This window comes from Delftia tsuruhatensis NBRC 16741, from assembly GCF_001571325.1.
Lineage (GTDB): Bacteria > Pseudomonadota > Gammaproteobacteria > Burkholderiales > Burkholderiaceae_C > Comamonas > Comamonas tsuruhatensis.
In genome coordinates this window covers 1-46378 of sequence record NZ_BCTO01000063.1, presented here as the reverse complement: position 1 = coordinate 46378, position 46378 = coordinate 1, and the positions used below count along the sequence as shown (strand labels likewise).

The following is a 46378-nucleotide window of genomic DNA, read 5'->3' as shown; positions in this document are numbered from 1 at the left end:
GAACACGGCCGTCGGACACCTCATCCTGGAGAACGCAGCATGAGCCGGCCTTGCGTGGTACTTCTGCCGGGCCTGCTGTGCGACGAGACGGTCTGGCACGAGCAGCAGGCGGCCCTGTCCTTTGCCGGTGTTGCCGAGTGCATTGTTCCGTCCTATGGCGCGGCGGCCACCATCGAAGACATGGCGCGCCTGGTGCTGGATGGCGTGGCGGCCGAGCGGTTTTCGCTGGCGGGCCATTCCATGGGCGGGCGCGTGGCCCTGGCCATTGCCGGCATGGCGCCCCAGCGTGTGGAGCGGCTGGCCTTGCTGGACACCGGCATGGACCCCATCGCCCCGGGCGAGGCCGGCGAGAGCGAACGCGCCAAGCGCATGGCGCTCTTGCAGATCGCCCGGCACAGCGGCATGCGCGAGATGGGCCTGCAATGGGCGCGCGGCATGGTGCATCCGGACCGGCTCGATACGCCGCTGTTCAGTGAGGTGCTCGACATGGTGGCGCGCTTCACGCCCGAGGTGTTCGCCGCGCAGATCAATGCCTTGCTGAACCGCCCCGATGCGGGCGATGTGCTCAGGCAGCTGCGCTGCCCGACCCTGCTGGCCTGCGGTCGCCAGGATGCCTGGAGCCCGCTGTCACGCCATGAGCGCATGCAGGCCCTGTGCCCGGGCGCCGAGCTGGTGGTGATCGAGGACAGCGGCCACATGAGCACCATGGAGCAGCCGCAGCAGGTGTCGCGGGCACTGCTCGACTGGATGGGGCGCTGAGCGAGCGCTGCGCTCAGGCTAGGCCGGCGGATCGCCCACGGCCCGCCGGCAGGCCTGCATGAACAGCTCCAGGTCCTGCGATGCCGTGCTCAGCGCACGCGTGGCCAGCCCGATGCGCCTGCGTGTGGAAGGCAGGTCCACAGGCACGATGGACAACTGCCCGCCGTGGTCATCCTGCAGGGCCTGTCCGCGCGAGGCCAGGGCCAGCCGGCCCGTCTGCAGCACAAAGGCCAGCGTCATGGTCGGGCTGCTGGCGCGCAGGCTGGCGCGCGGCGGCTCCAGGCCCTGGCTGCGGAACAGCTGGACCATGGCGCGGTCGGCCGGCGTGCCGGGCAGGGGCGACACCCAGGGCCATTGCAGCAAGTCCTCCAGAACCAGCTGGCCGCGGTCCAGGCAGGCATGGCCGGCCGGTGCCACCACGACCAGGTCATCGTCGAACAGGTGCAGCTGGCGTACCTCATCGGAGGGCATGTCGGCGCGCAGGGCGCCAGCGATGGCGTCGATGTCGGCGCTCAGCAGGTGCTGCACCAGGCTCTCGTAGGTGCCGTCCACGATGCTGACCTCGATGTCCGGGTGGCTGGCGGCCAGGCTGTCGACCGCGCGCGGCAGGAAGATTCCCACCGACAGCGGCAGCACGCCGACCACCACGCGCCCCCGGATCTCGCCGCGCCAGGCGGAAATATCGCTGTCCATGCCGCGCACCTCGGCCAGGGCCAGCTTGACACGGCGCAGCAGCGCTTCGCCGGACGGCGTCAGCCGCGTGCCGAAGGCCAGCTTGTAGAACAGCTGCATGCCCAGACTGGTTTCCAGCCCCTGCAGCGCCGCATGCACGGCGGGCTGCGTCAGGCCCAGCCACTGCGCGGCCAGGGATTCGCTGCCGCAGTCGGCAATGGCCATGAGGGCGCGCAGCTGGCCCGCAGGCACGGTCTCGGCAAAACGCTCGGGCAGGGGAGGGCGCCTGGCCGCCAGCGTGGCGGCGGCCTGGGCGTCGGCCGCGCCGCTGCCCAGGTGCTGGAGCATGGCCTCTATGCGGGCGGCCAGCTGGCTGCCCAGCGGGGTCGGCATCATGCCGCGCGCACCGCGCATGAACAGCGGCATGCCGCAGGCCTCTTCCAGTTGCAGTACCGAACGCGCCACGGCCGGCTGAGAAAGATGCATAGCCTGGGCGGCCCGCGTGGTGCTGCCGTGGCGCACCACGCCCAGCATGGCGCGCATGGCTCGCAAATGGCCTGCCAACTCGGGAAAACGCGAGGGATTGCTGCTGGCCCAGGGGGCAAGGGAAAGGTTCATTGAAAGGCGCTTCGCGGTACGTTGGAAGAACGTGTTTTGATTGTCCCATAAGAAAAACGCATTGATGGCCGGGGCTCCGGCATTGGCCGGATCGATGCCGGCGTGGAATGCTTGGTGCCTGGATCAAGACAGCCCATCGCAGGCTGCGAATTCCGGGGAGACAAGAAACATGAACCATGAAATCGACCGGCTGCTGGCACGCCAGGCCTGCATGGATCTGGTGCTGCGCGCTGCTGCCTTTGCGGATGCCGGTGATGCCCAGGCCCTGGCCTGGCTGTTTGCCGAAGACGGCCAACTGCAACGGCCCGGCGGCGAGGTACTGGGCGGGCGCACGGCCATCGCCGCCGCGTACTCCCGGCGTCCTGCGGGCCGCATGACCCGGCATCTGGTCACCAACACGCTGGTGGAACTGCAAGGCCCGGACCGCGCCAGCGCGCGCAGCCATGTGCTGCTGTGGTCCTGCGACGAGGCCGATGCCATCACGCCGCACGGCCGCCCGGCGCAACCGCGCCAGCTCGTAGGCGAGTTCGATGACGACTTTGGCCGCAGTCCTGAAGGCCGTTGGCTGATCACGCGCCGCGTGGCGCGCTTCGTCATGTACCGGGACCTCCCGGGCGCCTGAAGAGCAGGGCGCCCAGCCGCTTTCTCCCATTTCCCCGTGCCCGCCACTCTCGCCTTTCCCAAGGCGCAGCGTTGCGGCGTGCCGATTCCGCAACGACAACGACAGGAGACACAAGCATGAACCGCACTCTCAAAAGCATTCCCCAACCCCCAGCCAGGCGCCCACTGCGGGCTTGTCTGGCCCGCCTCGCCCCGCTCGCCATGCTGGCAGCAGCAGGCGGCGCCCAGGCCCAGACCGCCTCATCGGTGACGCTGTACGGCCATCTGGACACCGGCATCGAGCACCTGACGAATGTGCAAGGCGGCGGATCGCTGACGCGCATGCCTGGCCTCACGGGAACGGCACCGTCGCGCTGGGGGCTGCGCGGCAGCGAGGATCTGGGCGGCGGCCTGAGCGCCGTCTTTGCGCTGGAGTCAGGCTTTGGCCCGGATGCCGGCACCTTCAACCAGGGCGGGCGGGGCTTCGGGCGCCAGGCCTGGGTGGGGCTGTCCGGAGGCTGGGGCAGTGTCTCGCTGGGGCGCAACTACACCATGCTGTACTGGGCATTGTTCGATGCCGACCTGCTCGGCCCCAACGCCTTCGGCCTGAGCAGCCTGGACAGCTACATCCCCAACACGCGCACCGACAACTCCCTGGCCTACCGGGGACGCTTCGGCGTCTGGAGCCTGGGCGCCGCGTACAGCCTGGGACGCGATGCCGTCAACGCCGGCCCCAGCCCGGCCGGCACCAACTGCGCCGGCGAATCGGCCACGGACAGGCAGGCCTGCCGCCAGTGGTCGGCCATGCTGAAGTACGACACCGCGCCCTGGGGCTTTGCCCTGGCCGTGGACGAGATGCGCGGCGGCGCCGGCGCATTTGCAGGGCTGACGCGCTCGGACCTGAAGGACCGCCGCATCATGCTCAACGGCTATGCCGCGCTGTCACCCACCATCAAGCTGGGCGCCGGCCTCATGCGCCGCGACAACGACGCGGCCCAGGCGGCCTCGGCCAGCAACGGCGCCACGCCGCGCAGCACCCTGGCCTGGGGCGGCCTGTCCTGGTCCCCCAGCGCCGCCGTCGTGGTCGATGGCCAGCTGCAGCAACTGCGCTATGCCCAGGGTGGCGACCGCTCCACTTTGCTGGCCCTGCGCGCCACCTACAGGTTCTCCAAGCGCACGGCGGTCTATGCCCAGGCCGCGCGCATTGACAACGGACAGCGCCTGGCCATCTCGGTCAGCTCGGCCGCAGCCGGCGGCAGCCCGCTGGCGGGCGCATCGCAGACCGGCCTGATGCTGGGCCTGCGCCACTCGTTCTGAAACCGAGGGCAAATACAACAGGCCAGCTGGGCAAGTCGGCAATTTCCTGGCGCAGTTCGGCGAGCAGCCCGGCGTCGTCGCTGGGTGTGCGATGGCTGCGGCCATCGGCCCAGCCTTCACCGCGCCCAGGCAGGTCGCGCACAGGCGAGCGCAATCCACTTTTTCTGCGGCGTACCGCACGGCTTCCTTGAGGATTTCGTTCTTCAAGGTTGTCTTGCCGAGCACGCGCTGCCGCTTGGCTATTTCCGCGCAGACACCGACAGCGGACTCCTTGATATCCGTACATGCCGAGTTGTGGATCGGAGATGTTCTCACGCGCATAAGTAGCAATTTCCTCAAATTGATAGAAAAATTTAATTCATATTTGATTAAATTGATATCTATGATGCAGACATCGGATCAATTTTGGCATTCAATGGCAGCATGTGGCTGCGCCGATCCGGCCAGTTCAGGGTGACGCGGGACAGCGCAGGGCAGGGGGGCTGAAAAGTCGCAAGCCCCATGCTCTGCGCCAAGCCAGGTCAAGCCTGCATGGCGAACTCAACTCCATCGTCCTGGTCGAGGGCGAGAGAACAGTGGAAGGAACAACAATGAGACTCCAGATCAGACAAGCCTACAGTTTTGGTGCCGCTCTCCTGCTGGTTCTTGGCGCGGCCACCATTGGCGCAGCCATCATGAGCAACCGCAGCAGCGCTCTTGCCGACGAAACCGCCGCCAGGCGATACCAGTCCTACCTGCTGGCCGATGAGTTGCGGCAAAGCTCTGACGACCTCACCCGACTGGCGCGCACCTACGTGGCCACCGGTGACGCCAAGTGGGAGAAGCAATACATCGAGATTCTGGATATTCGCAATGGCAAGCTGCCACGGCCTCAGGCCTACGAGCGGATCTATTGGGACTTCCGGGCAGCCGATGCGCAAAACGTGCGTCCTGCAGGCGAAACGGTGCCGCAGCTTGATCTGATGAAGCGGGCCGGCTTTGCAGACAACGAACTCGCCAAGCTGGCCGAAGCCAAGGCCAACTCAGATGATCTGGTGCGCACTGAAACCATCGCCATGAACATGGTGAAGGGCCTCTATGACGACGGCAAAGGTGGGTTCACGCGCCAAGCTGAACCCGACAAGGCCAAGGCTCTGGGGATGATGCACGACTTGGCGTACCACCAGTACAAAGCCAAGATCATGAAACCCGTGGACGAGTTCCTGATTCTTCTCGATGAGCGCACGTCAGCACAGCTGGCCGCAGCCGTGGCGGCGCGGCAGCAATGGTCGAAACTTGCCATGGCCTCGACGGCATTGCTCATCGTGAGCCTGCTCGCCGGGCTCCTTTATCTGCGTCGTCGCACCAGCGCCGTGCTTGGCGACGTCAGTCGTGTGGCATCGGGCATTGCGGCAGGGGAGCTTGATCAGTCGATCAATCTCGGAGTGAGGGGTGAAGAAGGTGACCTGCTGCGCACTATGGGCAGCATGCAGCAGCAATTGTCTAGCGTGGTGGGCGCCATTCGCAGTGGTGCCGACAGCGTGGCGACAGCCAGCTCCGAGATTGCACAGGGCAACCAGGACCTGAGCCAGCGCACCGAAGAGCAAGCCAGTGCCCTGCAACAAACGGCCGCCACGATGGAGGAGTTGGGCACCACCACCCGCAACAACGCCGACAACGCCAAGCAGGCCAATCAACTCGCTCAGGGCGCCTCGGCCGTCGCTGCGCAAGGTGGCGAGGTGGTCGGCAAGGTCGTCACCACGATGCAAGGCATCAGCGACAGCAGCCGCAAGATCGGCGACATCATCGGCGTGATCGACGGCATCGCCTTCCAGACCAACATCTTGGCGCTCAACGCAGCCGTTGAGGCGGCCCGCGCAGGGGAGCAGGGACGCGGCTTCGCTGTCGTGGCGTCTGAAGTGCGCAGCCTCGCGCAGCGCAGCGCTGAGGCTGCCAAGGAAATCAAGGCCCTGATCGGCCGTAGCGTCGAGCAGGTGGAGCAAGGCACCGTGCTGGTGGACGAGGCCGGCAAGACCATGGGCGAGATCGTCGCCTCGATCCAACGCGTGAGTGACATCGTGGCCGAGATTACCTCGGCCAGCGTCGAGCAGAGCTCCGGCATCGGGCAGGTCGGCGAGGCCGTCAGCCAGATGGACCAGGTGACGCAGCAGAACGCGGCGCTTGTGGAAGAGAGCGCTGCCGCCGCAGAGAGCCTGAAGGGCCAGGCCCAGAAACTGGTGCAGGCCGTGGCGGTGTTCAAGCTGTCGCATGAAGGACTTGGAGGCTCGACCCACGCTGCGGCCCCAGCGGCCAACGCTGCTGCCGTCGAGCGTCGCGGCCCGGACCGTGCCAAGAACATCGCCCGGCCGGCATTCAAGGCGAAGGCTGCTGCAGCCCCAGCATCGACCTCTGAGTCGAGCCGGCTCGCTATCGTACCTGCCAAGACCGGCACTGACGACTGGACGTCGTTCTGAGCGCGGCTCGCCGCGCCAGAACCCGCCCCCAATCTCCAAGGAGTCGAAGATGACCGCCATGATTGAAGAGCGCCCAACGGTAGCACCGGTTACAGCGCAGACGACAGCCGCCTCATCAACCCGGGCTGCCAATGCAGTGGCCGCCATGCCCAACGAGTTCCTCAGCTTCCGCCTGGGTGGCGAGGAATACGGCATCGACATCCTGCGGGTACAGGAGATCCGCAGCTACGAGGCTCCCACCCGCATTGCGAACGCACCGCATTTCATCAAGGGAGTGATCAACCTGCGTGGCGTGATCGTGCCCATCGTCGACCTGCGCCTGAAGCTCGGTTGCGAGTCGGCCGAGTACACCGATTTCACCGTCGTCATCGTGCTGAACGTGCGCGGACGGGTCATTGGCGTGGTGGTCGATTCGGTGTCGGACGTTCTGGCGCTGGGCGCGGACAACATCAAGCCGGCGCCCCAGATGAGTGCCTCGGTGGATGCCGGCTACATCATGGGTATGGGATGCTTCAAGAGCGGCGATGTCGAACGCATGCTGATTCTGACCGACATCGAAGCGCTCATGAGCAGCGCCGAGATGGGGTTGATGGAGGCTGCGATGCTTTGATTGATACGATGTATATTATGTTAAATCACAGTTGCGATTAACACTGTCCAAACCCAGGTAAGGCACTCTTCCTGCACCAGGCCTGCCTGTCTTCCGCCTCCTTTTTTCAGCTGTTCAACCCTCTTTCCAGGCTCTCCAGTTCCTGCCTCAACAACAACTCCGTCTCCTGCGGTTCGAACTGGCGTTGCAGCAGCGGGATGGTGAAGACGTAGCGTGCGTCGTGCACGCCGTGGGTTTCATCGCGGCGCAGGACGTAGGCCAGTTGCAGGCGGGCCAGGGATCGGCGCAAGGCCTGGGCCTGGCCGGTGGCGCCGTGGGCCTGGACCAGGGCGTCGAGCGCGGTCAGGCTGGTGTGACCTTGCTGGGCCGTGTGATAGACGGCGATGCGGTCCAGGCGGCAGGCCTGTTCGTCGGTGCTAAGGCGGCCCCAGCCGACCAGCGCATCCTGTACGGGCTGGGATTCCAGCGCCTGGCGCAGGTGGCGCTCTTCGATCACGCGTTCGTCGGGCCCCAGGGCTTGCAGGCATTCCTGGCAGAGGATGGCAACCAGATTGGCCCGCCTGCCGCTGGCCTCGATCAGGCGTTCGGCCAGCGCGTCGTTGGCGTAGCCCACGCGCAGCCTGCGCAGCGGCTCGGTGGCCAGTGCCTGGCAGGCGGATGGCTCCAGGCCACCGATGGCCAGGATGTCGCCGAAGTTGCGCAGCGGCGACTGGTAGTCGAGCAACGCTGCCGCATAGAGATCCCAGAATCCCGCCAGCATGAACCAGCAACGGCCCTCCTCGCTGAGCGCGCGCAAGGCGCTGAGCTGGGGATAGCCGTTGCGGGCCTCATCGCGGAAGAACAGGTCGGCCTCGTCGATCAGCAGGTACAGCCGCCTGCCCTGCGATTGCGACTGCAGGTGTTCGATGATGGCCTCCAGCGGTGTCTCCACGGGCAGGCCGAACTGGGTGGCCAGGCGCGGCGTAAGTCGGTGGTCGCGCAGCGAGAGGTAGTGGCAGGCAATGGACGGATGCTCCTGCAGGCGCCGTTGCACGGCCTTGAGCAGGCTGCTTTTGCCGAGCTGGCGCCCTCCCACGACCAGGTAGTTGGCCGGTTCGCGGTTGAGTACGCGCGCCAGCAGGCGCTCGCGGCCGAAGAACACGTCCTCGCGCGTCACGCCGCCGCGCGTCTGGTAGGGCGAGATGCGCGTGACCTGCAGCTGCGCGGCCAGCAGCCGCAGCAGCACCTGCGCGGGCTCGCCGCCCATCAGCCATTCGGTCTGACCGGGGCTGTCCAGCACTGCGTGCAGATTGGCGCGGTCCTCGGCATGGCGCTGCAGCAGCGGCATGGGCGACTGCGGATGGTGCGGGCTCACGATGAGCACCACATCGCCGCCGGTCTGCAGCAGGCGCAGCTGGCGCACGAGTTCGCCCTCTTCCAGTTCTTCCAGTTGCTCTGGCAGCGCATAGACCAGGCAGCGGCCCAGGGCGATGGGCAGGTCCGGCGGCAGCGTCCATTCGAACATGCCACCGGGCACGGGCCATTCGCCCTCGGCGGTTTTGCAGGTGGCCGACAGTCGTTCGGCCAGGGCGCGCACGCGGGCGGCGGGGCTGGCACCGGCAAGGCGCAGGGCACGCTGCCAGTCGGGCGGGCGTATGCCTGCGGCGCGCAGCACGGCGGACCGCCGGCCGGTGAGCCGCAGCAGCCGGTCCAGCTGGGGAAGATGCTGATACGGCTTGCGGCGCAGGCGCCCGGGCTTGAGCTGCGCCGGGCCTATCAGCGGATGGCGGACCAGCCACAGCAGGGCCAGGCCACCAAAGACCAGGGCGCAGGTCCAGATGATGTTGCGCAGCCAGCCAAAGGGCTCGTGCTCTGGCTGGCCTGGCGAGGGGCTGCAGTTCAGCGGCAGATAGCGTGGCGGGGTGGGTGGCTGGCCGCCCTGGCAGCTCCAGTCCTGGCTGGACATGTTCAGCTGCAGCAGGACCTGGGTTCCTGAGAGCACGCCCATCTGGCTGTCGCGCACGATGTCCGCCTGCAGCACGAAGGGCCTGGGCGAACTCATGCGCACGCGGGGCTCGGCAATCTCCGGTGCCACGCTGGCGATGTCCTGCGGCCAGCTTTCATGCTGGCGCACATGCTCCATCAGGGCCAGGCGCCACAGGATGATTTCGTTCCAGACCCGCCCTGAACTTTCCGCGCCCTGCAGGCTGCCGCGGGTAACGGGGTTGTAGCGGGGCAAAAGTATGGCGGTGCCTATGAACAGCGTGAACAAGGCCAGCAGCGCGGCGCGCCAATAGGATCGGGGCAGCTGCAGAAGGCGGGCCGGGCCGCTCATGCCTGCAGCACCGCCATTGCGGCTTCGCGGGCGATGTCGCAGCGCCAGTGCAGGTAGGCGCCCTCGCCCGCTCCGCGCACCTGCAGCAGGTTGCCCCAGAACAGGCGCCGCAGCACGGCATCTTGCAGATAAGGCCGCGCACGGCCCAGCGATGCCGCATCCACCAGGCTTCGCAATTGATCGCGTGCGGCCGGCTCCTGCGCCAGGGGCAGCAGGGTCTGCCACAGGCGCGCACTGGCCACCAGATGGGCGCGCAGCAGTGGCGAGTGCACGGCAGCGATGCCCACACCCTGCTCCACCAGCCATTGCAGCGCTTCCTCGAAGAGCGCGGGATGCCCGCCCGTCAGGGCCTGCAGCGCCTCGATGACCTCGGCCGGCCAGGCTGTTGCCGGCCAGCGCTGGCGCGCCATCAGGGCCAGGTCTTCCAGCGTGGGGTCGGGCCAGTGCGCCACCTGGCCGATGTTGAGCAGGGACAGATCGCCGCTGCGGTACTTGAGGTCGGCCAGCGCTTCGCTGCCGCACAGCAGCAGGTGCAGGCGGCCGCTGTGCATTTCGCTGAGGCTGCGCAGGATGCCGGCCAGCGTCTCGCGCAGTGCGGCCGTGCCTTGCTCGAAGCGGCTGACCAGGCAGAACAGGCGGCCGCCTGCCAGCAGGCGCTTTTCCAGCAGGGCCTCGAATTCGTAGTCCGAGCCCACCTCGCCCAGCCCGCATTGCCGGCCCAGGGCCGCAAAGTAGTCGGCCGGGGCCGTGCTCACGCTGTACGGCGGCTGGATGTGCAGTACCGCCTCGGCGCCGTACTGGGCGCGGGCACGCAGCAGCAATTCCTGGCGGAACGGGGGCTGCCCCCAGTGCGCGGGAGACAGCAGCATGGTGATGGCATAGGGCGAGGCCTGGGCCAGTTGGGCAAAAAGCCGGTCCATGAAGCCGGCAAAAGGCTGAGCGCCAGCGGCTGGCGCCTGCAGCGGGAACTGCGTGGCAAAGCCGGCGGCGGAGAACAGGCGATTGGTCTCCGCCTCCGTCAGCCGCAGATACTGGGCGCAGGCGGCCAGCCGGTCGCGCGAGCGCGGATTGGGCAGGGAAACCCCATTCCTCCAGTTGTTGACGGCTTCCCGGCTCAGCCCGATCTCGGTGGCCACCCCCGAAGCGCTGGCACGGATGCGGCGCATGTACAGACCCAGAAGATGGCCGAAATCCTCGTGAACGCCTGCGGCCACGGCGGGGCCCTGCTCGATTGCGGTGGGCTGCATCAGCGTTGGCCCTGCTCAAAAAGACGGCGCCTGATGGCGCATGTCCATCCTGCCGTGACGACGGTCGGTATCCACATCCTGTTCACCCTCTCCTGGGACTTTGCCGGATCTTGTGCAATTTGTTTCATTCTGCCGAGCGCGGATTGTCTCAGGATGCCGGGTCGCTGCCGCCCTGCCCCGCGAACTCCCGCCGCGCACTGGCCATCCGGTACAGCGGCAGCACGACCGCCAGTACCAATCCCAGGGCCAGCCAGAGCCACAGGCCCTTTACTCTGAAAGCCAGGGCGGCAACGACGGTGAACGCGACGGCCTCGCACAGTCCGCGAAAGCCTGCCCGCAGCATGAACAGGCCCGCGATGCCGTCCACCGGCGACACGCCGCTCTTGCGCAGGCTGGCCATGGTCTCCAGCAGGGCCTGCACGGACTCCTGGGCCTGGCGATCGCGCTCCTGGTCACGCTCGCGCAGTTGCCTGATGGCCATGGGCTGGGCGGGATTGCTGAGTGAGGTGCCATCGTTGCCCTCTTCCTGCCCCGGGCGCGGATAGACCTCTGCGTCGGGATCGACCAGCACCTGGCGCTCCGGGTAGCGGGCCAGCCAGGCATGGTGGCTGACCCATTGGCCGGCATCGAAGTGATAGCGCTCGCTCTCTCCCACCTGGTCGTAGAAGACATGCAGCACCGCCGCCTGCAGGCCGTGCTGGAACAAGGTCTCCAGCAGCCGCCAGGGCATGCCCGCCGTGGTGCGGGTGTCGAAGCCCAGCTCCAGATGCTGGGGATGGCCCAGGGCGCTGGCATTGCTCCAGTCGTCATCCCACAGCACGGACCGGTCCAGGGCGGGGTCCAGCTCATGGATCCAGCGCTCGGCCTGCTCCCAGGACTGCCGGGCCAGGTACTGGCAGATCAGTTGCACGCGGCGCAGCTGCAGGGGCGTATCGAAGAACAGATAGAGGTGATGGACGTTGCTGGACATGGCGGGCCTGAGGCGTTTGCAGGAATGCCGCGATTGTTCAATTGCAGCTGCCAGCCGGCCCTCCCAGGCCTGTCCAGCACGCGGCTGGCAGGCGCTGCCGCCGGTTGACATTCTGTCCACTGCAAGAAGCGGGATGCAGGCGCTGCTGCGGCGCCCTAGACTGCGGCAATTGCCCACAGCGCCCATGCCGCCAACCGCGCCCGCCATGCACAACCTCCGTCTTTTCGACAACGAAGCTTGCGAATCCGCCCCGCCCTGCCAATGGACGCAGATGGAGCACCAGCTCGACGAGCACGGCTGTGCCCGGCTGCCCGGCCTGCTGGACGCGCAGCAATGCCGTGACCTGGCGGCCCTCTACACCAGGGAAGACGGTTTTCGCTCCCGCATCGTCATGGCCCGCCACGGTTTCGGGCGTGGCGAATACCGGTATTTCGACTACCCCTTGCCACCTCTGCTGCAGCGGCTGCGCGAACAGCTGTATTCCCGCCTGGTGCCGGTAGCCAACCGCTGGAACCAGCGCATGGGGCTGGATGTGCGCTATCCGGACCGGCTGCAGGACTTCCTGGCGCGCTGCCACGCGCACGGCCAGTTGCGGCCCACGCCGCTGATCCTCCAATACGGCGAGGGCGACTACAACTGCCTGCACCAGGATGTCTATGGAGAGCATGTGTTTCCGCTGCAGGTGGTGTTGCTGCTGTCGCGGCCGGGGCAGGACTTTGCGGGCGGCGAATTCGTCATTACCCAGGCAGATGGCGACAGGCAACGGGCCGATGTGATGGCGTTGGACCAGGGCGATGCGCTGGTCCTGGCCGTGCGCCACCGGCCCGTGCCGGGGCGGCGCTCAGGCTACCGCCGCGCGGCCATGCGCCATGGCGTCAGCCGCGTCCGAAGCGGCCATCGCCATACCGTGGGGCTGATCTTTCATGACGCACTCTGATATGACGCACTTTGATGGACGGCCGGTATGAGCACGCTGGATCTTTTTGCCGATGAACCTCCCATGGGCATCGAACCCATTGGTCCCCAGTCCGTGGTGCTGCGCGGCCATGCCCTGCCCCATGCGGCGCCACTGCTGGCTGCGGTGGACGGCGTCATGGCCCAGGCGCCGCTGCGCCATCTGGTCACGCCGGGCGGCTTCACCATGTCGGTGGCCATGACCAACTGCGGCACGCTGGGCTGGACCAGCGACAGGCGCGGCTACCGCTACAGCGCCATCGACCCGGTCAGCGGCCAGCCCTGGCCCGCCATGCCGGCCGTGTTTGCGCAGCTGGCGGGCGAAGCGGCCGCCGCTGCGGGCTTCGAGGGCTTCGCGCCCGACGCCTGCCTGATCAACCAGTACCTGCCCGGCAGCCGCCTGTCCCTGCACCAGGACCGCGACGAGCGTGACCTTGGCGCGCCCATCGTCTCGGTGTCACTGGGCATGCCGGCCACATTTCTGTTTGGAGGGCTTGCGCGCGCGGACAAGACGGCCAGGGTGTTGTTGCAGCATGGCGACGTGGTGGTCTGGGGCGGCGTGGATCGGCTGCGCCACCACGGCGTGTTGCCGCTCAAGGACCAGCCTCACCCGCTGCTGGGCGGGCGGCGCATCAATCTCACTTTTCGCAAGGCGGGTTGAATGGAGGGGTCGAAATGGATGGGCTGAACAGCAGTGATCGCTTCGCCGGCCTGGACTGGGGCCGCATTGCCACCCAGCTCGATGCAGAGGGCCATTGCCTGCTGCCACGGCTGCTGAATGCGGATGAAAGCCGCGCCCTGGCTAGCGAGGCGGCCATGCGCAATGGCCTGCCGCCCTCCCTCTACACATGGCGCCCGGTGCTGTACCGGCACCTGCTTGCCATTGCCAATCGCTGGCGTGCCCAAATGGACATGCAGCCTGCCCTGCCCGCCTCGTTCGAGGCCTTCGGGCAGCTGGGCCACCAGCGCGGCCAGATGCATCCGCAGTCGCACCTGCTGCATGTGGCGCAGGCGGGCCATGCGCCGCTGCGCTCATACAGCGAAGGTGCGGCGGTGTTCCCGCTGCAGCTGGTGCTGCTGCTGTCCCGGCCGGGCCAGGATTTCGAGGGCGGCGAATTCGTGATGACCGAGCAGCGCCCGCGCATGCAATCGCGCCCCATGGTGCTGCCGCTGGGCCTGGGGGATGCGGCCATCATCGCCACGGGGCCGCGCCCGGTGCGCGGTGCGGCAGGCTTTTACCGCGTGCATCTGCGGCATGCCATCAGCCGCGTTCACCGTGGCGAGTGGCTGGGTGTGGAGCTGCTGCTGCACGACGCGCCGCAGGCTACCGACGCGAGCCGCTGGCTATAATGCCGCGCCTGCAAAGGCATCCGTGCATCAGGTGTCCACATGCCAGCCATGGGGATGAAACGGGAACAAGGTGACTGCCAGCAAATGCTTTTTGCGCTGCCGGCACAGGCCTTGGCTGCCCCCGCAACGGTAAACAAGTCAAGGCGCTCCACGCCTGTCCCGCCAGTCTCCGCAACCCTGCGGAGGGGCGATGACAGGCTGTCACTGGTCCATGGCGTGGTCTGCAACATGCAGCTTTTCGCGGGTGGATTGGGAAGACGGGGCGCTGGGCGCAAGGCATGTCCTTGCGCCGCTTGTGAGCCCGGAGACCGGCCTGCTGCGTTTCGCGCCCGCTGAGCGGGCGCTTTCTTGACTGTCTGCGGGGTGCGGATGGCAACGTCCTGCGCCCTTTCCTCCCACGCTGGCTGGAGAGGTGGCAGTGCCTTGCTTTCGCATCAGACGGTCGAAGACCGATGTTCGAAATGCATTCTTCCTTTTCCAGGGTTTCCAGCGCTCGCGCTGCCCAGTCCCTTTCCGTGCGGCTGAGCCCGCTGGCCCTGGCCTGTGCCTTCATCTGCCTGCCGGCGCAGGCTCAAACCCAAACCCAAACGCCAACGCCCCCATCAACCGCCCTGCCCGAGGTCCAGGTCACCGGCCAGGCCGAACGCATCGGCCAGCAACTGGCCCAGCCTGCGCGCTCTGCCAGCCATACCGGCGTCTCCAACCAGGAAGTGCCGGCCAGCGTGGATGGTGTTTCTGCCGAGCAGATGCAGGAGCGCGGCGACTACGCCCTGGTGGACGCCGTCACGCGCACCGTGGGCCTGACCTCCAGCAGCACGCCGGGCAACGGCGGCCTGTCCTTCAGCAGCCGTGGCTTTGCGGGCGTGAACTCCGTGGGCGTGGCCGAAGACGGCATGGTGCTGGGCGTGGCCGCCGGCACCACGGCCTATCCCGGGGACAGCTGGGGCTACGAGCGCATCGACGTGCTGCGCGGCCCGGCCTCGCTGATGTATGGCAGCGGCACCATGGGCGCCACCGTCAACGCCATCCGCAAGCAGCCCAGCCGCACCAGCTCGGCCGAGGTGCTGCTGGGCGCTGGCACGGACGACACGCTGCGCCTGGGCCTGGGCGTGACCGGCGCCCTGGGCGCCTATGCCAGCTACCGCATCGACAGCTACACCGCGCGCAGCGCGGGCGAGCGCGACCTGGACCAGTCGCGCAACGGCAAGTTCATGAGCACGCTGCGCTTGGAGCCCACGAGCGACCTGCAGATCGACCTGATTGCCGACCGCAGCGTGCAAAAGCCCAGCCGCTACTGGGGCACGCCGGGCCTGGACGGCAAGGTGGTGGAGTCGCTGCGCGACCGCAACTACAACGCCGAAGACAGCGTGCTGCGCTATGCCGACGAGCGCCTGCGCGCCAAGGTGCAATGGAAGGCCAATGACTGGCTGACGGTGCGCAACGAGCTGTACCACGTGCAGTCGGACCGCCACTGGCGCAACATCGAGGCCTACGCGCTCAACCCCGCCACCTGGACCGTGGGCCGCTCCGACTACCTGGAAATCCTGCACGACCTGGAGCAGACCGGCAATCGCCTGGGCCTGAACGTGGACCGGGGCTCGCACAAGATCGCCATGGGCTGGGAGGCCGCACGCATCAACCTGCGGCTGTCCAACAACTCGCCCTATGGCGGCTCGTCCACGGTCTCGGCCTGGGACCCCGTGCATGGCAGCTGGGCCAGCCCCGATGTCACCAAGGCCAAGACCGAAACCGGCGTGACCCAGCATGCGCTGTACCTGGAGGATGCCTGGCGCATCAGCAACCGCTGGCTGGCCATGGCCGGACTGCGCCGCGATGTCTACGACTTTGCCAGCCACTCGCTGGTGGGCGGCACGGATTTCAACAAGACGCTGGCCGCCACCTCCTGGCGCCTGGGCCTGACCTATGAGCTGGCCCGCGACACCAATGTCTATGGGCAGATCAGCTCGGGCCATGATCCCGTCAACAGCCTGGTCTCGCTGAACCTGGCCAACACGGCTTACAAGCTGAGCAAGGGCCACCAGGCCGAGATCGGCATCAAGCAGCAGGTGGCAGGCGGGCGCGGCGAATGGACGCTGGCCGTGTTCGACATCAAGAAGGACGACATCATCACGCGCGACCCCGACCGCCCGGCCATCTCCATCCAGGGCGGCAGCCAGTCCTCGCGCGGGGCGGAAGCCACCGCCGCCTTCCAGGCCACGCCCGCCCTGCGCCTGGAGGGCAACCTGTCCTATGTGGACGCCCAGTTCGACAAGCTCATCGAGGCCGGCGGCAACCGCGCAGGCAACCGCCCGCAGAACGTGGCCAAGACCACGGCCAACCTCTGGGGCCACTACCGCGTGGGCGCCTGGCAGGCCTCGCTGGGCCTGCGCTACGTGGGTGACCGCTTTGGCAACAACGCCAATACCGTGAACCTGCCCGCCTACACCGTGGCCGACGCCGCGCTGAGCTGGCAGGTGGACGCGCGCACCACCCTGAGCCTGATCGGCCGCAACCTGGCCGACAGGGTCTATGTGGGATCGAGCTACGGCAGCCAGTTCCTGGTCGGGCAAGGCCGCCGCTTCGAGATCGCGGCGCATATCCGGTTCTGATGGCCATGCCGCGCTCCAAAAGCCTCCACGGTCTCCAGGGCCTGTGCGCTGGCGCCCTGGCGGCCACCCTGCTGCTGGCCGGCTGCTCGCGCAGCGATTCCGGCACCACCCGTGAACTGCCAGCACCGGCTGCCGCACCGCAGGCGGCCGTGACCGTCAATGTCTGCGGCAGCCCCGTGACCTACGCCAACGCACCGCTGCGCGCCGTGACCCATGACGTGAACATCACCGAGATGTTTCTCTTTCTGGGCCTGGGCGAGCGGCTGGTGGGCTACAGCGGCATCACGCAGGCCAAGCAGATCGACCCGGCCTTTCAGGCCCAGCTGGCCCGCGTGCCGCGGCTGGCCGAGCGCGAGATGAACCTGGAGGCCATCCTGGGCGCCTCGGCCGACTTCGTCTTCGGCGGCTGGAGCTACGGTTTTCGCCAGGGCCAGGTCACGCCCGAGGTGCTGCAGCGCCACGGCATTGCCTCGTATGTGCTGTCCGAATCGTGCATCCGCGTGGGGCCGCGCAGCCAGGTGGCGCTGGAAGACGGCCTGACCGACCTGCGCAACCTGGGCCGCATCTTCCGCATCGACGCCCATGCCGAGCAACTGGCGCAGGGGCTGGAGCGCGACCTGAAGGACCTGCGCGAGCGCATGCAGGGCGTGCGGCAGCGGCCTTCGGTCTTCGTCTACGACAGCGGCCAGGACATCCCCGTGACCGTGGGCCGCTACGGCATGCCGCAGGCCATGATCGAGGAAGCGGGCGGGCGCAACATCTTCGACGACATTCCCAGCAACTGGCCCGCAGGCAACTGGGAGGACGTGGTGCAGCGCAACCCGCAGTGGATCGTCATCATCGACTACGGCCAGCCCCATGCCCAGGGCAAGATCGACTTCCTGCTGGCCAAGCCCGAGCTGGCCGGCGTCGATGCCATTCGCGAAAAGCGGTTTTTCGTGATGACCTATGCCGAGGCCACGCCCGGCCCGCGCAATATTGCGCGGGCCCGCGCGCTGGCGCAGGCTCTGCACCCCGACCGCATGCCGGCGCCCAGCCATGCGGCCAACTGACTCCCGCTGGCCCAGGCGCCCGGGCGCCGCCCGCCTCTGGTGCCTGCTGCTGTTCGCGGCCCTGTTGCTGGTGATGACGCTGGCCATCACCTGGGGGCCCGTGGACATGCCGGCGGGCACGGTCTGGCGCATTGCCTGGAGCCGGCTGCTGCAGGCCCTGGGCCTGCAATCGCCGCCGCTGGAGGGCATCACGCCGCAGCACCAGCAGATCGTCTGGCTGATCCGCATGCCGCGCGTGCTGCTGGCGGCCCTGGTGGGCGCGGGGCTTGCCGTGGTGGGCACCATCATGCAGGCCATGGTGCGCAATCCGCTGGCCGATCCCTATCTGCTGGGCGTGTCCTCGGGTGCGTCTGTGGGCGCCGTGGCCGTGCTGGCCTTCGGTGCGCTGGCCTCGGCCGGCATGTACGCCCTCACGGCCGGGGCCTTTGCCGGGGCGCTGGCGGCCACCGTCGCCGTCTACCTGCTGGCGCGCTCCCAGGGCCGCATCCATGCCACGCGGCTGATCCTGGGCGGCGTGGCCATCGGCTATGTGCTGGCGGGCGTGACCAGCCTGATCACCCTGTCATCGGGCCAGCGTGACCTGGCCAATGCCCTGCTGACCTGGACGCTGGGCAGCCTGGCCGGCACGCAGTGGGAGGAACTGGGCATTCCCGCCGCCGTGCTGGCTGCGGGAATGCTCTGGCTGGGGCTGCAGACGCGCCCGCTCAACGCCCTGCTGGCCGGTGACGAGGCCGCCGCCACGCTGGGCGTGGACACGGCACGGCTGCGGCGCGCACTGTTCCTGGCGGTGTCGCTGCTGACGGGAACCATGGTGGCGGTCAGCGGCGCCATCGGCTTTGTGGGGCTGATCGTGCCGCACGCCGCGCGCATGCTGGTGGGTACGGACCACCGGCGCGTGCTGCCCGTGGCCGCCCTGGCCGGCGCCCTACTGCTGGTGCTGGTGGATCTTGTCGCGCGCACGGCCTTTGCGCCCATGGAACTGCCCGTGGGCGTGATCACCTCGCTGATCGGCGGGCCCTTCTTCGTCTGGATGCTGGTGCGCCAGCCGGTGCAGGGAGGGCGCGGCCCATGAAGCTGCAAGCCCAGGACCTGTGCTGGAGTGCCGATGCCCGGCGTGCCGACGCCCGGCGTGCCGACGCCCGGCGCATCGTGGACCAGGCCAGCCTCGCCCTGCACAGCGGCGAATGCGTGGGGCTCATCGGCCCCAACGGCAGCGGCAAATCCACCCTGCTGCGCATGCTCTATCGCGTGCTGCGCCCCGACGCGGGCTGCGTGCTGCTGGACCAGCGCGACATCCGGGACATGACGGCGCGCGAGTTCGCGGCCCAGGTCTCGGTCCTGGCGCAGGAGGCGCCGCAGAGCTTTGACTTCACCGTGCGCGAGGCGGTGATGATGGGCCGCATCCCCCACCAGTCCCCCTGGGCGGGCGACAGCGCCGAGGACCTCGCCTGCATGCGCCAGGCGCTGGCCCAGGTGAATGCCTTGGCGCTGGAGGAGCGGCATTTTTCCAGCCTTTCCGGCGGCGAAAAGCAGCGCGTGCTCGTGGCCCGCGCGCTGGCCCAGCAGCCAAGGCTGATGCTGCTGGACGAGCCCACCAACCACCTGGACATACGCCATCAGCTGGAGTTGATGTCACTGGTCCGGCGCCTGCAGATCAGCAGCATCGTCGCCCTGCACGACCTCAACATCGCCGCCCACTACTGCGACCGTCTCTATCTCATGGAACAAGGCCGCATCGTTGCCCATGGCACACCGGCCCAGGTACTGACCCCGGCCACCATCGGCCAGGTCTACGGCGTGGCTGCCGAGGTGGACATCCATGCCGCCACCGGCCGGCTGCGCATCAGCTTCATTCCCGATGAACTCCTCTGAAACTTCCATCCCGCCCGGGCCCGACGCCGTGATCGTGCTGGGCCGCGGCGGCACGGGCGCAGCATCGCGCCAAAGCCTGATCGAACTGGCCGATGCCTTGCGCCAGACGCTGGAGCCGGCCTGCAAGGTCGTCACATCCTTCGTGGACAAGGCCGCACCCTCGCTGCCCGAGGCGCTGCAGCAATGCCTGCCGGCGCGCTCCATCGTCGTGCTGCCCCTGCTCTCGCCCGACGAGCCTGCCCTGCTGCGCTGGCTGCACAAGCTGGCCATGCGCTGGCGCTCGCAGTTGCCGGACCAGGGCGTGCAGGTGCGGTTTGCCGACCATCTGCTGGGCGCTGCCGCCATGCCCGCGCTGCTGCTGTCGCAGATGGCCCAGGCCCTTCAGGCACCAGACATTGCCGAGACCGCAGGCGACCAATGGCAGCACGATCCCCAGGCCTGGTCCCAGGTGCCGGACCACCAGCACCATGCCCTGGTCTGCACGGGACCGCGCTGCACGGCCCTGGGCGCCGTGGCCGTCTGGCAAAGCCTGGGCGATGCCGTGCAGGCCAGCAGCGAACTGCGCGCCAGGCTGCGCCTGCTGCAGACCAGCTGCCAGTACCCCTGCAACCATGGCCCGCTGGCCATCGTCTATCCGGACGGCGTCTGGTACGGGCGGCTCACGGCCGAGAATGCCGCCGAAGTGATCGAAACCCATGTGCTCTCGCGGCAGGTCTGCGCAGAGCACCATGTGCACGGGCCTGTGGAGCTGGGGACGCGGGATTCGTGATGTCTCAGGGCTGGGCCGCCTCCAGCTCGGCCAGCCTCACCGCCACAAAATCCCGCAACGCACGCACCAGCGGCGTGAACTGCCTGCGACTGGGTGCGACCAGGAACAGCGGCACGCACTCGGTCGTCCAGTCGGTGCACAGCGCAAGAAGGCGGCCCCGGGCCAGGTCCTCGGCCACGTCGAAATACGACTTGTAGGCAATCCCCCGCCCGGCCACGGCCCAGCGCCGCACGGCATCTCCGTCATTGGCCACATTGCGGCCGCGCACCCGCACATGGACGGGCTCAGGTACGGCAGCCCCCTGCCCTGCCGGCCAGAAGCTCCAGCGGTCGTGCACTTCCTCGCCCAGCATGAAGCAAAGGCAGTCATGGCCGGCCAGGTCGTGGGGGGTGGCGGGGGCGCCACGCTGCTGCAGATAGGAAGGCGCGGCGCAGAGCACGCGGCGGTGCGTGTCCGACAGCGGCAAGGCCACCAGGCTGGAATCCTGCGGCCTGCCATAGCGAAAGGCCGCGTCCACAGGCTCGCTGTAGACATTGGCCGCGCGGTCGGACAGGTGCAGGCGCAGATCCACGCCTGCGTGCTGGCTCTGGAATTCGTCCAGCCAGGGCATGAGCACATTGCGGCCCAGGTCGGAGGGGGCGGCCAGTTGCAGCGTGCCGCGCAAAGCGGCCTGGCCGCCAGCCAACTGGTCGCGCACCTGGCGCAGGCCGGCCAGCGCGGGGCGGCAGTGCTCCAGAAACAGCTCGCCCTCCTGCGTGAGCCGCAGGCTGCGCGTGGAGCGCACGAACAGGGTCACGCCCAGCTCTGCCTCCAGCCGCTTGAGCGCTGCGCTGGCCGCAGCCGGGGTCAGGTCCAGGGCACGCGCCGTGGCCGAAAGGCTGCCGCTGTCTGCGGTGCGCACGAAGATATCCAGGTCTTGCAGGCTTTTCATGGGCATTCGCCAGGCTTTGATTTTCAAAAACTATTTGAAGCTTAGTCCAACGAGAAAGCCATTTGTCGTGCTTGCGCCAACTGGGCGCAGGGCCTGGGATGGAAGCCGGCTTCCATCCTTTGGCAGCGGATCTTGGCGCCGCGGCAACCGTAGTATGGTTGCCGCCATGCAGCTCAAACATTTCGCCGGTGCCCTGGCTGGCAGCCTTGTGTTCGCCACAGCCACGGCAGGGGTCACCGCAGCCAAGACCCCCTCCTATCCCGATGCCGATGCCAGCGACCCCGCAAAGCTGGGCTGGATGGTGGGCTCGCCGCCACCGCCGGACCGGATGCTGCGCTTCGACGACGGCTCCTATTTCCAGTTTCCCGCCATGCGCTGGAGCGTCTCGCACTTTCGCCAGCTCATGCCCACGGTGAATGTGTCACGCGGCCTGGCGCCTGCAGCGCCGCTGGCCCAGGCGCTGCGCGACGACATCGACGAGTTGCGCTTCACGCCATTGGGTGCCAGCCAGCCCATGACCTGGCGCGATTCGCTCAAGGCCAACTACACCGACGGCATCGTGGTGCTGCACAAGGGCCGCGTGGTCTATGAGCGCTACTTCGGCGTGCTCAAGCCCGAAGGCCAGCACGGCGCCATGTCGGTGACCAAGTCCTTCGTCGGCACGCTGGCGGCCATGCTGGCTGCCGAGGGGCAGCTCGACCCCTCGCGCCGCGTGTCGGAATACGTGCCCGAGCTGGCGGCCTCGGCCTTCGGCAATGCCACGGTGCGCCAACTCATGGACATGACCACGGGCATACGCTTCAGCGAAGACTATGCGGACCCCCAGGCCGAGGTCTGGGCGCACGCGGCAGCGGGCAACCCGCTGCCCAAGGCCAAGGACTACACCGGGCCGCGCAGCTACTACGAATTCCTGCAGACCGTGAAGCCCGAAGGCGTGCACGGCAAGGCCTTCGGCTACCGCACGGCCAACACCGATGCGCTGGGCTGGGTGCTGGCGCGCGTGAGCGGCCAATCGGTGGCCGATCTGCTGTCCGAGCGCATCTGGAGCCGCCTGGGCGCCGAGCAGGATGCCTACATGTCGGTGGACTCCACGGGCACGCCCTTTGCAGGCGGCGGCCTGAACCTGGGCCTGCGGGACCTGGCGCGCTTTGGCGAGATGCTGCGCAACCGGGGCCAGTTCAACGGCCAGCAGATCGTTCCCGCAGCCGCCGTGGACGACATCCGCCGTGGCGGCGATGCGGCGGCCTTTGCCAAGGCCGGCTACAAGCTGCTGCCGGGCTGGACCTACCGCAACATGTGGTGGATCACGCACAACGCCCATGGCGCCTTCGCAGCGCGCGGCGTGCATGGCCAGACCGTCTACATCGATCCCAAGGCACAGATGGTGATTGCGCGCTTTGCCTCCCATCCGGTGGCTGGCAATGCGGCCAATGACCCGACCTCGCTGCCGGCCTACGAGGCGCTGGGCAGGCTGCTGGCGGGGGAGCGCTGAAGGGGAGCGAATTTCCCGCATAGGCTTCGGCGGCCAGGGGGCACCGCCTGCAAGCATGCGTATTGTCAAGAAAATTTGCTAACGTATGTAGCATCTTCTTGCAATAAGTAATTCTTCTATGTTCCAGTCCCTGCGTGCGCGACTCATCGCGCTCAGCGTGGCCATCGTCACCGTGGCCATGTTGGCCCTGGCCATTGCCAACTTCCTCACGGTGCAGCGCCATGTGCTGTCCACCCTCGACGACCAGAGCCGCCAGCTGGTGAACGCCCAGGCCCAGGTTCTGGGCGAATGGGTGGCGACCAAGCGCCTGCTGACCCATACCCTGGCGCAGGCGGTCGATACGCCGGAGCCGCGTGCCGTGGTCCAGGCGCTGCGCGACGGCGGCGGCTTCTCGGATGCCTACTTCGGCTACACCGACAAGCGCATGTTCTTCCTCAACGAGATGGCTGCAGACTACGACGTGACGGCCCGCCCCTGGTTCAGGCAGGCGCTCAAGGAAGGCAGGCCCATCGTGACGGCGCCCTATCTGTTTGTCTCTCCACCCGAAGTGGGCGTGACCTTTGCCGAGCCCGTGGGCCCGGCCGGCAATCCTGTCGCCGTGGTCGGCACCGACGTGCTGCTGACCACGGTGGTGCGCACCGTGGGCGCCATCCGGCCCACGCCGGGCAGCTTTGCCTTCTTGGTGGATGAGGCCGGTGCCATCGTCACCCATCCCGATCCGGCACTCACGCTCAAGCCCGTCTCCGCGCTCTCGCCCCAGTTGGGTGCCGACGCCATCCAGGCCCTGCCCAAGGCGGACTCCGGCATGCGCACGGCCGTCGGCGGCAAGGACTTCCTGCTCTACGGCCAGGGCGTGCCCGGCACGAACTGGCAACTGGTGGTGGCCGTGCAGCGCGACGAGGCGCTGTCCGCGCTGGGTTCGCTGCTCAAGGTGTCGGGCGCCATCGTTGCCATTTCGCTGATCCTGGCGATTGCGCTGCTGGGCGCCGTCATCGCTCGCGTCACGCGCCGGCTGGCCGTGGTGCGCGATGCGCTGGAAGACATCGCCTCGGGTGACGGCGATCTCACGCGCCGCCTGTCGGTGCAAGGCAATGACGAACTGACGCAGATCGCACGTGCGTTCAACCACTTCACCGACAAGATCGCCTCGGTGCTGGTGCGCATCCGGGAATCGTCCGAGACCGTGCGCCATGCCTCCACCGAAATCGCCAGCGGCAACCAGGACCTGTCGGCACGCACCGAGCAGCAGGCCAGCTCGCTGGAGGAAACGGCTGCCGCCATGGAGCAGCTCACGGCCACCGTGCAGCACAACGCCGAGAATGCGCGCCAGGCGCGGCAACTGGCCAGCAGCGCCTCCGACATCGCCACGCATGGCGGCACGGTCGTGGACGAGGTGGTGCGCACCATGGGCGGCATCGAACAATCCTCGCACCGTATTGCCGACATCATTGGCGTGATCGACTCCATCGCATTCCAGACCAATATCCTCGCGCTCAACGCCGCTGTGGAAGCAGCCCGTGCCGGTGAGCAGGGCCGCGGCTTTGCCGTGGTGGCCTCTGAAGTGCGCACGCTGGCCCAGCGCAGCGCCACGGCCGCCAAGGAAATCAAGGCGCTGATCGATGACTCCGTGGGCCAGGTCGATGCCGGCAGCCGGCTGGTGCAGGACGCAGGCGCCACCATGGGCAAGGTGGTGGAAAGCGTGCAGCGCGTGACCGCCATCGTCACCGAGATCAGCAATGCCAGCCAGGAACAGAGCACGGGCATTGCCGAGATCGGCACGGCCGTCAGCCAGATGGACCAGTCCACCCAGCAGAACGCGGCCCTGGTCGAAGAGGCCACAGCCGCCGCCCAGTCACTGCAGCAGCAGGCCGCGCAACTGGCGGATGTGGTGGCGGGGTTCCGGCTCCAGTCCTGACCGGGCCCAGCCAGGGGCGCAGGCCCTGACTGCTAGCCCCGCCTGTCCTTGAGGCGCGTCATGGAGCGGCGCGCCGCAGACAGGCTTGCGCGCCGGCCCACGGGCAGTCCAGCACCCGCCTCGGGCACGGCCGCACCGGCCAATCGCTGCTGCGCCTGCAGCAGGCTGCGAAGGTCCGCTGCCCGCTCCTGCGCCAGGGCGGCCGCATTCTGGGCGGTCTGCAGCTGGGAATGCAGGCTCAGCTGCTCCTCCTCGCTCTTTTCATAGCGGCTTTGCAGCTCTGCAAGGCGGGTCGCTGCCTTGCGCTCCTGCTCGGTGGCGGCCTTGCGCGCGGCCGCCAGTTCCTGCCGCGCACGATCCACCTCATTGAGCATGTGGCGCTCATTGCCCGCGTACTGCTCGGCCATGCGCTGGCGCTCCAGCGCGGCGGACTGAATTTCCTCGCCATGCTTTTGCTGCAACGCCTCGCGCTGGCGGGCGGCTTCGGCCAGCGCATCGCGCATTTCCTCCAGGCGCTCGTCGCGGTCCTGCAGCTGCTGCTGCATTTCATCCAGCCGGCGCGACAAGTCCAGCGACTGGGCCTGGGCCACTTGCAGGGCCTGGTCCATGGCCTCTTTCTGCGCTTGCATGGACGCCTCGCGCCGCGCCATTTGCTCCTGCTGCTCCTGCAGCTCGGCCTGCGTGGCCTGTGCCGCTTCCTCCCGGGATTGCAGGGCGGCGCGGGCGGCCTCCATGGCCTCTTCCTGGGCAGCGTCCCACAGCTGCTGCGCCAGGCGCTGAACGGGATCGGGCACCGACGACGGCAGCAGTTCGCCCTGCCCTGCCGCCACGCCCAGGCGCTGGCCCAGCGTGGCAAACCAGGTCTCCAGCATGGGGCTGACGGTATTCGGCGAGCCCCGGCCAATGTGCTGGCGCACGCGCTCGATGGTCGGCCGCAGGCCCTGGGCGATCAAGGCGTCTGCCGCGGCCCAGACATCGGCTTCCTGCACGCCACGGGTGGATGTTTTCTGCATATCGTGAACTATTTCCAAGATTACCAACGATAAGAGTTTGTTATCGTGAGTTATTTTAACTTCATGTAATACATCATATGTTAGATGTATTAAATATTACGTATGAAATTTTCATACAGTATGGATGCGCACATTACACGGATTTGTGGCGCAAAAAGGCCGCTCCTGGTCGCTGGAAAGTGAACTTTGCGTCGTGCCGATCGCTGCAGGCCCGCAAGGGATTGCCCGGGCGGCGTCGGGCGACAATCCATGGATGCGCACCGGCCCTTTTTCGCTGACCTCCCGACCTCAGCCCCTGGACGACATCCAGGAAGGCAACGCCCTGCCGTCCGCCGGCCTGGAGCCTGCCGCCCGGCAGGCCGTGCGCGAGCTGATGCACGAGGGCGAATCCGCCAACACCAGAAACAGCTACCAAAGCGCCATGCGCTACTGGTCCGCCTGGCATGCGCTGCGGTTTGACCGGCAGATGCAGCTGCCGCTGGATGTGGCCTGTGTGCTGCAATTCATCATTGACCATGCCCAGCGGCAGACCGGCGCGGGCCTGGCCAGTGAAATGCCGGCGCACATGGACCGCGCCCTGGTCGAGGCCGGATACAAGGCCCGCGAAGGCCCCCTGTCGCACAACACGCTGGTGCACCGCATGGCGGTGCTGTCCAAGGCCCATCAGGTGCATGGACTGGCCAACCCCTGCCAGGACGGTGCGGTGCGCGAGCTGATGTCGCGCACGCGAAAGGCCTATGCGCGGCGCGGTGAAGGTCCCGCCAAGAAGGATGCGCTGACGCGCGACTTGCTGGAGCAATTGCTGGACACCTGTGACGACAGCCTGCGCGGCCGCCGTGACCGTGCCCTGCTGCTGTTCGCCTGGTCCAGCGGCGGGCGCCGCCGCTCGGAGGTGGCCGGGGCCGACATGCGCCACCTGCGGGCCGTGGGGCCGCAGGAATTCATCTACACGCTGGCCCACTCCAAGACCAACCAGTCCGGACGGGACGCACCCGAGAACCACAAGCCCGTGACCGGGCGCGCGGCCCAGGCGCTGGCCGATTGGCTGCGTGCCGCCGCCATACAGGAAGGGCCGATCTTCCGGCGCATCCGCAAGGGCGGCCATGTGGGCGAGCCCCTGTCACCGGCCGCCGTGCGCGACATCGTGAAGCAGCGCTGCGCGCTGGCGGGCGTGGAGGGAGATTTCTCGGCGCATTCCCTGCGCTCGGGCTTTGTGACCGAGGCCGGGCGCCAGAACGTGCCCCTGCCCGACACCATGGCGCTGACGGGGCACAGCAGCGTCAATACGGTGCTGGGCTATTTCCGTGCGGATTCCGCGTTGAGCAACCGTGCGGCCCGGCTGCTCGATGCCGGCGACGACGATGCGGCCGCCGCCGCGCAAGGCAGCGGCCGGCCGCAGCGCTGAGCTGCCGGCTCAAAAGAGCTCAAAAGCCCCAAAAAGCCCCAAGGCTCACTCCTGTACCGAGGTCCGCGTGCCGCTCAGGCCCAGCTTGCGCAGCAGCGTGGTGTCGGCTTCCACATCGGGGTTACCGGTGACCAGCAGCTTGTCCCCATAGAAGATGGAATTGGCGCCGGCCATGAAGCACAGGGCCTGCACGGCGTCGCCCATTTGCTGCCGGCCTGCCGACAGGCGCACGCGCGCCGTGGGCATGGTGATGCGCGCCACCGCGATCACGCGCACGAAGTCCAGCGGATCGACCGGCTCGCTGTCCGCCAGCGGCGTGCCAGGCACGCGCACCAGGCTGTTGATGGGCACCGACTCGGGATGCGGATTGAGATTGGCCAGCTGGGCGATCAGGCCCGCGCGGTGCACGGGCGCCTCGCCCATGCCGATGATGCCGCCGCAGCACACGCTGATGCCTGCGCCGCGCACGGCCTTGAGCGTGTCCAGGCGGTCCTGGTACTGGCGCGTGCTGACCACGTCCTGGTAGTACTCGGGCGCCGTGTCCAGGTTGTGGTTGTAGTAGTCCAGGCCCGCTTCGCGCAGCGACTGCGCCTGGTGGGGCTGGAGCATGCCCAGCGTGGCGCAGGTCTGCATGCCCAGGCCCTTCACGGCGCCGATCAGCTCGTTCATCTTCTCGATGTCGCGGTCCTTGGGCGCGCGCCAGGCTGCGCCCATGCAAAAGCGCGTGGCGCCCGCGTCCTTGGCCGCCTGGGCGGCGCGCGTGACTTCGTCCACGCTCATGAGCTTTTCTGCCTTGACGCCGGTGTCGAACTCGGCCGCCTGCGGGCAGTAGCCGCAGTTCTCGGGGCAGCCTCCGGTCTTGACCGACAGCAGCGTGGCCAGTTCGATATCGCCCGCAGGCCAGTGCTCGCGGTGCACGCTCTGGGCCTGGAACATCAGGTCCATGAAGGGCTTGTCCAGCAGTTCCTGGATGGCCTGCACGCTCCAGGCGCCTTCAAACGGCAGCGTGTCGCTTTTGGAGGGGCGTGCATGCCATTGCAGGGGGCTGCCGGCCGCAGGCTGTGCGGAGGTGGCGGAAGTCGTCGGGGTGGTGCTGCAGGCGGTCATCAAAAACTCCTCTGTGGGTCTGCTCTTTTCATTCTGATGAGCAAAAAAAGCCTTGGGAATGAAAAAGCCGGCTCCTTGGCAAAAATAGTTGCCCCGTTTTCATGGCCTGCAAAAAAAGCGAACTTCGCTTATTTTTGAGCGATGTTGGGCATGTTTTGGCAGAAGTTCTTCTCGGTGACTTCTTCTTGCCGCAAGCACGCGGCCATTGGCGGTCAACATCGCTCAATTGTCCGATGAGCGCTTCAAAAGATGCGTGGACAGGCGCGGCAACGGATTCCCAATACCTGCCAGATGCCTCTCCAAAACGACCACAATGGGTGCCCGCCGTCGTCGCCACAGCGGCTTTCAGCCCTGCCGGCCTGCGGCTGAACCCGTTTCCCTCTGCTTTCGCCGCTTTTGCTCAGATTTCCCTCACATGTCCCTGCGCTCCCTGGAATTTCCTACCGATCACGGCAAGCCGCTGCTGCTCTCGCGCGAGCAGCAGGCCATCCTGGCGCATGAGGGGCGTTCGGCCATCGTGGCTGCGCTGGCGGGAGTGGGCAAGACCACGACGCTGGCCTGCAAGGTGGTCCAGGCCTGCCGCAGCGGCCAGGCGCAGCGCATTCTGGTGCTGGCGTATTCGCGCTCCGGCGTGGCGGCCTTCCATCACCGGCTGCAGCAACTGGTGCGCGAGGTGCCGCCCCAGGTGCAGATCACCACGGTGGAGCGCTGGGCGGCCCAGCAGATCCGCCGCCGCGACCCGGCGGCCCGCTTTCTGGCCGACCGCGTGGCGCTGCAGGCCCGTGTGCGCGAGGCCCATGCCGCGCTGTGCGAGCGACTGGCCTGGCAGCCCGACCCTTTGTTCGAGCAGCCCGGCGATCTGGATCTGGACGCCTTCTGGGACTTCAACCTCGGCGCCAAGAAGTCGTTGCTGCCCCAGCGCCTGGCCGAGGAAGGCATGGGACTGGCGAGTTTCTGCGAGGAGTATTTGCTCGACTATCGCCTGGCCTGCCTGTTCTTCGAGTACGAGCGCCGCCGCATCGATCACTGCGGCGACCCGCTGTACTACGCCGAAGGCGACTGCAGCCATGCACTGGCCAGCGACGCCCTGCAGGGCCAGGCGCTGGACCTGCCGCGCTACGACCTGGTGGTGTTCGACGAGATGCATGACCTGGACCCTGCCTCGCTGCAGGTGCTGCGCGCCCTGGTCGGAACCAGCGGCTGCGCCTTTCTGGGCGCAGGCGACTTCAACCAGCACATCGAGGCACAGGCCTGGTCCGTGTTCCGCGACAAGCTCCACCAGCTCGATGATTTCCTGCCCCAGGCCACGGCCACGCTGGCGCTGACCCAGTCGCGGCGCTTTGGCCTCCAAGTGGCCAAGGCCGTCAATGCGCTGTTCAATGTGGGCTTGACAGCGGCGCCCACGCGCTTCAGCACCGTGCAGCAACTGCAGCACACCGATGACAGCGAGTGCATTGACCAGCTGCTGCAGATCCAGGCCAGCCTGGCACGTGCCACCGAACCCGCTGCGCCGGGCGAGCCGCCTTCTGGCAGCGCGCGCAATCCCTCGCTGACCGTGATCCTGCGCCACGAGCAGGACGCCTGCGCGCTGGAATGGGCCATCCACCGCGCCGGCAAGTCCGCCAGCTTCTACGGCTTCAAGCGTTTTTACCTGCAGCGCGAGATTGCCCTGCTGCTGGGCCTTTGCTATGCACATGGCATGCAGGCGCTGTCCTGGAAGGCCGAGACCAGCGTGCTGGGCAGCGAGATCCTGGCGGCCTTCGTGGAAGGTGCGCTGTTCTACGGCAAGGGCAGCGTGGCAGGCGGTGACATGGCCGACCCATCCAGCCGCCACACGCTGGCCCAGCGCATGGCAGGCGAGATGCTGCACAACCCGCAGATCATCTGGCGCTTCCTGAGCGACCAATCGAGCCTGCAGGGCGGACAACGCAACTTCAAGGCCTTCGGCAGCTTTCTGCAGCTGCCGCTGGCCCTGCAGTCCGATGCGCGGGGCCTGCTGGAGCAGGCCGATGTCTGGGGGCTGTTTGCCGGCGTGGCCCTGTCGCAGGCCCAGTCGGCGGCATTGCGTCAGCGCGTGGAGGCTTTCATGGATTCGGTGGCGGGCATGACCGTGCCCGACATGCTGGCTCAGGTGGCGGCCATGGCCACGCGCTTCGAGCGTGCCGTGCGGGCCGAGCGCGGATTCGACTTCCATCTGAGCACCATCGAGGAAGCCAAGGGCAAGGAGTACGACCACGTCGCCCTGCCCTTCATGGAGCCTGGCCGCTTTCCGGCGACGGCCCCGCACGCGCTGGCCTTTCTGGAGCGCAACCGCCTGTACGTGGCCATGACGCGCGCCAGAAAAAGGCTGTGGCTGCTGGAGCATGCCGAGCGGCGTGTCCAGCCTTTCGCCTGAAGGCGCCTCAGCCCAGGGCGGCGATCACCTCGGCCGGCGCCTGCACCAGCTCGATCAGCACGCCCTCGCCGGCAATCGGGAACTCGTCATTGCTCTTGGGGTGCAGAAAACAGATGTCGTAGCCGGCCGCGCCCTTGCGAATGCCGCCGGGCGCAAAGCGCACGCCCTGCTCCGTCAGCCACTGCACGGCCAGCGGCAGGTCGTCGATCCACAGGCCGATATGGTTCAGCGGCGTGGTGTGGACGGCAGGCTTCCTGTCGATGTCCAGCGGCTGCATGATGTCCACCTCCACCTTGTGCGCTCCCTGGCCCATGGCCAGGATGTCTTCGTCCACGTTCTCGCGCTCGCTCTGGAAGGTGCCGGTCTGGGTCAGCCCCAGCATGTCCACCCACAGGCGCTTCATGCGCTGCTTGTCGGTGCCGCCGATGGCCACCTGCTGTATGCCCAGAACCCGGAAAGGACGCTGTTCGCTTGCCACTGTCTCGCTCCTGTTGATGTATGAAGAATCACATTGTGGAGGCAAACCGGGGCACGCAAGGCGCAGCGGGCAATGCCGCCATGGGGCTCAGAACTCCCCCAGCACCCAGCCGCTGATCACCGCAAAGTACTCGCGCAGCCAGGCGTTGGCGCGGATCGTCACGGGCGTGGGCGCGCCCACGGTGAAGGCCTGGCCGTAGCCGCTGCGCTCGGCGATCCAGCCCGCGCGCAGCGTGTGGAAATCGCTGGTGACGATGGCAATCGCCGCGTCCGGGGCCACGCCGCGCTCCTGCAGCAGGGGCAGGCTCCATGCCAGGTTCAGCGCCGTGCTGGTGCTGCGTTCCTCCATCAGCAGGCGCTCGGGCGGCAGGCCGTGGCGCTGCTGCAGATAGCGCGCCATGATGGCGCCCTCGCTCTCGCTTTCCCCAAAGTCCACCCCGCCGCTGGTGAGCACCAGCGCCTTGGGCTGGCGGGCGGCCAGCTCGGCAGCGCGGTCCAGCCGCTGGGCCAGCGTGAGCGACGGCTGGCCGTCACGCGTGGCACTGCCCAGCACCACGATGGCCTGCACCGGCTGGTCCGGTGGCAACCCGGACGAGGCGGACAAAAGGTGTACCCAGAACACCAGCAGGCTGACCAGCCACATCGCCAACGCCGTCCAGCCCAGCCACCATGCGCGCCGAATCCATGCACTGGCGCGCAGCCTGCGCTCAATGGCCGCGCGCCAGAAGCTGCACGCCATGAATAGCAGGCCCAGCACCGCTGGCAGCGTCACGCCCAGATTGAACATGCCGCGTGCCATCAGCACCACGGCATCGCCCAGCAGCACGGCGCCAGTGATCAGGCCCAGCCACTGCAAGGCCCCCAGCCGCCGAATGCCCGCGACGGCGTTGCGGCCGGGCACTGGCCCGGGCGCGGCAGAGAGCTTGTGCAACAAGCGTCCTCAGTTCCAGCGCTGGTTGGGGCCGCCGGCGCAGGACCACACGATGACGGGCTGGCCCGGCCGGGCATTGCCGCCTTCGATGTCCAGGCACTTGTTGGCAAAGCGGCTGCGGATCTGTCCACGGCTCCAGTCCCATTTCTGGTTGGGCTGGTTGCGGCATTGCCAGGCGATCACGCGCGCGCCATTGCGCGTGCTTCCGTCGGCGACGTCCAGGCACAGGTCGCCCACGCGCATCTCGCCATCACGCGTCAGCGTGAAGCGCTGGTTTTCACCGCCGCTGCAGTGGTACACGATAAGGCCGTTGCCCGGGCGCAGGCCACCCGACACATCCAGGCACAGGCCGTTCTGGCCCCGCACCTCCCGTCCTCCCCACGACGGGTAGCCGCCGGGCTGATGGCCCGGGTAGCCCGGATAGTGGTCATCGTTCCATTGCTCGTCGCGTTCACGTTCGCGGTCCTTGTCGCGCTTGTTCGCCAAAATGGCGGCGCCGGCAATGGCTGCCACGGCGGCACCGGCGATCCATGCGCCCGTGTTGTCGCTTCCGCCTTCCTGGCCCTGCGCGCCCTGGGGCAGGCCGGTCAGGATGCGGAAACGCCCGCCGCAGCCGTCCTTGACCCACATCTCCCGGCGGCCCAGGTCATAGCCCCAGTTCTGGTTGTAGCTGCAGTTGCCCGCCAAGGTCTCGACCAGTTGGACCTGCTGCGCGTCGTCGGGCAGGCTGTAGGTCTGATAACGACCGTTGGACATGAGCTGCACCGTCTCTTCGCCTGCATGCGCAGGCAGAACCGGCAGGATGAAGCTGCTGGCCAGCAGGACGGAAATGCATTTATTGATTTGCATGGGATTTCTCGGGCTGCGTTGATCTGAGGGGCGGCTACGCGCAGCAACCGGCCTTTTCTTTCAGGCCAAGAATGCAGCCACCGCCTCTTTCCAGGCTGTGGAGTTTAGCCAAGCAATTTGTAGGATTGCGCCAGATTCTGGCAAGGCTGGCTCAAATCATTGCCTGTTGAATCCCACCACCCCCGCCCGAAACTCCCCACTCCCATACACCGCCGACACCAGATCCTCATCATCCAGCCGCTGCTCCACGACGATGCGCCGCAGGCTTTCCTTGACTGCTGACTGGGTGGTTGCCGACAAGGCCATGAGCTGCTCGGCCAGCGCCTGTGCCTGGGCCTGCAACCGATCTGCCGGCACCACCGTATGCACGAACCCGCAGGCCTCGGCCTGCTCGGCTGACAGGTAGTCCGCCAGCAGCAGCATGCGCTTGACGCGTGGCACGCCCAGGCTGGCCACCAGGCGGGCGATGTTGCGTGACGACAGCGTGTTGGACAGCGTCTTGGCAATCGGCGCACCGAAGCGCGAGCCGGTGCTGCAGATGCGAAAGTCGCATGCCGTGGCCAGGGCCAGGCCGCCGCCCACGGCCCAGCCGTCGATGACGGCGATAGTGGGCACGGCGATGCGCTCCACGGCGTCGATCACGCGCTCCACGAAGGCTTCATAGGCAATGCCTTGCTGGCCGTCATGGAAGTCCTTGAAGTAGGCGATGTCCGTGCCCGAGATGAAGGATTTGCCGCCCGCACCGCGCAGCATCACGCAGCGGATGGCCGAGTCGGCCTGGCAGCGCTCCAGGGCCGTGAGCAATGCCTCGTACATGGGCATGCTCATGGCGTTGTGGCGTTCGGGGCGGTCGATGAGGATCTCGGCCGCGCCCCCGGCGTGAACGGTCAGCGCCACGGATTCATGCAGGGCGGTGCTCATGCGGCGGCCTTCAGGGCACGGAGTTCGGCCATGATTTCCGCGTTGTGCTCGCCCAGCAGGGGCGGATGGCGGCGCACCTGCTGGGGGGTGCCCAGCATCTTGACGGGAAAGCCGATGTTCTTGACCTTGCCTTCGATGGGGTGGTCGATCTCCATGCACATGCCGCGGTGCCGGCCATGCTCGCCCTCGAAGGCTTGCGGATAGGTGAGCAGCGGGCCGGCGGGAATTCCGGCCTCCAGCATGCGGTCCACCCAGTCGGCGCTGTCGTGGTGGGCCAATTCCGCTTCCAGCTCGCCTATCAGTGCCTCGCGGTGCTTCAGGCGCAGCGCCACGGTGGCGTAGTCGGGGTGCTCGAGCAGATCGGGGCGCTCGATCAGCGCGCACAGCCTGGCCCAGAGTTTCTGGTTGGTGGCGCCCATGACGAAGTAGCCGTCGCACGCCTTCACGGCCTGGTAGGGGGCGCTCATCTTGTTGCTGGTGCCCAGCGGCGCGGGCGGCACGCCGGTGCCCCAGTATTCGGACATGTCCCAGATCGAGAAAGCCATGGCCGAGTCGAACAGCGAGGCGTCTATGTGCTGGCCCTGCCCTGTCTTCTGCGCGCCGATGTAGGCGGCCAGCAGTCCGTAGGTGGCGAACAGTGCGCAACCGATGTCGGCCACGGGCACGCCGGCCTTGACGGGTTTCTCTCCCTTGTAGCCGGTGACGCTCATCACGCCCGACATGGCCTGGGCCATGAGGTCGAACCCCGGCCGCTGGGCCCAGGGCCCGCTCTGGCCGAAGCCCGAGATGCTGACATAGACGATGCGCGGATTGATGCGGCGAATGCTTTCATAGTCGATCTTCAGGCGCTGGACCACGCCGGGCCGGTAGTTCTCGACGATGACATCAGCTGTCGTGGCCAATTGGTAGAAGGCCTCACGCCCCTCCTCGCTCTTGAGGTCCAGCGTCAGCGACCGCTTGTTGCGGTTCATGTTCAGAAAGCCCATGCTGTCCGGGCCCTTCATCTTGAAGCCCATGGCACCGCGCGTCTGGTCTCCGGTGCCCGGAGGCTCGACCTTGATGACATCGGCGCCCAGGTCGGCCAGCAGCATGCAGGCAAAGGGCCCGGCCATGACCTGGCTGACGTCAAGCACGCGTATGCCTTGCAGGGGCAGTTGTTGCGGGTTGGATGGGGAATTGCTCATGCCGGGTCCTCAGCTTTCTTCGGTCACTTTTGCGGCGCGAACGACGTCGCCCCACTTCTTGTATTCGGCAGCCATGAAGGCCGCGAACTTGTCCACGGAGCCGCCGCCGTCCTCCACGCCGTATCCGTCGAAGCGGCTGACCACGTCGGGCATGGCCAGCACGCGGTTGATGTCGGCATTGATGCGCTGGGCCAGTTCCCTGGACATGTCGCGCGGGCCGACGACGCCGTACCAGCTCGATGCGTCAAAGCCCTTGAAGCCTTGCTCGTCCATGGTGGGCATGGCCGGGAATCCCTTGGCACGGTTTACGCGGGTCTGGGCGATGCCCAGCATTTTTCCGGCGCGCACCTGGGCGGTGGCGGCCGTCATGGTGTCGAAGCTGAAGTCGATCTGGCCGCCGATGAGGTCGGTCTGCATGGGGCCGGAGCCCTTGTAGGGCACGTGGATGCTCTTGACGCCAGCCGCCATGTTGAACATTTCGGCCGCCAGGTGCTGTACCGAGCCCGTGCCCGACGAGCCGAAGCTGATCTTGCCGGGGCTTTTGCGGCACAGCTCCACCACCTCCTGCACCGAGCCATGGCTGTTCCTGCTGCTGGTCACCAGGATGTGGGGCGTGGCGCCGATGAGGGCGATGGGCGCGTAGTCCTTGAGCGGGTCATAGGTGATGGACCTGAAGATCTGCGGCGAGATGGCATGGGTGTTCACATGGGCCATCAGCAGGTTGATGCCTTCGGTGAAGCGCGTCCTGGCGAAGTACTCGGCCGCCAGCGAGCCGGTGGCGCCGGGCTTGTTCTCCACGACCACGGGCCTGCCCCAGACCTCGGACAATTTCTGGCCCACGATGCGCGCGAACACATCGGTGCCGCCACCGGGCGCCCAGCCCACCAGGATCTTGACGGGGCCCTTGGGCAGGTCGGAGCCCGGGGGCGAGGCCCCTGCCCAGGGAGCGGCCAGCGCGGCGGCGCCGGCCGCGATGAAGTCGCGGCGTCTCATGTCTGTCTCCTGCACATCGTTGTTGTGCAGCCACTGTCGCCGCGCGTCGGATTCGCCGCAAGCCTGTGGAACGCATGCCTGGTTTCGCCATATGCGAAACCGTGACGCTCTCAGTTCGCCTCGGAGGCGGGATGCAGCAGCGCCGCCACCACGTTGTGCAACGCCTGTTGCTGTGCCTGCCCTTCGATGAAGGACAGCACATAGCTGCGCTCGTGCCAGTCGCCTTCCAGCGCGGCACAGCCCAGCTCCGGCCCGGGGTGGAAGCTGCGCAGCACGCCTGGCGGCATCAGGCCCACGCCCAGGCCTTCGCGCACCAGGGCCAGCATGGTGTCGAAGCCGCTGACCGTGAAATCATTGCGGAACACCCTGCCCCGGCTGTGATGGGCACGGCGCAGGGCATTCAGGATGGCCGAGCCCCGGCCCAGGCTGACGATGCGGCACTCCAGCAGCCGGTCCAGCTCCACGGGCTGGTCGCCGAAGCTGAAATGCCTGCGGCTGTAGACCAGCACCAGGCTGTCGCGCCGGTAGTCGGCGCGCGGCAGGTCCACGAATCCGCTGGTTTTCTCGAAGATGCCGATGTCGATGACCTTGTCGCGCAGCAGTTGCTGGACGATGCGGCTGTTTTCTTCCATCACCTGCAGCGTGATGTGGGGATAGCGGCGCTGGGTGGCCGCGATGTCGGCGGCCAGGAACTGCAGGAGGGCCGACTTGGGCGCGCCGATGATGATGCGGCCGTCACGGCCGCGGCCCAGGGCCTGGGCATCGCCCTCCAGGCGATCGACCAGGTTGCCGATCTGCCGGATATGGGCCAGCAGCTTGAGGCCGGGCTCGGTGGCCTGCACGCCATGGGGCTGTCGCTTGAACAGGCGCGTGCCGAGCTGGGCCTCCAGATCACTGAGCCGCCGCGAGGCCGCCGCCACCGCCAGCTGCAGCCGGTCGGCAGCGCGCGAGATGCTGCCCTCCTCGGCAATGGCCAGCACGAGCTGCACGGTGGTGGAGTCGATCTTCATCATGGCGGCGGCCCTCTCGTCTGGCTGGAGGGCGACGATTGTGCCGCAGCGCCCCGCAGCGCCCCGCTGCGTCCCACCGGCCCTTTCGTCAGGCTTTGCGCAGAGCCTTGGCCTGGCGGGCCAGCGCCGTGATGCGGCTCCAGTCGCCCTGCTCCAGCGCATCCGTGGGCACCAGCCAGGAGCCGCCCACGCAGACCACATTCTTCAGGGCCAGGAACTCCTGGGCATTGGCCGGCGACACGCCGCCCGTGGGGCAAAAGCGCACATCGCCGAACGGACCCTGCCAGGCCTTGAGCATGGCCGTGCCGCCCGCCTGCACGGCGGGGAAGAATTTCAGCTCGTTGAAGCCGTCGTCCTGGGCCGCCATGATCTCGCCGCTGGTGGCCACGCCGGGCAGCAGCGGCAACTGCAGGTCCTGGCAGGCCTGGCCCAGTGCGCTGGTGTAGCCGGGACTCACGGCAAAGCGCGCGCCAGCATGGGCACAGGCGCGCGCATCGGCTGCGCTGCGCACGGTGCCGGCGCCTACGATGGCCTCGGGCACGGCGCGCGCAATGGCCTCGATGCTGGCCAGGCCCTGGGGCGTGCGCAGCGTGACCTCCAGCACGCGGATGCCGCCCGCGACCAGGGCCTGGGCCATGGGAACGGCATGCGCGAGGTCGTTGAGAACGATGACCGGGATGACCGGCGCGTCCTGCATGAGCTCCAAGGCCGTCAGTCGTTGATCCATGTGCAAGCTCCCTCTTCTGCGCTGAGCGCGTGGCGCCGGAATCCGGCAAACAGTTCGCGGCCGAAACCCCGGCCATTGGCTTGGCGCAGCGCCCGGGGCATGGTGGCCACCAGGCGTTGCTGCCATTCGGATTCATCGACCAGCACGGCCAGGGTGCCGGCCACGGCGTCCAGGCGCACCAGGTCGCCATCGCGCAGGCGCGCCAGCGGCCCGCCCACGCAGGCCTCGGGCGAGACGTGGATGGCCGCAGGCACCTTGCCCGAGGCGCCGCTCATGCGGCCGTCCGTGACCAGGGCCACCTTGTAGCCCTTGCCCTGCAGCACGGCCAGGGGCGGAGTGAGCTTGTGCAGCTCGGGCATGCCATTGGCGCGCGGCCCCTGCCAGCGCACTACGCAGATGACATCGCGGTCCAGTTCGCCGGCCTTGAAGGCCTGCTGCAGCGCTTCCTGAGAGTCGAAGACGCGTGCGGGCGCCTCGACCACATGGCGGTCCTCGGGCACGGCGCTGACCTTGATCACGCTGCGCCCCAGGTTGCCGGACAGCAGCTTGAGCCCGCCCGTGGCGCTGAAGGGCGCATCGGCCGGGCGCAGCACGGACAGGTCGCCGGAGACTTCGGCCGCATGCCAGGCCAACTGGCCGTTGTCCACGGCCGGAATGCGCGCGAACTCCTGCAGGCCATCGGGCCGCACGGTGAGCACATCGCCATGCATGAGGCCGGCCTTGAGCAACTGGCCGATCACATAGCCCGGACCGCCTGCGGCCTGGAACTGGTTCACGTCGGCGCTGCCATTGGGATAGACGCGGGCCAGCAGCGGCACCACGCCCGAGAGCTCGGAAAAATCGTTCCAGTCGATGGTGATGCCCGCAGCGCGCGCCACCGCCACCCAGTGGATCAGGTGGTTGGTGGAGCCGCCCGTGGCCAGCAGGGCCACCATGGCGTTGACGATGCAGCGCTCGTCCACCACGCGGCCGATGGGGGCGAAGCGCTTGTTCCTGGTGATGGCCAGCACGCTGCGCATGGCCTCGCGCGTGAGCAGTTCGCGCTCGCCGTCGGCCGGGTTGATGAAGGCCGTGCCCGGCACGTGCAGGCCCATGGCCTCCAGCAGCATCTGGTTGCTGTTGGCCGTGCCGTAGAAGGTGCAGGTGCCTTCGCCATGGTAGGCAGCCGATTCGGCGGCCAGCAGCTCCTTGCGGCCCACCAGGCCCTGCGCGGCCTGTTCGCGCACCTTGGCCTTGTCGCCGTTGGACAGGCCCGAGGTCATGGGTCCCGCCGGCACGAAGACCGTGGGCAGGTGCCCGAAATGCAGGGCGCCGATCAAGAGGCCCGGCACGATCTTGTCGCAGATGCCCAGCATCAGCGCAGCGTCGAATACGTCGTGCGAGAGCGCGATGGCCGTGCCCATGGCAATGGCATCCCGGCTGAACAGGCTCAGCTCCATGCCGGGCGCGCCCTGGGTCACGCCGTCGCACATGGCGGGTACGCCGCCGGCGACCTGCGCCGTGGCGCCCAGCCTGCGTGCCTCGTCCTTGAGGATGTCGGGATAGCGGGCCAGCGGTGCGTGGGCCGACAGCACGTCGTTGTATGCGGTGACGATGGCGACGTTGGGCGCCTTCTCCTCGACGATGCGTATCCTGTCGCCGCCTGGAATGCCCGCAAAGGCATGCGCCACGTTGGCACAGCCCATGGACTGCGCGCCGGGCGGGCGCGCGGCCATGGCGTCCACCTGTTCCAGGTAGGCGGCACGTGATTCGGCACTGCGCTCGCGGATGCGGCGCGTGACCTGGTCGACGATGGGGTGGATGGTGCTCATGGGGTGTCCTGCGGATGCGCTGATGCGCGTTTTCTCTGTGTCGCGTTGTCTTTTTGGTGGATGTCGGCCGGGGCATCCCTCCCAGGTGCGTCCGGCCCTGAATCGAAGCTTACTTCACTGCGCGCGCCTGCTTGACGGCGGCCTGTACCTCATCCCAGGTACCCTGGCCCACGGTCTTGGCAATGCCGGCATTGACCGTGGCGAGCTTGTCGCGCATGCGTCCCACCTCGGCGGCGGGCAGCTCGTTGACCTGCATGCCCTTGGTCTTGATATCGGCCAGGGCCTTGGCCGCTTCCTCGCGCGTGTCCTTGCGCTCGAACTCGCGGCTCTTGACGGCGGCGTCCTGCAGCACCTTCTTCTCGGCCGGTGTCAGCGTGTCCCACCACTTCTTGCTGACGGTGACGATCCAGGGGCTGTAGACGTGGTTGGAGATGGTCAGGTACTTCTGCACCTCGTAGAACTTGCTGGACAGCACGGTGTTGAACGGGTTTTCCTGGCCATCGACGGCGCGGGTTTCCAGCGCGGTGAACAGTTCGGAGAACGGCAGCGGCACGGCGTTGGCGCCCAGGGCCTTGAAGCTGTCGAGGAAGACGTTGTTCTGCATCACGCGCAGCTTCACGTCAGCCAGGTCTTCCAGCTTGGCGATGGGGCGCTTGTTGTTGGTGAGGTTGCGGAAACCGTTCTCCCAGTAGACCAGGCCCACCATGCCCTTGGGCTCCAGCGTGGCCTTGACCTTCTCGCCCACGGGGCCGTCGAGCACGGCGTCGGCCTCCTTGGTGCTGCTGAACAGGAACGGCGTGTCCCAGACCGCCATCTCGGGCGACAGGCCGACCAGGGTGGCGGTGGAGCCGACCATCATCTCCTGGGCACCGCCGATCAGCGCCTGCTGCATCTGCGTGTCCGATCCCAGCGAGGCATTGCCGATGGCGCGCACCTTCATCTTGCCGCCCGTGGCCTTTTCGACCTCCTTGGCAAAGAAGCGCGCCGCGCGGCCCTGGTTGGAGTCATCGACCAGGCCGTAGCCGAAGCGCACGATGCGCGGCTTGAAGTCCTGGGCCATGGCCTGGCCCGTGGCGGCCAGCGTGGTGATGGCGGCCATCAGGCCGGCGAGTGCAAAGGGAATACGCATGTTCATCTCCTTGGGTTGTAGTGGGGGGGTCAGTGCATCCAGCGCAGAGGGGCCAGGATGATTTGCGGAAAAATCACGAAAAGCACGGCAAGCAGCACATAGACCATCAGGAACGGGTTCGTGCCCTTGATCACGGTCTCCATGCGCAGCCGGCCCACGCCGGCAATCACGTTCTGCACCGTTCCCACGGGCGGCGTGATCAGGCCGATGCAGCCCACGTAGATGAACATGAAGCCGAAGTAGATGGGGTCGATGCCCGCCTTGACGGCCAGCGGCGCGCACACGGGGCCGAAGATCAGGATGGTCGGCGTCAGGTCCATGGCCGTGCCCACCACCAGCAGGAACAGCATCATCGTGGCCATGAACAGCATGGGGTTGCCCAGCAGGCCGGAGAAGCTGTCGGCCAGCATGTTGGGCAGGTCGGCCAGGGTGATCATGTAGGCCGTCACCGTGGCGGCGCCACACAGCAGCATGACCACGGCCGTGGTCTTGGCGGCGGCCAGGAACACGGCGTACAGACGGCTCCATGTCATCTCGCGGTAGATCACCATGGACACGAACAGCGCGTAGACGGCTGCGACCACGGCCGCCTCGGTGGGCGTGAACACGCCGCCCTTGAGGCCACCCAGGATGATGACCGGCATCATCATCGCCCAGAAGCTCTTGGCCAGTGCCTTCAGACGCGGGCCCCAGGCCATACGTTCGCCGCGCGACAGGTCGAACTTGCGGGCGATGGACCACCAGGCAAAGATCAGGAAGACGCCCATGATCAGGCCCGGCACCACGCCCGACAGGAACAGCTTGCTGATCGAGGTGTTGGTCGTCACGCCGTAGATCACGAAGGGCATGGACGGCGGAATGATGGGCGCAATGATGCCGCCCGAGGCCAGCAGGCCCGCGCTGTAGCTGTCGGGGTACTTTTGCTCGCGCATCATGGGCAGCAAGATGGTGGCCAGGGCGGCGGTATCTGCAATGGCCGAGCCGCTCATCGAGGCCAGCAGCACGGCGGCGCCAATGGCCACGTAGCCCAGGCCGCCACGGATATGGCCCACATAGGCGCGCGCCAGGTCAATGATGCGGCGCGACAGGCCACCCGCGTTCATCAGCTCACCCGCCAGGATGAAGAAGGGCACGGCCAGCAGCGGGAAGTTGTCGAAGCCGGCCTGCAGGTTCTGCGCAAGCAGCTGCGAGTCGAAGAAGTCCAGATGCCACATCAGCGCCACGCCGGTCAACACCAGCGCCTGGGCAATGGGCATGCCGATCACCATGCCGCCGATCAGCACGGCCAGAAAGATCAGGGTCACAACCATGGTGCCTGCTCCTTACTCGACCGAAGTCTCGCCATGGTTTTCTGTCGGCGCGCCGCGGCGCAGGTCGCGCAGCGACACCAACAGCAGGCCCACGGCCAGCACCAGGGTGGCCGCAGCGCCCAGGGCCAGCGGGTAGCCCAGCACCGTGCTGTAGCTGTTCAGCCCGGCCTGCACCTGGGCCCATGAGCCCCACAGCAGCAGGCCCATGCAGACCAGGACCAGCGCCTGCGACACCCAGAACAACACCTTGCGCGCGCCAGGGCCCACGCGGGATGTCACAAGGTCGAAGCCCAGGTGGCTGCCCTCGAAAGCGGCCACGATGGCCCCAATGGCCACCAGCCAGACGAAGAGCAGGCGCGAGATTTCCTCATAGGAAACGATGCTGGTGTGAAACACATAGCGCAGCACCACGTTGACGAACACGGCAATGACCATGCCGGCCAGGGCCAGCACCATCAGCACCTCGGCAAAGTGCTGCAGGCGCGGCTTGGGCCGGACTGCGGGGGAATCGGATTGCATGGTTTTTGTCTCCTGGCGTTATGGGTTCTGGGAGAGAGGGGCGGCCTGCGGCGCCGGATGGACGAGCCAGTCCTGTGCGCGGTGCACGATGTCGGCCAGCGGCAGCGTGGCGTCCACGGACAGCACGGCGCGCTCGCCTGCCGGGCTTTCCAGCGTGGCGAACTGGTTGGCCACCAGCTCGGGCGAGAAGAAGTGGCCGGCGCGCTCCTGCACGCGCTGCAGCGCCGTGCCGTAGTCCAGGTCCAGAAAAACGAAGCCCACCGCGCCGGCCGGGCCGGCGGCACGCAGGCGGTCGCGGTACTTGCGCTTGAGGGCCGAGCAGGTCAGCACCACGCCCTGCCCCGGCATGGCCTGGGCCAGCAGCCGTGCCAGCCGGTCCAGCCAGCCGCTGCGGTCGTCGTCGGTCAGGGGGATGCCAGCCTGCATCTTGCGGATGCTTTCCTCGGCATGGTGGGCATCGCCCTCGTGCAGGGTCCAGCCCAGGGCATCAGCCAGGGCCTGCCCCACGCTCGACTTGCCGCAGCCGGAAACGCCCATGACGACCAGCGCCCGTGGGCTGCTGCTTGCGGCGGTGGCGTCGGTTGTTGTTGGGATAGCGCTATCCATGTTCTTGCAAAAATTGGCAGACCAGGGTCTGCCTTGGATTTCGGTGTGCTTCAGAGGCCTTCGTCCGGGTTTACACGCAGGACTGCGGGCCTTCGAATGATTGGGATAGCGCTATCATAATCTCCAACCCTCCCGCCACCGACCTAGGACATTCCCTTGGCCCGCCAGATTCCGCCTGCATCTCCAGAATCGTCCTGCGCCGATCCTTGCGACCCGGCCCTGCCCGCCACGGGCCGCGCCCGCTCCTCGCGGGCCAGCGGACGCATCACGCTCAGCGATGTGGCACAGGCGGCCGGCGTCAGCCCCATGACGGTCTCACGCGCCCTGCGCGGCGAGCGGCGCGTGGACCCGGCCCTGGTCGAGAAAATCCGCGCCGCCGCCGCGCGCATGGGCTACGTGCCCGACCCTGCCGCGCGCGCTTTGGCCTCCCAGAAAAGCGCCCAGGTGCTGGTGCTGGTGCCCATGCTGTCCAACACCTTGTTCGTGGACCTGATCGAGTCTGTGCACAAGGTGCTGTTCGCCGCCGGCTACCACGCGCTGATCGGCGTGACCCACTATGACCGGGCCGAAGAGGAGCAACTGCTGCGCACCTACCTGCCCATGCGCCCTGCCGGCCTGCTGCTCACCGGCTTTGACCGCAGCCCCGCTGCGCGGGAACTCGTGCAGGCCAGCAAGGTGCCCTGCGTGCACCTGATGGAGCTGGGCGGCGAGCCGGGCACGCCCAGCGTGGGGTTTTCGCAGGCCGAAGCCGGAGCCGCCATCACGCGGCATCTGATGGAGCGCGGGCACAAGCGCATTGCCTTTTGTGCAGGCCAGCTCGATGCCCGCGTGATGCAGCGCGCCTCTGGCTACCGCCAGGCCCTGCAGGACGCGGGCCTGCACGACCCGGCCCTGGAACTGCTGTGGCCCCGCCCCACTTCGATGGCGCTGGGCGCCGAGCTGCTGGACGCCGCCCTGCGGCTGGATCCATCCGTCGATGCCCTCTTCTTCTGCAACGATGACATCGCCCAGGGCGCCCTGCTCGAAGCCCTGCGCCGCGGCATCCGCGTGCCGCAGCAGATCGCCATCGCCGGCTTCAACGACCTGCCCGGCAGCGACCAGATGGTGCCGCCACTGACCACCATCCGCACGCCGCGCGGCCATATCGGAACCGAAGGCGCGCGCATGCTGCTGCAATTGATGCGCGGCGAGGCCTTGCCATTGCACAGCCTGGATCTGGGATATGAGCTGGTGGTGCGGCAAAGCAGTTGAAGCGACAGTGGAAATGAAAAGGCCGGGTCTGCTGCCCGGCCTTTTCTCTGGTCGACGCCTGCGGCGCAGGAATCACACGGACATCACTCGAATTCCAGGATCACATCGTCCACGGCCAGCGAGTCGCCCTTGCCGGCGCTGATCTTGCTGACCACACCGTCCTGCGACGCGAACAGGATGTTTTCCATCTTCATGGCCTCGATCACGGCCAGCTTTTCGCCGGCCTGCACCTTCTGGCCCGGCTGCACGGCCACGTCCACCAGCAGGCCCGGCATGGGCGACAGCAGGAACCTGGACAGGTCCGGCGGTGCCTTGTAGGGCATGAGCCGGTGCAGTTCGCCGCCGCGCGGCGACAGCACCAGGGCGTCGATCTGCGTGCCGTTGTGGATGACGCGCAGGGCCAGCGGGTTCCTGGCCGTGCCGCGCTCGACCTGCGCCGTGAAGGGCTTGCCGTTGCAGCTGCCCTGCACGCACATGGCGCGCATCGGCGTCTCGCTGCGGAAGGTGTAGGGCTTGCCGTCCACGGTGACGGTGCTGGCGCGGCTTTCCGCGTCGAAGTCGGAAACCTGCACCTCGCGGTACTGGTGCTTGCCATCGGCCCCCAGCACGACCACGCAGTAGTCGGCCGAGACCTTGAGCTCATGACCGCGCATCTGGCCGCTGATGGTGGCGGCGCGCGCGCGGTAGCGGCGGTTCATGTGGCCTGCCAGGGCGACCAGGAAGTCGGGGTCGCCGTGCGGCACATCCTCGGCGTGGAAGCCGTGGGCGTAATGCTCGGCGATGAAGCCGGTGTTGAAGTCGCCGCTCTTGAACTTGGGATGGGCCAGCAGCGCGGCCTGGAACGGGATGTTGGAGCTGATGCCCCGGATCACGAAGGCATTGAGCGCCTCGCGCATCTTGGCGATGGCGTCGTTGCGGTCGCTGCCGTGCACGATGAGCTTGGCGATCATCGAGTCGTAGAACATCGGGATTTCGCCGCCTTCATACACGCCCGTATCCACGCGCACGCCATGCAGGTGGCCGGTGTCGGCCTGCCACATGGTCTGCTCGGGCGGCGAAAAGCGCACCAGGCGGCCGGTGGACGGCAGGAAGTTGCGGAACGGGTCCTCGGCGTTGATGCGGCACTCGATGGCCCAGCCATCGCGCTTGACGTCTTCCTGCGCGATGGCCAGCTTCTCGCCAGCGGCCACGCGGATCATCTGCTCGACCAGATCCAGGCCGGTGATGCACTCGGTCACCGGATGCTCCACCTGCAGGCGGGTGTTCATTTCCAGGAAGTAGAAATCCTGGTCCTTGCCCACCACGAACTCCACCGTGCCCGCGCTCTGGTAGCCCACGGCCTTGGCCAGGGCCACGGCCTGCTCTCCCATGGCGCGGCGCGTGGCATCGCTGATGAAGGGGGACGGCGCCTCTTCGATCACCTTCTGGTGCCGGCGCTGGATGGAGCATTCGCGCTCGTTCAGGTAGATCACGTTGCCGTGGCCGTCGCCCAGCACCTGGATCTCGATGTGGCGCGGCTCCTGCACGAACTTCTCGATGAAGATGCGGTCGTCGCCGAAGCTGTTGCGTGCCTCGTTCTGGCAGCTGGCAAAGCCCTCGAAGGCTTCCTTGTCGTTGTAGGCCACGCGCAGGCCCTTGCCGCCGCCGCCGGCGCTGGCCTTGATCATCACGGGGTAGCCAATGCCCTTGGCGATTTCCACGGCGGCCTCGGGGCCGGCGATGGGATCGTTGTAGCCGGGGATGGTGCTCACGCCCGCCTTGTCGGCCAGCTTCTTGGAGGCGATCTTGTCGCCCATGGCCGCGATGGCCGCGTGCTTGGGGCCGATGAAGGCGATGCCCTCTTCCTCCACGCGCCGGGCGAAGGCCTCGTTCTCGGACAGGAAGCCATAGCCCGGGTGCACGGCCTGCGCGCCGGTCTGCTTGCAGGCGGCAATGATGCGGTCGGCCTGCAGGTAGGACTCGCGGCTGGGAGCGGCACCGATGTGCACGGCCTCGTCGGCCAGCTTGACGTGGCGTGCCTCGCGGTCCGCATCGGAGTACACCGCCACGGTCTGTATGCCCATCTTGCGGGCGGTGGCGATGACGCGGCAGGCAATCTCGCCGCGGTTGGCAATCAGGATCTTCTTGAACATCTTCTTAGCCCATTCTTGGAACTAAATCATGGGAACCGGAGCTGTCGTCAGCTTCGCTGTCCCTGTTTTGCGCTTCGCCAGCACTGTCAGTAACCGGCGCGACC

General features: G+C 67.4%; 39 protein-coding genes, 1 pseudogene and 1 riboswitch. Of the genes and pseudogenes, 18 read left to right on the top strand and 22 right to left on the bottom strand.

The genetic code is table 11. The features are described from left to right. Nucleotides 1–39: 39 nt before the first annotated feature. Nucleotides 40–759, top strand: a complete 720-nt coding sequence (locus tag DTS01S_RS25155) for an alpha/beta fold hydrolase (protein ID WP_026062982.1) — start codon at nucleotides 40–42, stop codon at nucleotides 757–759. Between the two features lie 18 nt (nucleotides 760–777). On the opposite strand, the gene DTS01S_RS25150 is transcribed toward DTS01S_RS25155, so the two are convergent. After that, nucleotides 778–2049 carry a LysR family transcriptional regulator gene (locus DTS01S_RS25150; protein WP_017407688.1) on the bottom strand — a complete coding sequence of 424 codons (1272 nt, stop codon included), beginning with the start codon at nucleotides 2047–2049 and terminating at the stop codon, nucleotides 778–780. 169 nt (nucleotides 2050–2218) lie between these two features. Between DTS01S_RS25150 and DTS01S_RS25145 the strand changes: the two genes are divergently transcribed. Next, a complete protein-coding gene (locus DTS01S_RS25145; protein WP_017407689.1) occupies nucleotides 2219–2671 on the top strand; it encodes a nuclear transport factor 2 family protein in 453 nt (150 codons plus the stop codon). A gap of 116 nt (nucleotides 2672–2787) precedes the next feature. Next, the gene (locus tag DTS01S_RS25140; RefSeq protein WP_026062983.1) at nucleotides 2788–3966 is read left to right on the top strand and encodes a porin; all 1179 of its coding nucleotides are present in this window, start codon (nucleotides 2788–2790) and stop codon (nucleotides 3964–3966) included. A 22-nt stretch (nucleotides 3967–3988) separates the two neighbouring features. Here the strand turns inward: DTS01S_RS25140 and DTS01S_RS30030 are convergent. Next, nucleotides 3989–4215 (bottom strand): annotated as a pseudogene (locus DTS01S_RS30030) (IS3 family transposase); the annotation flags it as partial. A gap of 341 nt (nucleotides 4216–4556) precedes the next feature. On the opposite strand from DTS01S_RS30030, the gene DTS01S_RS25135 reads away from it, so the two are divergent. Together DTS01S_RS25135 and DTS01S_RS25130 are read left to right on the top strand one after the other, a co-directional pair. Beyond that, on the top strand, nucleotides 4557–6419 hold the full coding sequence (locus DTS01S_RS25135; RefSeq protein ID WP_026062209.1) for a methyl-accepting chemotaxis protein: 1863 nt from the start codon (nucleotides 4557–4559) through the stop codon (nucleotides 6417–6419). Between the two features lie 49 nt (nucleotides 6420–6468). After that, nucleotides 6469–7029, top strand: coding sequence for a chemotaxis protein CheW (locus DTS01S_RS25130; RefSeq protein WP_016446131.1), 561 nt, complete (start codon nucleotides 6469–6471; stop codon nucleotides 7027–7029). Between the two features lie 106 nt (nucleotides 7030–7135). Here the strand turns inward: DTS01S_RS25130 and DTS01S_RS31435 are convergent, their stop codons facing one another. From DTS01S_RS31435 to DTS01S_RS25115, 3 genes are all read right to left on the bottom strand, one after another. Beyond that, nucleotides 7136–9343 carry an AAA family ATPase gene (locus tag DTS01S_RS31435; protein ID WP_020379592.1) on the bottom strand — a complete coding sequence of 736 codons (2208 nt, stop codon included), beginning with the start codon at nucleotides 9341–9343 and terminating at the stop codon, nucleotides 7136–7138. Continuing rightward, complete coding sequence (locus DTS01S_RS25120) at nucleotides 9340–10590, bottom strand: hypothetical protein (protein WP_017404759.1); 1251 nt, start codon at nucleotides 10588–10590, stop codon at nucleotides 9340–9342. The genes DTS01S_RS31435 and DTS01S_RS25120 overlap by 4 nt, the downstream gene beginning before the upstream one ends. Nucleotides 10591–10738: 148 nt before the next feature. Continuing rightward, complete coding sequence (locus tag DTS01S_RS25115; RefSeq protein ID WP_017404758.1) at nucleotides 10739–11560, bottom strand: hypothetical protein; 822 nt, start codon at nucleotides 11558–11560, stop codon at nucleotides 10739–10741. A 205-nt stretch (nucleotides 11561–11765) separates the two neighbouring features. On the opposite strand from DTS01S_RS25115, the gene DTS01S_RS25110 reads away from it, so the two are divergent. The 8 genes from DTS01S_RS25110 to DTS01S_RS25075 all read left to right on the top strand — a co-directional run bounded on the left by DTS01S_RS25110 (nucleotide 11766) and on the right by DTS01S_RS25075 (nucleotide 20166). Continuing rightward, nucleotides 11766–12497, top strand: a complete 732-nt coding sequence (locus DTS01S_RS25110; RefSeq protein ID WP_016453410.1) for a 2OG-Fe(II) oxygenase — start codon at nucleotides 11766–11768, stop codon at nucleotides 12495–12497. A gap of 27 nt (nucleotides 12498–12524) precedes the next feature. Continuing rightward, nucleotides 12525–13175 (top strand): DNA oxidative demethylase AlkB, encoded by a 651-nt coding sequence (alkB, locus tag DTS01S_RS25105; RefSeq protein ID WP_017404757.1) that lies wholly within the window; start codon nucleotides 12525–12527, stop codon nucleotides 13173–13175. A 14-nt stretch (nucleotides 13176–13189) separates the two neighbouring features. Further along, on the top strand, nucleotides 13190–13864 hold the full coding sequence (locus DTS01S_RS25100; protein WP_017404756.1) for a 2OG-Fe(II) oxygenase: 675 nt from the start codon (nucleotides 13190–13192) through the stop codon (nucleotides 13862–13864). A gap of 12 nt (nucleotides 13865–13876) precedes the next feature. Continuing rightward, nucleotides 13877–14195: riboswitch (cobalamin riboswitch) on the top strand. Nucleotides 14196–14316: 121 nt separating this feature from the next. Next, nucleotides 14317–16473, top strand: a complete 2157-nt coding sequence (locus DTS01S_RS25095) for a TonB-dependent receptor (protein ID WP_017404755.1) — start codon at nucleotides 14317–14319, stop codon at nucleotides 16471–16473. Further along, nucleotides 16473–17525 (top strand): ABC transporter substrate-binding protein, encoded by a 1053-nt coding sequence (locus DTS01S_RS25090; protein WP_017404754.1) that lies wholly within the window; start codon nucleotides 16473–16475, stop codon nucleotides 17523–17525. The genes DTS01S_RS25095 and DTS01S_RS25090 overlap by 1 nt, the downstream gene beginning before the upstream one ends. Next, nucleotides 17512–18597: a FecCD family ABC transporter permease gene (locus tag DTS01S_RS25085; protein WP_017404753.1), complete on the top strand. Its 1086-nt coding sequence runs from the start codon at nucleotides 17512–17514 to the stop codon at nucleotides 18595–18597. The genes DTS01S_RS25090 and DTS01S_RS25085 overlap by 14 nt, the downstream gene beginning before the upstream one ends. Next, nucleotides 18594–19397 (top strand): ABC transporter ATP-binding protein, encoded by an 804-nt coding sequence (locus DTS01S_RS25080; RefSeq protein ID WP_061289419.1) that lies wholly within the window; start codon nucleotides 18594–18596, stop codon nucleotides 19395–19397. The genes DTS01S_RS25085 and DTS01S_RS25080 overlap by 4 nt, the downstream gene beginning before the upstream one ends. Beyond that, nucleotides 19384–20166, top strand: coding sequence for a (2Fe-2S) ferredoxin domain-containing protein (locus tag DTS01S_RS25075; protein ID WP_017405776.1), 783 nt, complete (start codon nucleotides 19384–19386; stop codon nucleotides 20164–20166). Before DTS01S_RS25080 ends, DTS01S_RS25075 begins: the two co-directional genes overlap by 14 nt. Before the next feature lie 4 nt (nucleotides 20167–20170). Here DTS01S_RS25075 and DTS01S_RS25070 read toward each other — a convergent pair whose 3' ends face one another. Continuing rightward, on the bottom strand, nucleotides 20171–21097 hold the full coding sequence (locus tag DTS01S_RS25070) for a LysR family transcriptional regulator (RefSeq protein ID WP_013802414.1): 927 nt from the start codon (nucleotides 21095–21097) through the stop codon (nucleotides 20171–20173). A 166-nt stretch (nucleotides 21098–21263) separates the two neighbouring features. On the opposite strand from DTS01S_RS25070, the gene DTS01S_RS25065 reads away from it, so the two are divergent. Both DTS01S_RS25065 and DTS01S_RS25060 read left to right on the top strand, forming a co-directional pair. Next, on the top strand, nucleotides 21264–22589 hold the full coding sequence (locus DTS01S_RS25065; protein ID WP_026062487.1) for a serine hydrolase domain-containing protein: 1326 nt from the start codon (nucleotides 21264–21266) through the stop codon (nucleotides 22587–22589). 118 nt (nucleotides 22590–22707) lie between these two features. After that, on the top strand, nucleotides 22708–24504 hold the full coding sequence (locus DTS01S_RS25060) for a methyl-accepting chemotaxis protein (protein ID WP_061289415.1): 1797 nt from the start codon (nucleotides 22708–22710) through the stop codon (nucleotides 24502–24504). A gap of 32 nt (nucleotides 24505–24536) precedes the next feature. Here the strand turns inward: DTS01S_RS25060 and DTS01S_RS25055 are convergent, their stop codons facing one another. Next, nucleotides 24537–25517 carry a DNA-binding protein gene (locus tag DTS01S_RS25055; RefSeq protein WP_017405772.1) on the bottom strand — a complete coding sequence of 327 codons (981 nt, stop codon included), beginning with the start codon at nucleotides 25515–25517 and terminating at the stop codon, nucleotides 24537–24539. Between the two features lie 253 nt (nucleotides 25518–25770). On the opposite strand from DTS01S_RS25055, the gene DTS01S_RS25050 reads away from it, so the two are divergent. Beyond that, nucleotides 25771–26922: a site-specific integrase gene (locus DTS01S_RS25050; RefSeq protein ID WP_017405771.1), complete on the top strand. Its 1152-nt coding sequence runs from the start codon at nucleotides 25771–25773 to the stop codon at nucleotides 26920–26922. Nucleotides 26923–26967: 45 nt separating this feature from the next. Here DTS01S_RS25050 and bioB read toward each other — a convergent pair whose 3' ends face one another. Next, the gene (bioB, locus tag DTS01S_RS25045) at nucleotides 26968–28029 is read right to left on the bottom strand and encodes a biotin synthase BioB (protein ID WP_061289412.1); all 1062 of its coding nucleotides are present in this window, start codon (nucleotides 28027–28029) and stop codon (nucleotides 26968–26970) included. A gap of 415 nt (nucleotides 28030–28444) precedes the next feature. Between bioB and DTS01S_RS25040 the strand changes: the two genes are divergently transcribed. Further along, nucleotides 28445–30424: a UvrD-helicase domain-containing protein gene (locus DTS01S_RS25040; RefSeq protein ID WP_017405770.1), complete on the top strand. Its 1980-nt coding sequence runs from the start codon at nucleotides 28445–28447 to the stop codon at nucleotides 30422–30424. Nucleotides 30425–30431: 7 nt separating this feature from the next. On the opposite strand, the gene DTS01S_RS25035 is transcribed toward DTS01S_RS25040, so the two are convergent. The 13 genes from DTS01S_RS25035 to DTS01S_RS24975 all read right to left on the bottom strand — a co-directional run bounded on the left by DTS01S_RS25035 (nucleotide 30432) and on the right by DTS01S_RS24975 (nucleotide 42891). Continuing rightward, the gene (locus DTS01S_RS25035; protein WP_026062485.1) at nucleotides 30432–30902 is read right to left on the bottom strand and encodes a VOC family protein; all 471 of its coding nucleotides are present in this window, start codon (nucleotides 30900–30902) and stop codon (nucleotides 30432–30434) included. A gap of 87 nt (nucleotides 30903–30989) precedes the next feature. Further along, nucleotides 30990–31832, bottom strand: a complete 843-nt coding sequence (locus tag DTS01S_RS25030) for a YdcF family protein (protein ID WP_061289421.1) — start codon at nucleotides 31830–31832, stop codon at nucleotides 30990–30992. A 9-nt stretch (nucleotides 31833–31841) separates the two neighbouring features. Next, nucleotides 31842–32681: a lectin gene (locus DTS01S_RS25025; RefSeq protein WP_061289409.1), complete on the bottom strand. Its 840-nt coding sequence runs from the start codon at nucleotides 32679–32681 to the stop codon at nucleotides 31842–31844. A 156-nt stretch (nucleotides 32682–32837) separates the two neighbouring features. Then, a complete protein-coding gene (locus DTS01S_RS25020; protein WP_061289406.1) occupies nucleotides 32838–33602 on the bottom strand; it encodes an enoyl-CoA hydratase in 765 nt (254 codons plus the stop codon). Beyond that, a complete protein-coding gene (locus DTS01S_RS25015; RefSeq protein WP_061289403.1) occupies nucleotides 33599–34786 on the bottom strand; it encodes a CaiB/BaiF CoA transferase family protein in 1188 nt (395 codons plus the stop codon). Before DTS01S_RS25015 ends, DTS01S_RS25020 begins: the two co-directional genes overlap by 4 nt. Nucleotides 34787–34795: 9 nt before the next feature. Continuing rightward, nucleotides 34796–35779, bottom strand: coding sequence for a Bug family tripartite tricarboxylate transporter substrate binding protein (locus DTS01S_RS25010; protein WP_016453427.1), 984 nt, complete (start codon nucleotides 35777–35779; stop codon nucleotides 34796–34798). Nucleotides 35780–35889: 110 nt separating this feature from the next. Next, nucleotides 35890–36792 (bottom strand): LysR family transcriptional regulator, encoded by a 903-nt coding sequence (locus DTS01S_RS25005; RefSeq protein WP_061289400.1) that lies wholly within the window; start codon nucleotides 36790–36792, stop codon nucleotides 35890–35892. Between the two features lie 85 nt (nucleotides 36793–36877). Beyond that, complete coding sequence (locus DTS01S_RS25000; protein WP_061289397.1) at nucleotides 36878–37516, bottom strand: bifunctional 4-hydroxy-2-oxoglutarate aldolase/2-dehydro-3-deoxy-phosphogluconate aldolase; 639 nt, start codon at nucleotides 37514–37516, stop codon at nucleotides 36878–36880. Then, nucleotides 37501–39327 (bottom strand): phosphogluconate dehydratase, encoded by a 1827-nt coding sequence (gene edd, locus DTS01S_RS24995; RefSeq protein WP_016453429.1) that lies wholly within the window; start codon nucleotides 39325–39327, stop codon nucleotides 37501–37503. Before edd ends, DTS01S_RS25000 begins: the two co-directional genes overlap by 16 nt. A gap of 109 nt (nucleotides 39328–39436) precedes the next feature. Then, nucleotides 39437–40456, bottom strand: coding sequence for a TRAP transporter substrate-binding protein (locus tag DTS01S_RS24990; protein ID WP_016453430.1), 1020 nt, complete (start codon nucleotides 40454–40456; stop codon nucleotides 39437–39439). 29 nt (nucleotides 40457–40485) lie between these two features. Then, the gene (locus DTS01S_RS24985; protein WP_016446058.1) at nucleotides 40486–41766 is read right to left on the bottom strand and encodes a TRAP transporter large permease; all 1281 of its coding nucleotides are present in this window, start codon (nucleotides 41764–41766) and stop codon (nucleotides 40486–40488) included. Between the two features lie 12 nt (nucleotides 41767–41778). After that, nucleotides 41779–42285 (bottom strand): TRAP transporter small permease, encoded by a 507-nt coding sequence (locus tag DTS01S_RS24980; RefSeq protein ID WP_017405761.1) that lies wholly within the window; start codon nucleotides 42283–42285, stop codon nucleotides 41779–41781. Between the two features lie 18 nt (nucleotides 42286–42303). Beyond that, nucleotides 42304–42891, bottom strand: coding sequence for a gluconokinase (locus tag DTS01S_RS24975; protein WP_254788058.1), 588 nt, complete (start codon nucleotides 42889–42891; stop codon nucleotides 42304–42306). 156 nt (nucleotides 42892–43047) lie between these two features. On the opposite strand from DTS01S_RS24975, the gene gntR reads away from it, so the two are divergent. Further along, entirely contained in the window at nucleotides 43048–44142 is a 1095-nt protein-coding gene (gene gntR / locus DTS01S_RS24970) for an HTH-type transcriptional regulator GntR (protein WP_046983925.1), read from the top strand. 83 nt (nucleotides 44143–44225) lie between these two features. Here the strand turns inward: gntR and DTS01S_RS24965 are convergent, their stop codons facing one another. Continuing rightward, nucleotides 44226–46274: an acetyl-CoA carboxylase biotin carboxylase subunit gene (locus tag DTS01S_RS24965; protein WP_017407904.1), complete on the bottom strand. Its 2049-nt coding sequence runs from the start codon at nucleotides 46272–46274 to the stop codon at nucleotides 44226–44228. Nucleotides 46275–46378: the final 104 nt, after the last annotated feature.

Coding starts and splice junctions, on each gene's coding strand:
- DTS01S_RS25095 (WP_017404755.1), top strand. CDS start 14,317: ATGTTCGAAATGCATTCTTCCTTTTCCAGGGTTTCCAGCGCTCGCGCT.
- DTS01S_RS25140 (WP_026062983.1), top strand. CDS start 2,788: ATGAACCGCACTCTCAAAAGCATTCCCCAACCCCCAGCCAGGCGCCCA.
- DTS01S_RS25110 (WP_016453410.1), top strand. CDS start 11,766: ATGCACAACCTCCGTCTTTTCGACAACGAAGCTTGCGAATCCGCCCCG.
- DTS01S_RS31435 (WP_020379592.1), bottom strand. CDS start 9,343: ATGAGCGGCCCGGCCCGCCTTCTGCAGCTGCCCCGATCCTATTGGCGC.
- DTS01S_RS25115 (WP_017404758.1), bottom strand. CDS start 11,560: ATGTCCAGCAACGTCCATCACCTCTATCTGTTCTTCGATACGCCCCTG.
- DTS01S_RS25075 (WP_017405776.1), top strand. CDS start 19,384: ATGAACTCCTCTGAAACTTCCATCCCGCCCGGGCCCGACGCCGTGATC.
- DTS01S_RS25020 (WP_061289406.1), bottom strand. CDS start 33,602: ATGAGCACCGCCCTGCATGAATCCGTGGCGCTGACCGTTCACGCCGGG.
- DTS01S_RS25025 (WP_061289409.1), bottom strand. CDS start 32,681: ATGCAAATCAATAAATGCATTTCCGTCCTGCTGGCCAGCAGCTTCATC.
- DTS01S_RS25080 (WP_061289419.1), top strand. CDS start 18,594: ATGAAGCTGCAAGCCCAGGACCTGTGCTGGAGTGCCGATGCCCGGCGT.
- DTS01S_RS25120 (WP_017404759.1), bottom strand. CDS start 10,590: ATGCAGCCCACCGCAATCGAGCAGGGCCCCGCCGTGGCCGCAGGCGTT.
- DTS01S_RS24965 (WP_017407904.1), bottom strand. CDS start 46,274: ATGTTCAAGAAGATCCTGATTGCCAACCGCGGCGAGATTGCCTGCCGC.
- DTS01S_RS25040 (WP_017405770.1), top strand. CDS start 28,445: ATGTCCCTGCGCTCCCTGGAATTTCCTACCGATCACGGCAAGCCGCTG.
- alkB (WP_017404757.1), top strand. CDS start 12,525: ATGAGCACGCTGGATCTTTTTGCCGATGAACCTCCCATGGGCATCGAA.
- DTS01S_RS25150 (WP_017407688.1), bottom strand. CDS start 2,049: ATGAACCTTTCCCTTGCCCCCTGGGCCAGCAGCAATCCCTCGCGTTTT.
- edd (WP_016453429.1), bottom strand. CDS start 39,327: ATGAGCACCATCCACCCCATCGTCGACCAGGTCACGCGCCGCATCCGC.
- DTS01S_RS25145 (WP_017407689.1), top strand. CDS start 2,219: ATGAACCATGAAATCGACCGGCTGCTGGCACGCCAGGCCTGCATGGAT.
- DTS01S_RS25005 (WP_061289400.1), bottom strand. CDS start 36,792: ATGATGAAGATCGACTCCACCACCGTGCAGCTCGTGCTGGCCATTGCC.
- DTS01S_RS24975 (WP_254788058.1), bottom strand. CDS start 42,891: ATGGATAGCGCTATCCCAACAACAACCGACGCCACCGCCGCAAGCAGC.
- DTS01S_RS25070 (WP_013802414.1), bottom strand. CDS start 21,097: ATGAAAAGCCTGCAAGACCTGGATATCTTCGTGCGCACCGCAGACAGC.
- DTS01S_RS25090 (WP_017404754.1), top strand. CDS start 16,473: ATGGCCATGCCGCGCTCCAAAAGCCTCCACGGTCTCCAGGGCCTGTGC.
- DTS01S_RS25155 (WP_026062982.1), top strand. CDS start 40: ATGAGCCGGCCTTGCGTGGTACTTCTGCCGGGCCTGCTGTGCGACGAG.
- DTS01S_RS24980 (WP_017405761.1), bottom strand. CDS start 42,285: ATGCAATCCGATTCCCCCGCAGTCCGGCCCAAGCCGCGCCTGCAGCAC.
- DTS01S_RS25085 (WP_017404753.1), top strand. CDS start 17,512: ATGCGGCCAACTGACTCCCGCTGGCCCAGGCGCCCGGGCGCCGCCCGC.
- DTS01S_RS25060 (WP_061289415.1), top strand. CDS start 22,708: ATGTTCCAGTCCCTGCGTGCGCGACTCATCGCGCTCAGCGTGGCCATC.
- DTS01S_RS24990 (WP_016453430.1), bottom strand. CDS start 40,456: ATGCGTATTCCCTTTGCACTCGCCGGCCTGATGGCCGCCATCACCACG.
- DTS01S_RS25130 (WP_016446131.1), top strand. CDS start 6,469: ATGACCGCCATGATTGAAGAGCGCCCAACGGTAGCACCGGTTACAGCG.
- DTS01S_RS25135 (WP_026062209.1), top strand. CDS start 4,557: ATGAGACTCCAGATCAGACAAGCCTACAGTTTTGGTGCCGCTCTCCTG.
- DTS01S_RS25050 (WP_017405771.1), top strand. CDS start 25,771: ATGCGCACCGGCCCTTTTTCGCTGACCTCCCGACCTCAGCCCCTGGAC.
- DTS01S_RS24985 (WP_016446058.1), bottom strand. CDS start 41,766: ATGGTTGTGACCCTGATCTTTCTGGCCGTGCTGATCGGCGGCATGGTG.
- DTS01S_RS25010 (WP_016453427.1), bottom strand. CDS start 35,779: ATGAGACGCCGCGACTTCATCGCGGCCGGCGCCGCCGCGCTGGCCGCT.
- DTS01S_RS25100 (WP_017404756.1), top strand. CDS start 13,190: ATGGATGGGCTGAACAGCAGTGATCGCTTCGCCGGCCTGGACTGGGGC.
- DTS01S_RS25055 (WP_017405772.1), bottom strand. CDS start 25,517: ATGCAGAAAACATCCACCCGTGGCGTGCAGGAAGCCGATGTCTGGGCC.
- DTS01S_RS25065 (WP_026062487.1), top strand. CDS start 21,264: ATGCAGCTCAAACATTTCGCCGGTGCCCTGGCTGGCAGCCTTGTGTTC.
- DTS01S_RS25000 (WP_061289397.1), bottom strand. CDS start 37,516: ATGGATCAACGACTGACGGCCTTGGAGCTCATGCAGGACGCGCCGGTC.
- DTS01S_RS25015 (WP_061289403.1), bottom strand. CDS start 34,786: ATGAGCAATTCCCCATCCAACCCGCAACAACTGCCCCTGCAAGGCATA.
- bioB (WP_061289412.1), bottom strand. CDS start 28,029: ATGACCGCCTGCAGCACCACCCCGACGACTTCCGCCACCTCCGCACAG.